This is a genomic window from Streptomyces sp. NPDC103540, assembly GCF_055584445.1.
The window spans coordinates 55,351-112,006 of the sequence record NZ_JBVJMA010000012.1 but is presented as its reverse complement, the minus strand read 5'-3'; the positions used below and the strand labels follow the sequence as shown (position 1 = coordinate 112,006).

Sequence of the window (56,656 nt, the reverse complement as noted above, 5' to 3'; positions counted from 1 at the left end):
CTCGGGCCGGATGCCTCGGGCCGGATGCCTCGGGCCGGACGCCTCAGACCGGACGTGAGGCGCCCGCCCACGGCATCGAGTCCACCGGCGCGAGGCGGACCGTGGAGCCGGGACGCGGGGCGTGGATCATCTGGCCACCGCCGACGTACAGGCCGACGTGCGTCACCCCGGAGTAGAAGAAGACCAGGTCACCCGGGGCCAACGCGTCCCGCGAGACCCGCCGGCCGGCGTTGATCTGGGTGTAGGTGGTGCGGGGCAGGGAGACCCCGGCCGCGCGCCAGGCCGCCTGGGTCAGCCCCGAGCAGTCGTACGAGCCCGGTCCCGTCGCGCCCCACACGTACGGCTTGCCGATCGCCCCGTGGGCGAACGCCACCGCGCGGGCGGCGCGGGAGCCGTCCGAGGGGACCGGTGCCGGGCGCGCCGCGGGCCCGGCCGCGGCGCCGGCCCCGGCGGTCGGGGTGGTCGCGCCACCGCCCGACGCGGCCTCGTACGCCGCCCGCTCCTCGGCGGTGAGCCGGTCCAGCAGTCGCTTGGCGGTGTTCAGTCGGTCCTCGACGACGGCCTTCTGCGCGGCCAGTTCGTCCTGGCCGGCGCGGAGTTCCGCGACCTTGCCGGCGGCCTTCTCGCGCAGCGCGCCGACCTCGTCGAGTCCGCGCCGTACGGAGGACACCTCGGCGGCGGTGCGGTCGCCGGCCCGGGCCAGGAAGCCGGCCCGGTCGAGGTAGTCCTGCGGGTCGGTGGCCATGGCCAGTTGGAGCGCGGGGCCCAACCCGCCGCTGCGGTACTGGCCGGCCGCGAGCGAGCCGAGCGCGTTGCGGGCGGTGTTGAGGCGGTCCGTCCTGCGGGCGGCCTCGTCGCGCAGCCCGTTCAGCGACCGCTCCGCCGCGTCGGCCTTCTCCTTCGCCCCGTTGTACCGCTCGGTCGCCGCCTCGGCCTCCCCGTAGAGCCGGTCCACCTCGGCCCTCACCTGGGCCGGGCCGATCTGCGGTTCGGCTTGCGACGTGCCCTCGAAGGCGGTGGTGGTGGCAGCGCCCGCGAGGGCGAGCGTGGCGGCGGTCCGTACGGGGCCGCCGCGCAGCGGGCGCTGCCGGGGCTTTCGATGACTGGCCACGGGGGCCTCACGTCCTTCCGTCGGTCTTGGGGGAGGACGCTAAACCCGGAGGTCACGGGACGATGTCGAAAAGCCCGGAAGTGATCTTGTCTGGCCGTGGATGACCGGAGGGGACCGCTCAGTGCCAGAGGACGGCGATAAAGATATTCGCCACGGTCAGTCCGCCCACCGCGCCGAACAGCGCCTTGTCGACGCTCTCCTCGTCCCGCTTCACGTAGACCAGCGCGAGGATCACGAAGAGGATCGCCAGCTTGATCCCGATCTTCACGTGGTTCAGGGGCGCTCCGCCGCTCATCTCCCGGAAGCCGACGAGCAGGACGCCGGTGACGAGCATGGTCAGCGCGCCGTGCAGCATCGCGGGCGTGAAGCGGGCGGTGCCGGCGCCCATCGCCTTCATCTGGGTCAGGAAGCCGCCCAGCAGCGAGGCGATGCCGATGATGTGCAGGCCGACGAAGACATCGGTGAGAACGGTCATGCCGTCGAGCGTACGGGGCGCCCCCGCGCCCCCCGACGGCGGAGGGGTCGGGCCGGGCACGGGCCGGTGCGGGCCGGTACGGGACATGGTCGGAGGCCGGGGGAACGGGGGGTCGGGGGGCGGGCACGGGCCGGAACCGGCCATGGCCGATTCGGTCCCGCGACGAAGCCTTCCGCGCCGTGATCACGGCGGCGAAGCTGAGGCACGGCAGTGGGGGAAACCCCCGCTGACACTCCCTCAGAGCCCCGGCGGCGTCACCGCGGGACGTGCACGGGCGAGGGGGAGGCGCCGGAGCGCACGCCCCGGCTCCCCGCACCCGATCCCCCGTCGTGAACCGGAGTTCCGTCATGTCCCGTCGCACCCGTACGCCCGGTACCCGTACGCCCGCCGCCTGTACGTCCCCCACCCGTACGTCCTCCACCCGGTCGCCCCGCCGCGCCGCGGTCGCCGCCCTGGTCGCCGCGGCCGTCGCCTCCGGAGCGGTCGTGGCCGTCGACACGGCGGCGCTGGCCGCGCCGTCCGCCGCCACGGGCGTTCCCGCCGCGGCCCCGGCCGCCGACCCGATACCGGATCCGGACTTCGGCAGTTCCGGCCAGGGGGCGGTGGCCCCGGTGTCCGGCGAGCTGAGAGCCTCGGTCTACTCGGCCGCCGCCACGAAGATCACCCGTAGCCGGGTCATCGCCCGCGCCAAGTCCTGGGTCGGCATCGGCCTCGACTACTCCGGAGGCGGCCGGTACGGCGGCTACCGTACCGACTGCTCCGGCTTCGTCTCCATGGCCTGGGACCTGGACGACTCGCTGACCACCGACGCCTTCGAACCGCGCGGCACCGTCCACTCGATCGCCAAGTCCGAACTGAAGGCGGGCGACGCCCTGTTGGACAACGACGCGGGGGTGAACGGCCACGTCGTCCTCTTCGAGAAGTGGGCCGACAGCGCCAAGACCCGCTACTGGGGCTTCGACTTCACCCCCTCCGGCGTGCACCACCGCGTCTACGACTACCCGTACTACCCGGGCTACGGACCCTTCGCCCCCGTCCGCTACGACAACATCGTCGACGACACGACGACCCCGCCCGCGCCCCCCGCCGGCATGACCGACCTCGTCGCGGCCAACCTCAACGGCGACGGCGTCGACGACGTGGTCGGCGTCGAGGCCTCCACCGGCAAGCTGTGGCTCTACAAGGGCAACACGAACGGCACCATCGCGGGCGGCTCCACCCGGGTCGAGATCGGCTCCGGCGGCTGGAACGGCATGTCCGACCTGGCGGCCGGCGATTTCACCGGCGACGGCAGGGACGACGTCATCGCCACCGAGGAGAGCTCCGGCAAGCTCTACCTCTACCCGGGCAACGGCAGCGGCCTCGGCGCCCGCAAGGAGATCGGCTCCGGCGGCTGGAACGGCATGCACGACCTGGTGGGCGGCGACTTCACCGGCGACGGCAGGGCCGACCTCGTCGGGGTGGAGCACTCCACCGGGAAGCTGTGGCTCTACAAGGGCAACGGCGCGGGAGCCATCGGCGGCGGCAGCACCCGCGTGCTGATCGGCACGGGCGGCTGGAACGGCATGCACGACCTCGTCGGCATGGACATCGACAGCGACGGCAGGGCCGACCTCGTCGGCGCGGAGACCTCCACCGGCAAGCTCTTCCTCTACAAGGGCGAGGGCACCGGTCTCGCCGACCGCAGGGAGATCGGCTCCGGCGGCTGGAACGGCATGAACGACCTGGTCGGCGGCGACTTCACCTCCAACGGCCACGACGACCTCGTCGGCGTGGAGAAGGCCACCGGGAAGCTGTGGCTCTACCCGGGCACGGGCTCCGGCCTCGGCGCCCGCAAGGAGATCGGCTCCGGCGGCTGGTAGCCGCCCGGGGACGGCGGGGCGTGACCACACCCGCCCCCGTCCCCGTCCCCACCCCGGCTCCGGCGGCCCCCGCCGTACGAGCCGTCACGCACCCCACCTCCACCCCTTCCCCGGGCACCCGTGTGCCGGTTTGGAACCCCACATGTCTGCGAACACCCCCTCCGCCTCCGCCTCCGCAGTCGCCGCCCCGACCCGCCGCACCTCGCGGCGCGTGCGGATGGCCACCGGACTGATCTGCGCCACCCTGGCGGCCACCGCCCTCTCCGCCGGCGGGGCCCGGGCCGAGGACGGCGACCACCACGGGGAGCTGCCCGTCCTCACCGCCGAGGAAATGGGACTCTCCTCGTCCTACAACGCCCCGATGGCCGCCACCTTCGCCACCGGCGACAGCCGTCCCCGCTTCCAGATGCCCTTCCCGTGCGGCGAGAAGTGGTTCGGCGACTCCCGCTCCACGCACCGGCCCTCCGCCAACTCCGTCGACTGGACGCACGGCGGCGCGTCCACGACCGTGAACAAGCCGGTCCTGGCCAGCGCCGGCGGCACCGCCCACGTCCGGGACAAGGGCAACGAGAGCTACGGAAAGTTCGTCGTCATCGACCACGGCAACGGCTGGAGCACCCTCTACGCCCACCTCAACGCCTTCAGGGTCTCCGAGGGGGAGAAGGTCGACGCCGGCGAGCTGATCGGGCTCGTCGGCAGCACCGGCGGATCGACCGGCGCCCACCTGCACTACGAACAGCGCCACAACTCCAGTTACCAGCGCACCGTCTTCAACGGCACCGCCTTCTATCCCGACGCCAGCCTGACCAGCAAGAACTGTGCGGCCCCGACCCCGGACCCGAAGCCGGACGGCCCGGGCGGCGGCGGCACCGGCGACACCGGCATGATCGACCTGGCCTCCGCCGACCTGACCGGCGACGGCGTGATCGACGTCGTCGGCGTGGAGAAGTCCACCGGCAAGCTGTGGCTCTACAAGGGCAACTCGGGCGGCACCATCGCGGGCGGCTCCACCCGCGTCGAGATAGGTTCCGGCGGTTGGAACGGCATGTCCAACCTGACCGGCGGCGACTTCACCGGCGACGGCAAGGACGACGTCGTCGCCGTCGAGGAGTCCACCGGCAGGCTGTGGCTCTACAAGGGCGCCGACAACTCGACGATCGCGGGCGGCTCCACCCGCGTCATGATCGGCACCGGCGGCTGGAACGGCATGTCCGACCTGACCGGGCTCAACCTCAACGGCGACACGGTCTCCGACCTCGCGGCCGTGGAGAAGTCCACCGGCAAGCTCTACCTCTACCCGGGATCCACGAGCGGGCAGCTCGGGACCCGCAAGGAGATCGGCTCCGGCGGCTGGAACGGCATGTCCAACCTGACCGGCATGGACGTCAACAACAGCGGACGACAGGACCTGGTCGGGGTGGAGGAGTCCACCGGCAAGCTGTGGCTCTACCCGGGCAACAACGGGTACATCGGCGAGCGCGTCCTCATCGGCACGGGCGGCTGGAACGGCATGTCCGACCTGATCGGCGGCGACCTCCAGGGCGCCACCGGCGCCGACGACCTGGTCGCCGTCCAGAACTCGACCGGCAAGCTCTTCCTCTACCCGGGCACCGGTTCCGGCCTGGGCGAGCGCAAGGAGATCGGCTCCGCCGGCTGGTAGCCCCCGGCGCCGGGCACCGGCCCGGCCCCTGCCGGACCGACCGACCGGACCGACCGGACCGACCGACCGGACCGCCGAAGCCCATGGGAAACGGCCGGCCCACCCCCGCGGGGGCGGGCCGGCCGGCCCTTTTTCCGGCGGGCGGGACCGGGTGTCGGTCCGGCCCCCTAAACTCGGAAGGCGATGAGCAGCCTCTTTGACGACAGCTTCCTGGCCGACCTCAGCCCCTCCGACGAGGTCCCGCCGCCGCCCGAGGAACACGCCGCCCCCGAGCCGGGCGCGGACGACCTCTTCGGGGGCCGCTTCGACGTACCCATGGGCGGGGACGCGTACTACCGCGACGGGGCCCCGCGCCCCGTCATCGACCCCGCGACGCTGCTGGACGGGCTGAACGAGCAGCAGGCCGCGGCCGTGGTGCACGCCGGCTCCCCGCTGCTCATCGTGGCCGGCGCCGGCTCCGGAAAGACACGGGTGCTCACGCACCGCATCGGGCACCTGCTGTCCGCGCGGAACGTCCACCCCGGCCAGATCCTGGCGATCACCTTCACGAACAAGGCCGCGGGCGAGATGAAGGAGCGCGTCGAGGGCCTCGTCGGTCCCCGCGCGAACGCCATGTGGGTCTCCACCTTCCACAGCGCGTGCGTGCGCATCCTGCGCCGCGAGTCCAAGCGCCTCGGCTTCACCTCGTCGTTCTCGATCTACGACGCGGCCGACTCGAAGCGCCTGATGGCGCTCGTCTGCCGCGACCTGGACCTCGACCCGAAGAAGTTCCCGCCGAAGTCCTTCAACGCCAAGATCTCCAACCTGAAGAACGAGCTGATCGACGCGGACGCCTTCGCGGACCAGGCGGCCGACGGCTTCGAGAAGACGCTCGCCCAGGCGTACGCGATGTACCAGGGGCGGCTGCGCGAGGCCAACGCGCTCGACTTCGACGACATCATCATGACCACCGTCCACCTCCTCCAAGCGTTCCCGGACGTCGCCGAGCACTACCGGCGCCGCTTCCGCCACGTGCTGGTGGACGAGTACCAGGACACCAACCACGCCCAGTACACGCTCGTGCGCGAGCTGGTCGGTCCCGGCCTCCCGGACCTGCCGCCGGCCGAACTGTGCGTGGTGGGTGACGCCGACCAGTCGATCTACGCCTTCCGCGGCGCGACGATCCGCAACATCCTCCAGTTCGAGGAGGACTACAAGGACGCGACGACGATCCTGCTGGAGCAGAACTACCGCTCCACCCAGACGATCCTGTCCGCCGCCAACGCGGTCATCGAGCGCAACGAGAACCGCCGCGCGAAGAACCTGTGGACCCAGGCCGGCACCGGCGCGGTCATCACCGGCTACGTGGCCGACACCGAGCACGACGAGGCCCAGTTCGTCGCCGACGAGATCGACCGGCTCACCGACGCCGGCGACGCCAAGGCGGGCGACGTCGCGATCTTCTACCGGACGAACGCCCAGTCGCGCGTGTTCGAGGAGATCTTCATCCGCGTCGGACTGCCCTACAAGGTCGTCGGCGGGGTGCGCTTCTACGAGCGCAAGGAGGTCCGCGACGTCCTCGCGTACCTGCGCGTCCTCGCGAACCCCGAGGACAACGTCCCGCTGCGCCGGATCCTCAACGTGCCCAAGCGCGGCATCGGCGAGCGCGCCGAGGCGATGATCGACGCCCTCGCGATGCGCGAGAAGATCACCTTCCCGCAGGCCCTGCGCCGCGTGGACGAGGCCTTCGGCATGGCCGCCCGCTCCACCAACGCCGTCAAGCGCTTCAACGTGCTGATGGAGGAGCTGCGCACGATCGTCGACTCGGGCGCCGGCCCCGCCGTGGTCCTGGAGGCGGTGCTGGAGCGCACGGGCTACCTCGCCGAGCTCCAGGCCTCGACCGACCCGCAGGACGAGACGCGGATCGAGAACCTCCAGGAACTGGCCGCGGTGGCGTTGGAGTTCGAGCAGGCCCGGGAGGCGGCGACCACCGAGGCCGCGGAGAACGGCACGCCCGCGCCCGGCCCCGGCACCCTGGCCGAGTTCCTGGAACAGGTCGCGCTCGTCGCCGACTCCGACCAGATCCCCGACGAGGACGAGGACGGCTCGGGCGTCATCACGCTGATGACCCTGCACACCGCCAAGGGCCTGGAGTTCCCGGTGGTCTTCCTGACGGGCATGGAGGACGGGGTCTTCCCGCACATGCGCGCCCTGGGACAGACCAAGGAACTGGAGGAGGAGCGCCGCCTCGCCTACGTGGGCATCACGCGGGCCCGCGAACGGCTCTACCTGACGCGCTCCGGCATGCGCAGCGCCTGGGGCACGCCCTCCTACAACCCGCCGTCGCGGTTCCTGGAGGAGATCCCGGCCGAGTACCTCCAGTGGAAGCGGACCGGCGCGGCGCAGAAGCCGGCGGGTCCCATGCGCGGCTCCGGCTACGGCTCCTCCGGCTCGGGGAAGGCCACGTTCGGCACCTCGCCCGAGGCGTTCCTGTCCTCGTCCCGCACGAAGTCGGGTCCGTCGGGCTTCGCCACGCGGCGGGCCGCCGACAAGCCGGTCATCGCGCTGGCCGTCGGGGACCGGGTCACGCACGACCAGTTCGGGCTGGGCACGGTCGTCGAGGTCCGGGGGGCCGGCGCGGACGCGCAGGCCACCATCGACTTCGGGGACGACAAGCCGAAGCGGCTGCTGCTGCGGTACGCCCCGGTGCAGAAGCTGTAGGCAGGGCTCCGGAAACCGAGAACCGGGCCCGCGTGCGCGGGCCCGGTCCGGGCGGTTCGGTGGTTCGGGGCTCTGGGTCCGGGGCTCCGGGTCCGGGCGGTTCGGGTGCCCGGACGGCTTCGCTCAGGACGGGTTGAGGCCCTTGTTGCCGAGCCAGGCCTGGGGGTCGACGGGGCCGCCGCCGCCGGGGCGCACCTCGAAGTGCAGGTGCGGGCCGGTGGAGTTGCCGGAGTTGCCGGAGTAGGCGATGACCTCGCCGGCCTTGACCTTCCCGGACCGGATCTTGGTGCTGCTGAGGTGGCAGTACCAGGTCTCTGTGCCGTCGGGCGAGGTCACTATGGCCATGTTGCCGTAGGCGCTGTTCCACTGGGTGCGCACGGTGCCGTCGGTGGCGGCCATGACCGGGGTCCCGTAGGAGACGGGGAAGTCGATGCCGGTGTGCACGGACATCCACATGCCGCCGGACTGGCCGAAGCCGGCGCTGAGGCCGTGCTGGGCCACGGGTACGGCGAACTTGGGACGGGCGGCCTCCTTGGCCGCGGCCTCCTCGGCCCGCTTCTTCTTCTCTTCCTCCTGGCGCACCCGCAGGTCGATGCGCTCCTGGGTGCGGCTCGCGCGGTCCGCGAAGTCGCCCGCGTCGGCGCTGAGCGCGGCCAGTTGGGTGTCGAGCTTGTTGTTCGCCGCGACCGGCTGCACCGAGGCCGGGTCGGGGGCGGCCATCGTGGTCGGTTCCTCGGCCGGCTTCTCGGTGCCGGTCAGTCCGCCGACGGAGGCGGCGGCCACTCCGGCGACCCCCATCACGCAGGCGGAGGGTACGGCGACGGTCAGCAGGGCGGAGCGCTTGGCGGGGCTGCGCCGCCGGCTGCCGGCGGCGGGGGCCTGCCGGTCGGGTGCCGGGGACCTGCCCTTGCCCTTGCCGCCCGCGCGGCGCGCGGAGCGGGTCTCGCCGACGGCCGTGACGGGCATGGCCTGCGTGGGCAGTTCGTGGACGGCGCCCGCGAAGAGGTCCCCGTCGCCGAGGGTGTCGCCGATGTCGGGGAGGGCCTCGCCGAGGGTGTCCTCGTAGGAGCCGTGGGAATCGTAGGACCCGCCGGACGCGTCGAGCGTCTCGAAGGCGTCGGAGGCCTCGACGGTGACGGGGACGACGGTCGTGGCTTCGTACGCGTACTCCGCGTCCTGCCGGGAGGTGTCGGCGCCGCCGTTCCAGGCGGTGGCGTCGAAGGCGCCGGTGTCCTGGCCGTAGTCGGGGACGGCCCAGTGACCGCTGTGCTGCGCGCCGGAGGAGTCGTAGGCGAAGGAGTTCGTCTGGAAGTCGCCGGCGGCGGTCGTCCAGGCGCTCGCGTCCCACTGCCCGGTGCCGTCCTCGGGGAGGCCCTGGCTGGGGACGGTCGACAGGTAGCTCTCCTGCGCGGTCCACGCGGTGCTGTCGTACGTGCCGGTGGACTGGTGCGCGCCGTAGGGGTCGTAACTCCCCGCGGCGGCCGGGTCCGTGACGTACTGATAGCCCTGGCCCTGGGTTTCGTAGGAAACATAGGGCTGGTCACCAGCGAAAGTGGTGGTGGAAAGGCCGTCGTATCCCATTTCGGGGTACTGGCCCGACATCGGGCGGTCGTTCACCAACTTCTCTTTCGCCTCGGCAGTGGGGGGCCTGGGTGGCCGGGGAACTCGAGGTTCACCGGAGGAGAGCAGTGGCGTGACTGTACCCGGCGGTTACTGGCGACGACAATCTTCGGACGGTTTCATCCTGAGCGGAACCGGGCATTCGGCCGTCTTTCGGTCGCGGGGAGACCGAGCCTTGGCCTTGAGTTCGAAATTCGTTCGATCGCGGTTCGTCCGCCGGGCCCGACCGGCCGGACGTGGAGGACCCCCGCGGGGCTCAGACGACCAGACCCCGTTCGTCGGTTCCCGTCAGGCGCGGGGGAGCGGGGGCGGCGGAGGTCCGAGGGTCGAGGACGGCGCCGTCGAGGGCGCGCCGGACGGCCGTGATGACGGCCGGGTGGACGGGCAGGGCCAGGTGTCCGATGCCGGTGACCTCGATGTTCGTCGCGTCCAGGTCCGGATGCTCGATGCGGGCCGTGCCCGTCGGCGCCATCAGCGCGTCGAACTCGCTCCAGAAGGCCACGCACCGGGTCCGGCACCCGGGGGCGGGCGCGCGCAGCTCGGCCATGACCTCCGAGTCCGGCCGCATCTGGCGGACCAGGGGGTGCGCGTCCATGAAGGGCGCGACCCGGGTGCCCCCGTGCGGGGTGCCGAGCGTGACCAGCGTCCGCACGCGCGTGTCGCCGCCGAGGCGCTGGACGTAGAACCGCCCCACCAGCCCGCCCAGGCTGTGGCCCACCAGGTCCACCCGGTCCTGCCCGGAGCGCTCGCACAGCTCCTCGACGCGCCGGGCCAGCAGGCGGGCGGTGACCCGCAGGTCACGGCTGAAGGGCGAGTGGTTGTACGTCTCCACGCGCCGCAGACCGCCCGCGCCGAGGGCGCGCCGCAGCAGGACGAAGACGGAGCGGTTGTCGGTGAACCCGTGCAGCAGCAGGACCGGCGGGAGCTGTCCGGCCGTCCGTGCGGAGGGCGGCCCGGCGGCGGGGCGCTCCGCGAGGACGCCGGTGGGATAGAGGAGGAGGTGTCCGCCCAACACCACGGCTTCCAGGACGGCCGCCCGCAGGGCGGCTCCGGAACGGGACACGGGCAGCGGCGCGATCGTCAGCCCCATCGACGGCCTCCCCTGGACCTCTTGGGTACGGGGCCGTGCTGCCGATACGGCCCCGCCACCGTGCCGTGCGGCTGTCGGCGCGGTGGCGGGGGCGGCCGAACGGTGATGAATCAACGGCGTCCCGCGTGTGATTTCCCCCTCCTGGTTGACCGCGAAACGGCGCCGTGCGCAATGCTGTACTTAACGTTCGTTCACTCGGGAGGCAGTGCGATGGGTGTGACCGGTCCGATCCGTGTGGTGGTGGCCAAGCCGGGTCTCGACGGCCACGACCGCGGCGCCAAGGTGATCGCGCGTGCGCTGCGGGACGCGGGCATGGAGGTCATCTACACCGGCCTCCACCAGACCCCCGAGCAGATCGTGGACACCGCGATCCAGGAGGACGCGGACGCCATCGGCCTCTCGATCCTCTCCGGCGCGCACAACACGCTGTTCGCGCGCGTCATCGAGCTCCTGGAGGAGCGCGACGCGGCGGACATCAAGGTCTTCGGCGGCGGGATCATCCCGGAGGACGACATCGCCCCGCTGAAGGAGAAGGGCGTCGCCGAGATCTTCACCCCCGGCGCCACCACCACCTCGATCGTCGACTGGGTCAACGCACACGTCCGTCAGGCCTGACCCCGGGGGCGGCCGGTTCCCGCCGGCCGCCGACCCCTCGTCCGGCACGCCGTTCGCACGCCGTGCCGTTCCTGCGCCGTGTCCTTCGGCGGTCGCGCCCTTCGTCCGTCACGTCCGTCCGCCGCTCCCGGCGGGCGGGGCCAGTTCGGCGAGCATCGCCGCGCGCAGCCGCAGGGTGGCCACCAGCCGCCCGAAGGCCTCCGCCCAGTACGCGTCCGCTCCGGGCGTCGCCTCCGGCGGGGCCTGTGCTTCCGTCACCGTCAGCGCGGCCAGGTGGTCCGCTTCCGCCGGGTCCAGGCAGCGCTCCGCGAGCCCCATCACCCCGCTGAAACTCCACGGGTAGCTGCCCGCCTCGCGCGCCGCCTCCAGGGCGTCCACCACGGCCCGGCCCAGCTCACCCGCCCACGGAACCCGGCACACGCCGAGCAGCTGGAAGGCCTCCGACAGGCCGTGGGCCCGTACGAACCCCGCCACCCACGCGGCCCGTTCCCCCGCGGGCAGGGTCTCCAGCAGCTTCGCCCGTTCCGCGAGGGAGGCCGTCCCAGGCCCCGCCGCCGGCGGGGCGGAGGGCGGCCCGAGCAGGGCCTTCGACCAGGCGGCGTCACGCTGGCGCACCGCCGCCCGGCACCAGGCCGCGTGCAGTTCCTCCGCCCAGCCCTCGGCCCAGCCGCCCGTCACCGCCAGCTCCACGATCCGCTCCGGGGCCAGGCCCGCGAACCGCTCCCGCCAGCAGGACAGCGGAGCCGCCTCCACCAGCTGGCCCAGCCACCAGGCCCGCTCCCCGCGCCCGGCCGGCGGTCGCCTCACCACCCCGTCGCGCGCCATCCCCGCGTCGCACTCCGCGGGCGGCTCCACCCCGTCCGGTCCGACGCAGGCCAGGGCCCGCACCGCCATCCGCCCGGCCAGGGCCGAACCGGTCAGCGCCGACAGCAACTCGGCCGCCGTGGCCCGTACGTTGCGGCTGCGGTCGCCCAACGCCTCCTCCAGGAAGGGCTCGTCCGACGGGGACAGCCCCACCCGCAGCGAGTCGAGGAACATCAGCCGGTCCTCGGCCCGCTCCTTCGGCCAGGTCGTGCCCAACAACCGCAGCGCCGCCGCCGGATCGTGCGCCCGTACGCGGCCCAACAGCGCGACCCGTTCCGCGAACAGCCCCTCCTCCCACAACCGGGCCACCGCCGGCCCGTCGGTCGGGTCCGGGGCTTCCCCCGCGCCGCCCGCGGTGGCCCGCAGGGCGAAACGCCACTCCGGGTTGAGTCGGGCCAGCCACAGCCCGCGCGCCCCCGCCAGGGCCAGCGCGCGCGGACGCAGGTCGGTCCGGGCCCGCGCGGCGTCCAGCAGGGCCGGGACCAGCTCCGAAGGGGCCCGGTAACCGTGCCGTTCGGCGGTGGCCAGCCACTGCGGGAGCAGCTCCGTCAGGTCAGGGGCCGCCCCGCGGCGGTGGCCGCCGCCGGTGGCGGCCCGGCCCGCGAGGAGCTGCGCGAGCCGCTGCCGGGCGGCCCGAGGCGGCGCCGGACGCGGATCGTGCGGCGCGGGCGGCGGCCGGAGCGCGGCCTCGGCGGGCCGCAACCCCGCGCGGCGGCGCACCGTGCGCAGGGCCGCCGCGTCGAGCAGCTCCTGCGGCGACCCGCCCCGCCGGGTCGTCCCCAGCAGCGCGGTCGCGACCAGTTCCTCCCATGCCGCGGGTTCCGCGGGCCCCCGCGCCCCCCGCTCCGCGCCCGAGTCGGCGTCCTCCACCGGTCCCCTCCCTCGCGTCGTCTTCCGTGTCGTGCGTCGTGTGCCGTGTGCCGTACGTCGTACGTCGTGTCCAGGCGCCCCGGTCCCGCCCCCTGTGCGGGACCGGGGCGTGCTTCAGCTGGCGTGGTTGTCGTTCACCAGAGCCCCCGCTCCATTGCTTCCCCCCGACGGCGGCGCCCCCGCGCCCCCGTTCCCCGTCCTCGATTCCTCCCTCGTCGTCGGTCCTCGGTCCTCGGTCGTCAGTCGTCAGTCGTCAGTCGTTTTCGTGCGTTGTGCGTCGTGCGTCCCTCGTACGGTCGCCGTCACCGGCGGACCGCCCCGCGTGCGCGCCCCCGCGCGCCCCGCGTGTGCCTCCGCCGCGCCCCCTTCCGCTCCGTCCTCACCCCAGTGCGACCACCTCCGCGGTGCGCGGATGCCAGGCCGTCAGCGGGGTGAAGCCGCGGTGGCCGCACTCGCCGAACACCGTGACGGGCCCGCCGCCCGAGAGGGCGGCCAGGCGCCACAGCCCTGAACGGGCGCCGCCGTCGGCGAGCGTCACCGGCAACGCGGACGAGCCCTCCGCGTCCGCGAGTTGCCAGCCCCCGTCCCCCGATTCCCCCGGGATCGGGACGACCGGACCCAGCACCACCGGCCAGGACTCCAGCCACGGGTCCGCCCGTAGCGCGGTCCCGTACGCGGCCAGGGCCTCGGCGGTGTCCACCCCCGCCGGAGCCCCGCCGGTCGGCGCCACGGCGGCGGTACGGTCCCCGAGGTCCGCCCGCAGCCCCGCCGAGCCCGGTCGGAAGCGGGCCTCCGCCTCCAGCACCAGCCCGACGGGCAGCGCCAGCGAGGGCGGCCGGCCCGGCGGCCCGAACTCCAGCACCAGGGCCGGCCTCCCGCTCGCCGACCCCCACAGCCAGGTCCGGCGGGTGGTGAGGCGGCCGTCCGGGGACACCGAGTCGTACTGGGCGAGTACGAGCCAGTGGTCCCGGACGGTCTCCCCGGCCGCCGGTGTCGGCAGCCCGACCCGACTCCGGACGGTCGCGGCCAACGGCTCCGGCAGCCCGGACACCCCCAACCAGGCCCTGTCCAGCAGGTGCAGCAGCGCGAACTCCTCAAGCATCCGGGCCGGCCAGCCAGGCCCGCAACCGGGTATTGTCCCCAACTCCCTTACGCGGGAGGCCAGTCCAGGCGCCTGGGCGTCGACCATCCGGGCGGCCGTCTCCTCCCAGCCGGCGTACCCCGTCCGCTCCTGACCCGCGATCCCGGACCGCAACAGGTCCGTGAGCCGGCGCTCCAACTCCACGGCCCCCGCCGTCACGCGCTCCGCCCGCCGCTCCGCCCGCCGCCGGGCCGCCTCCTCGTCCACCGGAGCGGCCTGACCGACCGCGGCGCGCTCGGCCCGCGCCGCCCGGTCGGCCAGCCATTCCCCCGCCCAGTCCGGAGCGCCGCCCCCTTCCTCCACACCCCCGTCCGCCCACAGCAGGAGCAGCCCCAGCGCGTGCTTGCACGGGAACTTCCGGCTCGGACAGGAGCACCGGTACCCCGGCCCCGACAGGTCCACGACCGTCCGGTACGGGGTCCTCCCACTGCCCTTGCACAGACCCCACACCGCGCCGGAAGCGGAAGCTCCGGTTTGGGTCCACGACGCCGCCCCGGCGAGCCGGTTCCCCGCGGTGCGCGAAGCCTCGTCGGGAGCCAGTTCCCGTACCTGTTCCACTGTCCGGCGGACCCGCTGTCCATTCATGGAAACCACCGTAGGCAGCCCCACTGACAATCGCTGCGACCTGCAACGACGCCATTCCGGACGGGTGTTGTCAGTCCCATGGTGCACCGTGGGAGCAGCAGTCGGGAGCGGCTGTCGAGCATCGGAGGGGGAGCATGACCATGCCCGAGAACAGCACCGGTACCCAGGCGTTGCGTCCGCACGCCGAAGACGCCTTCGCGCACGAACTGAAAGCCCTGGACGCCGCCGACGACCGGCCCCGACCGGCCCGTTGGAAGCTCTCCCCGTGGGCCGTCGCGAGCTACCTCCTCGGCGCCACCCTCCCCGACGGCACCGTCATCACGCCCAAGTACGTCGGCCCGCGCCGGATCGTCGAGGTCGCCGTCACCACCCTGGCCACCGACCGCGCCCTGCTGCTGCTCGGCGTACCCGGCACCGCCAAGACCTGGGTCTCCGAACACCTCGCCGCCGCCGTCAGCGGGGACTCCACCCTCCTCGTCCAGGGCACCGCGGGCACCCCCGAGGAAGCCGTCCGCTACGGCTGGAACTACGCCCGCCTCCTCGCCCACGGGCCCGGCCGCGAGGCGCTCGTGCCCAGCCCCGTCATGCGGGCCATGGCCGACGGGATGACCGCGCGCGTCGAGGAACTCACGCGCATCCCCGCCGACGTCCAGGACAGCCTCATCACCGTCCTGTCCGAGAAGACCCTCCCGATACCGGAACTCGGCCAGGAGGTGCAGGCCGTCCGCGGCTTCAACCTCATCGCCACCGCCAACGACCGCGACCGCGGGGTCAACGAGCTGTCCAGCGCCCTGCGCCGGCGCTTCAACACCGTAGTCCTGCCCCTGCCCGCCACCGCCGACGCCGAGGTCGACATCGTCGCCCGCCGCGTCGACCAGATGGGCCGCGCCCTCGACCTGCCCGCGGCGCCCGAGGGCCTGGAGGAGATCCGCCGCGTCGTCACCGTCTTCCGCGAGCTGCGCGAGGGCGTCACCGCCGACGGCCGCACCAAGGTCAAGTCGCCCAGCGGCACCCTGTCCACCGCCGAGGCCATCTCCGTGGTCACCGGCGGCCTGGCGCTCGCCGCGCACTTCGGGGACGGCGTCCTGCGCCCCTCCGACGTCGCCGCCGGGATCCTGGGCGCCGTCGTCCGCGACCCGGCCGCCGACCGCGTGGTGTGGCAGGAGTACCTGGAGGCCGTCGTCCGCGAGCGCGACGGCTGGAAGGACTTCTACCGCGCCTGCCGGGAGGTGACGGCATGAGCCCCGCGAGCGGCGGACCCCTGCTGCTGGGGGTGCGCCACCACGGCCCCGGGTCGGCGCGCGCGGTGCGGGCCGCGCTCGACGCGGCCGCGCCGTCGGCCGTGCTCGTCGAGGGCCCGCCCGAGGGGGACGCGCTCCTCGCCCTCGCCGACGACCCGGCGATGCGTCCGCCCGTCGCCCTGCTCGCCCACGCCGCCGACGACCCGAACCGGGCCGCCTTCTGGCCCTTCGCCGAGTTCTCCCCCGAGTGGGTGGCCATCCGCTGGGCGCGGGAGGCCGGCGTACCGGTGCGTTTCATCGACCTCCCGGCCGCGCACTCCCTGGCCCCCGCACCAGCGGCCGACCCCGACGCGCCGCCCGACGCGCCGCCCGACGGGCCGCGCGTCCGGCTCGACCCCCTCGCCGTCCTCGCCGAGACCGCCGGGTACGAGGACCCCGAGCGCTGGTGGGAGGACGTCGTCGAACACCGGGGCGGCGGCCCCGGTGACGCCCTGGCGGCCTTCACCGCCCTCGGCGAGGCCATGGAGGCCCTGCGCGAGGCGTACGGGGACGACGACGACCCCCGCGAGGCGGTCCGCGAGGCCCACATGCGGCAGCGGACGCGCGCCGCCCGGCGGGAGTTCGGCGACGACTTCGCCGTGGTGTGCGGCGCCTGGCACGTCCCGGCCCTGCGGGCCCGCACCACCGTCGCCGCCGACCGGGCCCTGCTCACAGGCCTACCCAAGGTCAAGGTGGAGACCACCTGGGTGCCCTGGACCCACCGCAGGCTCGCCCGCGCCGGCGGCTACGGCGCGGGCATCACCTCGCCCGGCTGGTACGCGCACCTCTTCTCCGCCCCCGACCGGCCCGTGGAACGCTGGCTGACCCGGATCGCCGGACTGCTGCGCGCGGAGGACCGCCAGGTCTCCCCGGCCCACGTGATCGAGGCCGTACGGCTGGCCGAGAGCCTCGCCGCGCTGCGCGGACGACCGCTGCCCGGGCTCACCGAGACCCTGGAGGCGGTCCGGGCCGTCATGTGCGACGGCTCCGACGTGCCGCTCGCGCTGATCGAGGACCGCCTCGTCGTCGGCGACGTGCTCGGCGAGGTCCCGGACACCGCACCCGTCGTCCCCCTCCAGCGGGACCTGACGCGGCGCCAGCGCTCCCTGCGGCTGAGACCCGAGGCCCGGCGGCGGGAGCTGGAACTCGACCTCCGGAAGGAGACCGACGCCGCCAGGTCCCGCCTGCTGCACCGGCTGGACCTGCTCGGCATCCGCTGGGGCGTACTCACCGCCTCCCGGGCCGGCACCGGCACCTTCCGGGAGACCTGGAGGCTGTCCTGGGAGCCCGAACTGTCGGTACGGGTCGCCGAGGCGGGCGTCTGGGGCACCACCGTCGAGGCGGCCGCCACCGCCCGCGCCGAGGCGGACGCCGCCCGCGCGACGGAACCGGTCGAGATCACCGCCCTGGCGGAACGCTGCCTGCTCGCCGGGCTGTCCGGGGCGCTGCCCGCGGTGCTGCGCGCCCTCGCCGACCGGGCGGCGCTCGACCACGACGTGGTCCGGCTCGCCAAGGCCCTGCCGGCCCTGGCCCGTTCGCTGCGGTACGGGGACGTACGGGGCACCGACGGGGCGGCGCTCGCCGGGGTGGCGGCCGGGATCGCGGAGCGGATATGCGTGGCCCTGCCGGCGGCCTGCGCCGCCGGACCGGACGCCGACGCGGCGGCGGAGCTGCGGACCCACGTCGACGGGGTGCACGCGGCGATCGGGCTGCTGACCGACACCGACACCGACACCGACGGCGACGGCGACGGCGGTGCCGGGGGCGGCGACGGGTTGCGGGAGCGGTGGTCGGCCGTGTTGGCGACGCTGGCCGGGCGGGAGGGCGTGCCCGGGGTGATCCGGGGCCGGGCCGTCCGGCTGCTGCTCGACGAGGGCCGGCTCCCGGCCGGAGAGACGGCCCGGCTGATGGGCCTGGCCCTGTCCCCGGCCGCCGCCCCCGCCGAGGCGGCGGGCTGGATCGAGGGCTTCGCGGGCGGCGGTTCGGGCGGCGGCACGCTCCTGGTCCACGACGAGCGGCTGCTCGCCCTGATCGACACCTGGCTGGCGTCGGTGCCGGAGCGGGCGTTCGTCGACGTACTGCCCCTGCTGCGGCGCACCTTCGGGGCGTACGAGCCGGGCGTGCGGCGGACGTTGGGCGAGCTGGTCCGGCGGGGTCCGGGCGGCCGGCCGACCGGCGCCGCCGAGGGCCCCGAGGGTTTCGCCCCGCTGCTGGACCCGGCGCGGGCGGACGCGGCCGCCGAGGTGGCCCGCCTGCTGCTCGCGGCGGCGGCCGCCGGCCCGAACGGCCGGGCCGGCTGAGCCGAGGGGCGCGGGGCGCGGCACACGGCGGCGCGGGCGCGGCGCGTCCGTCCGTACGGACACGGGGCCGGCGGGGCGACCCGGCGGCCGGGCCGACTGCCGGACCCGCGGCGGGGCGGCCGGGCGGACAGGCGGCCGGAAGGCCGGGCGGACCGGCGTACGGGCGCACCGGTGGACGGGCGGACCGGCGGCCGGCACATGGGCGGCCGGGCGGACCGGCACACCGGTGGCAGGGCGCACGGCGTACGGGTGGGCGGGCGGACCGGAGGGCCGGCGGAGGGGAGGCCGGGCGTACGGCGTACGGGCTGATGGACGTACCGGAGGGCCGGCGCGCGGCGTGCGGGCGTCCGGAGGTGCGGGGAATCGAGAGGCGGAGGAGGACGGCACATGAACGAGACGGACGCGCGGGCCGGAAGCGAGTCGGCGGACGCGGCGCGGCTGCGGAGGTGGCGGCTGGTCCTGGGCGGCGGAGGGGCCGACGGCACGGGCCACACGCCCACCGGACGGGACGCCGCGATGGACGGCGCCCTGGAGGCCCTCTACGGCGGCGACGGCGAACCGGGCGCCCGCCGGGCCCCGGGGGAGCGTTCCGCCGGGCTCGGGGGCTCCGCGCCGCGCGTGGCCCGCTGGCTGGGGGACATCCGTACGTACTTCCCGAGCCCCGTGGTGCGGGTCATGCAGCGGGACGCCATCGACCGGCTCGGCCTGTCCACGCTGCTGTTGGAGCCGGAGATGCTGGAGGCCGTCGAACCCGACGTCCACCTGGTCGCCACCCTCCTCTCCCTGCACCAGGCCCTGCCCGACACCACCAGGGAAACGGCGCGCCTCGTGGTCCGCAGGGTCGTCGAGGAGCTGGAGGAGCGCCTCGCCTCCCGCACCCGGGCCACGCTGACGGGCGCCCTCGACCGGTCGGCGCGCGTCAGCCGCCCCCGGCACCACGACATCGACTGGGACCGGACCATCCGGGCGAACCTGGGGAACTACCTGCCGGAGCACCGCACCGTCGTCCCCGAGCGGCTCGTCGGCCACGGACGGGCGGCGCGGGCGGTGCGCAAGGAGGTGGTGCTCTGCGTCGACCAGTCGGGTTCGATGGCGGCCTCCGTCGTCTACGCCTCCGTCTTCGGCGCGGTCCTCGCCTCGATGCGCGCGCTCTCCACCCGCCTGGTGGTCTTCGACACCTCGGTGGTGGACCTGACGGAGCGGCTCGACGATCCCGTCGACGTCCTCTTCGGCGCCCGGTTGGGCGGCGGCACCGACATCAACCGGGCCCTGGCCTACTGCCAGTCCCGGATCACCCGACCCGCCGAGACCGTCGTCGTCCTCATCAGCGACCTCTACGAGGGCGGCATCCGCGACGAGATGGTGGCGCGGGTCGCCGCGATGAAGGCGGCCGGCGTGGAGTTCGTGACGCTGCTGGCCCTGTCCGACGACGGGGCCCCGGCCTACGACCACGACCACGCGGCGGCGCTCGCGGCCCTCGGATCGCCCGCCTTCGCCTGCACCCCCGACCTCTTTCCGGAGGTGATGGCGGCGGCCCTGGAGAAGCGCCCCCTGCCCCTGCCGTGACCCGCGCCGCCGTGACCCGCGCCCACCGCGGAACCACCGGGGGACCACCGCCGGGCCACCGGCCGGCCATCGCGGCGGGGGTCCGTCCGCGCGCCGGGCGTAAATCGGCAGATCACACGAAGACGCAGCTCAACCGTGAGGCGATCTGTGACAGGTATCACCGCTCAGGTGTGATCTGTGATTTAGGGACCTACGGCCCACGGGGATAACCTGCGAGACGGACATGCCGCGTCCACGGTCACCGTGTGCGCCTCCCCAGTGACAGCGCCGTCACGATGCCCTCGCGGCACGCCCACGCAGATAGCAGACAACCGCGAATCACTGCGAATCTTTGAAGACAAGGGACGGACGCGCGTGGACCTGTTCGAGTACCAGGCGAGGGACCTCTTCGCCAAGCACGGTGTACCGGTGCTGGCCGGTGAAGTCATCGACACGCCTGAGGCGGCTCGCGAGGCCACCGAGAAGCTGGGCGGCAAGTCGGTCGTCAAGGCCCAGGTGAAGGTCGGCGGCCGCGGCAAGGCCGGCGGCGTCAAGCTCGCCGCGACCCCGGACGAGGCCGTCGCCCGCGCGACGGACATCCTGGGCATGGACATCAAGGGCCACACGGTCCACAAGGTGATGATCGCCGAGACGGCTCCCGAGATCCTCGAGGAGTACTACGTCTCGTACCTCCTCGACCGCACCAACCGCACCTTCCTGGCCATGGCCTCGGTCGCGGGCGGCATGGACATCGAGCAGGTCGCCGAGGAGACCCCGGAGAAGCTCGCGAAGGTCCCGGTCAACGCCAACGAGGGCGTGACCATCGAGAAGGCCCGCGAGATCGTCGCCCTGGCGAAGTTCCCGGCCGAGGTCGCCGAGCAGGTCGCCGAGGTCCTCGTGACCCTGTGGAAGACCTTCATCGCCGAGGACGCGCTCCTCGTCGAGGTCAACCCGCTGGCGAAGGTCGCCTCCGGCGAGGTCATCGCCCTCGACGGCAAGGTCTCGCTGGACGAGAACGCCGAGTTCCGCCAGCCGGGTCACGAGGAGTTCGTGGACCACGCGGCCGCGAACCCGCTGGAGGCCGCCGCCAAGGAGAAGGGCCTCAACTACGTCAAGCTCGACGGCGAGGTCGGCATCATCGGCAACGGCGCGGGTCTCGTCATGAGCACCCTCGACGTCGTCGCCTACGCCGGTGAGAACCACGGTGGCGTCAAGCCCGCCAACTTCCTGGACATCGGCGGTGGCGCCTCCGCCGCCGTCATGGCCAACGGTCTCGAGATCATCCTCGGCGACCCGGACGTCAAGTCCGTCTTCGTCAACGTCTTCGGTGGCATCACCGCCTGTGACGAGGTCGCCAACGGCATCGTCCAGGCGCTGGCCCTGCTGGAGGAGAAGGGCGAGGCGGTCACCAAGCCGCTCGTCGTCCGTCTCGACGGCAACAACGCCGAGCTGGGTCGCAAGATCCTCTCGGACGCCAACCACCCGCTGGTGCAGCGCGTGGACACCATGGACGGCGCGGCCGACAAGGCCGCCGAGCTCGCGGCTGCGAAGTAAGGGCAGAGGTCACAGACTCACATGGCTATCTTCCTCAACAAGGACAGCAAGGTCATCGTCCAGGGCATGACCGGTGCCACGGGCATGAAGCACACCAAGCTGATGCTGGCTGACGGCACCAACATCGTCGGTGGCGTGAACCCGCGCAAGGCCGGCACGACCGTCGACTTCGACGGCACCGAGGTCCCGGTCTTCGGTTCCGTCGCCGAGGCGATGGAGAAGACGGGCGCCAACGTCTCCGTCCTCTTCGTCCCGCCGGCCTTCGCCAAGGCCGCCGTCGTCGAGGCCATCGACGCCGAGATCCCGCTGGCCGTCGTCATCACCGAGGGCATCGCGGTGCACGACTCCGCCGCCTTCTGGGCGTACGCGACCGCCAAGGGCAACAAGACCCGCATCATCGGCCCGAACTGCCCGGGTCTGATCACCCCCGGCCAGTCCAACGCCGGCATCATCCCGGGCGACATCACCAAGCCCGGCAAGATCGGTCTCGTGTCCAAGTCCGGCACGCTGACCTACCAGATGATGTACGAGCTGCGCGACATCGGCTTCACCTCCGCCGTCGGCATCGGTGGCGACCCGGTCATCGGCACCACGCACATCGACGCCCTGGAGGCCTTCGAGGCCGACCCGGAGACCGAGCTCATCGTCATGATCGGCGAGATCGGCGGCGACGCCGAGGAGCGTGCGGCGGACTTCATCGCGAAGAACGTCACCAAGCCGGTCGTCGGTTACGTCGCGGGCTTCACCGCCCCCGAGGGCAAGACCATGGGCCACGCCGGCGCCATCGTCTCCGGCTCCTCCGGCACCGCGCAGGCCAAGAAGGAGGCCCTCGAGGCCGCCGGCGTCAAGGTCGGCAAGACGCCGACCGAGACGGCCAAGCTGGCGCGCGAGATCCTGAACGCCGCCCAGTAGTCGTTCCCCGCGGGCGCGTACGGATCCGTACGGGCCCACGGAAAACGGGCGTGGGGCCCCCCCCGGGGGGGGGGGGGGCCCCCCGGGGTGGGGGGGCCCCCCCCCCCCCGCGGGCGCGGCCCCCCGGGGGCGGGGCGCCCCGGGGGGGGCCCCGGGGGGGGGGGGGCCCCCGGCCCGGGGGGGGGGCCCCCCCCCGGGGGGGGGGGGGCCCACGCCCGTTTTCCGTGTCCTCACCCGAGCCGGGGCGCGAGCCGGGCGGGTCCGGCCTCCGGGTGTTCGCGCAGCCTGTCCCGGAGTTCGAGGCTCAGTTCCGTCTGTCGTTGGGGGCCGCCGTGCGGCGGTACGCCGGAGACGCTCGCGCCCGGCGACTCCGGGGGCTCGTACCGGTCGGGGGCGGTGACGGCCGTGTACGCCGTCGCGACGGCGATCACCGCGGTCAGGCCGATCGCCGCGCGCGAGAAGCGGCGGGCGCGGGTCTCGGTGGTGGCCCGTACGGCGGCGGCCGTGCGGGGTTCGAGCGCTACGGGGGGCCGCAGCGCGCCGAGCAGTTCGCGCAGCAGGGCGGAGCGCTGTTCGGGGGCCGTGCGGGCCAGCTCCGGGATCCGGTCGGCGAGATCGGCGTGGGCGTGGAGCAGCCGGTGCCCGGCGGTGGGGGTGCTGGACTCGGTCTCGGCGGCGGTGTCGGGCAGGTCGAGGCCGACGCCGTCGTAGAGCAGCACGGTGCGGCGGTGGACGGCGGGCAGTTCCAGCATGGCGTCGAGCAGGATCCGGTCGGCGGGCTCGGCCGGGGGCTTGTCCGGGTGGCGGTGGCGGCGGCGCAGCCGCCGCCAGGGGGAGAGGGCGTGCTCGTGGGTGGCCGCGCGGACCCAGCCCACGGGGTCGGGGTCGGTGGCCACGGTGGGCCAGCGCTCCCAGGCCTGCTGGAAGGCCCGCTCGACGGCCTCCAGGGAGAGCGCGCGGCGGCCGGTGAGCAGGTAGGCCTGGCGGGCCAGGGCGGGGGCCGCGTAGGCGTGGAGGGCGTCGAAGGCCTCGGCGGGCCCGAGCGGGGTCGGGGGGCCGGTGTCGGCGGGGTCCTCGGGGACGTGGGGATGGTCGAGGGGAGCGGTCGGCCCCGGCGGGTGTGCCGAAGCCCCTGCGGGGGGCGCCTGTGTGGGGGCGTTGGCGCTGGCGTTGGCGGCGGCGCCGGGGGTGGTGGGGGTGGCTGAGGCCGGGGCGGCCGGGGCGGCCGGGTTGGCCGGGGTGGCCGGGGTGACCCGGGCAGCCGTGGTGGCCGGGGAGATCGAGGCCGCCGGGGTGGCCGGGGTGGCCGGGGTGGCCGGGGTAACCCGGGCAGCCGTGGTGGCCGGGGAGATCGAGGCCGCCGTAGTGGCCGGGTTTGCCGGGGCAGCCGGGGTGGCCGAGGTAACCCGAGCAGTCTGGGTAGACGGTGTGGTCGTGGCGGCCGTGGTGGCTGTGACGGGTGGGGCAGGCGTGGCGGCCGTCGGGGCCGTCAGGGGCGGCGCGGGTGGTGCCGGGGGTGCGGGCGGGTGGGTGCCCGCGCGCGCCGGTGCGCCCGACGGCCTGCCGCCGGGCGCGTTCCTGACGGCGGGTCCGTTGCCGTGGCCGTTCCTGACGGTGGGTCCGCCGGAGTGGCCCGCCGGAGTCGCGCGCGGCCCGGTGGCGCGCGCGGACCCGGCCGCCGCGCCGTTCGCGCCGGTCGTACGGGCCGTCCGGGCCGGGTCGGGTCGGTCCGGACGGTCCGATCGGGCCGGGCGGTGCGGGAGTTCCGGCTCGGCGTGGTGGTCGAGCCCCGCGAGCCGGTCCAGGACATGGGCGTACGCCTCGCGCTTGCGGCCGCGCGGCTCGGTGCGGCCCGACTCCCACGAGCGGACGGTGCTCGGCGTGACCCCGACCTCCGAGGCGATCCGCTCGGTCGTCAGCTCGCCCCGCTCGCGCAGCCGTCGGCGCTCCTTGGGGGAGGGGAGGCCCGGTTCCGAGTCGGAGGCCGTCTCGACGTCTCGTGTCATGCCACACTCCCCGCGACCCTGCCGTCCTGGCCGATAAAGTACATAAACGTATATTGAGCGACACCACGGGCATTCGCCTGTTACCCGTCCATAGCGCGTGTCGTTGGCACCATGGCGGGGTGACCCAAGTGACCGAACGCGGGACCCCGTTGCGGACGGCCCCGCGCGCCGCCGCGCGGCGCCGTTCACCGGCGGCCGCCGCCTGCGTGCTGGGCGGCGCCATGGCCGCCGGACTGGGGCTCGGCTTCCTCGCCGTGCTCGTGATCGTGCTGTGGATCAGTTCCCCCTACCCGGACAGCGGTCCCGGCGGCGCCCTGCACCTCGCCGCCGGGCTGTGGCTGATGGCCCACGGCACGGAACTCGTCCGCTACGAGACCCTGTCCGGGGTGCCCGCGCCCGTCGGCCTCACCCCGCTCCTGCTGGTGGCGCTGCCCGTCCTGCTCATGCGCAGGGCCGCCCGGCTGGGCAGTGCCTCGGGCGACCCCGTCGGCGAGGGGGAGGAGAGCGACGAGGTGCTGCCGGCCAGTGCCGTCTTCTCGGCCGTGCTCTGCGGTTACCTCTCCGTCGCGGCCGTGGCCACGGCGTACGCGGCGGGCGGCCCGCTGCCGGCCGACCCGCTCAGCGCCGCCTGGCACGTCCCCCTGGTGGCGGTGCTCGCCGCCGGGCTCGGGGTGTGGACGGCGAAGGGGCGCCCGCTCGGACCGCTGCCGGAATGGGTGCCGGACGGAGTGCGCAGAGGCATCGCGCGCCCCCGTTACGCGCTGGCGCTGCGTTCGGGGGTGGCCGGGGTGCTCGCCCTGCTGGGCGGCGGGGTGCTGCTCGTCGGGGCCTCGCTGGCCTGGCACGCGACCGAGGCGCAGGCCTCGTTCCTGAGCCTGACCGGGGTGTGGTCGGGCCGCTTCGCGGTGCTTCTGCTCGCGCTGGCGCTGATCCCGAACGCGATGGTGTGGGGTGCGGCGTACGGTCTCGGGCCCGGGTTCGCGCTGGGTACGGGGGCGACGGCGACCCCGCTCGGCTTCGAGGGGGCGGCGGCGCTGCCCAGGTTCCCGCTGCTGGCCGCGTTGCCCGCGGAGGGCCCGGGGACCCCGCTGACCTGGGTGGCGGCCGGAGTGCCGGTGGCGGCCGGGCTGGTCGTGGGGTGGTTCGCGGTGCGCCGGGCGCGGGAGGTCTCGCTCGGGGAGACCGCGCTCACGGCGGCGTTGGGGGCGGTGGTGTGCGGACTGGTGACGGCCGGGTTGGGCGCGGCCTCCTCGGGCCCGTTGGGTTCGCGCGCGCTGGCGAGCTTCGGGCCCGTGTGGTGGCAGGTGGGCGCCGCGGCGGCGGGCTGGACGCTGGCCCTGGCGGTGCCGGTGGCGGTGGGGGTGCACGGGTGGCGGACGCGTCCGGTGCGGGGCTTCCCCGAGGGCGGCGCGGGCGGTCGCGGTGCGGACGCGTGGCACGACTCGGGCGTACGGGAACTGCGCTGGGAAGCCCTCCGCGAGGCCTCGACCCCGCTGGTCGCCGCCCCCGCGCCGAAGGCCTTCCGCCCGAGGGGCGCCGTGCCCCCCGGCGTGGGGTCGGCGGTTCGCGACCCCGCGCGCCCGCCGTCCCCGTCCGCCCCGGTCGCACCGGTGTCCTCGTCCGTCCCGGTGTCCCCGGCCGTCCCGGTCGCGCCGGTGTCCCCGGCCGTCCCGTCCGCCCCGCCGTCCCCTGCCGTTCCGGCCGCGGCTCCCGCGCCCGTACCCGACCCGGTGGCCCCGCGCCCCGTCCCGCAGGCCGTCGGGGCCCCCGCCGAGGAGCCGCCGGTCGCCGCCGTTCGGATGTCCGTCCACCCCGCCGAACGGGTGGAGTCGCGCCCCGGACCCTCCGGGTCGCCGGAGCCGGGGGAGTTGTTGCCGCCGGTGACGGGGGCGCGGGTGCTGGCGCGGCGGCCGTCCTCGCCTTGACGGTCGCGGCCCGCCCGGTCGGCCCGGGGGCCGGCCGCCTCGTAGCGCCGGGCCCCCGCCCGGCCGCGTCACGCGACCGGGTTCACGGCCGGCCGGATTCGGGCCGGTCGGTCACGTCAGGCCGCGTCACGCGACCGGGTTCCCGTCCGGCGGGCTCCCGCCCGGTCGCGTCACGTCGGGCGCCGGTCGCGCCCGCCGGGCTCACGGCCGGCCAGGTCCGGGCCGGTCACGTCAGGCCGCGTCACGTCCGGCGGGTTCACGCCCGGCCGCGTCACGTCCGGCGGGCTCACGCCCGGCCGCGCGGCACGTCCGTTCGGTCAGTTCCGCACCTTCAGCACGTCGCCCAGGACGTTGTCCGGCAGCAGGTCGTTGCACTGGAGCTCCGCCGTGCGGGTCAGGGCGTCGTCGCGGCAGACGTAGAAGTCCTTGTACGCCAACTGCACCGCGTACGAGGTGCCCGCGAGCAGCAGGGCCAGCGAGGCCGTCACCAGGCCGCTGATCGCCGCCGCGCGCTGCGGGCGGGCCGCCGGGCCCAGCGCGGCCAGGCCGCCGGGCGAGGCCGGGGTGCCCTTCGCCGCGTCCGCCTCGGCGGCGGGACGGCCGCGCAGCGCGCTGATGCCCCAGTACATGGCGAGCGCGCCCAGCAGCAGCCCCACCGAGGGGATCCCGAAGATCCCGAAGAAGAACCCCCACATGCCGGCCAGCAGGGCGTACCGCGCCCGCCGCTGGAGCGGGTCCATCGGGTCCCAGCGGGCCGGGCCCTCGGGCTCCCGGTTGCCGGAGGGGCCCCGGTCGGATCCCTGGCCGCCGCCGCCCTGGGGCCCCGGCTGCCGCCGGGGCTGCCACGGCTGGTCGGGTCGGCCTTCCGGGGGCGCCGCGAAGGGGTTGTCGTCGGTGGAGGGGTCGGGATGGGCGCGGTCCGGCATCGAGTCGGTTACTTCCCCTGTGTCGTGGCCACGGCACGCGCCCGCGTACGGCCGCGTACCGCGTCGTTCGCGGCTTGTACGCCAGACGCTACCGCTCGCCCGTGCCCCCGTCCCTCGGGGGCGGTCGCGTGTGCCGGTATCGTTGCGTGCGGTCGGTGGCTTCGTATGGTTCCCCGTATATCGGTACCCCGAAGTTTCGTATGACCACACAAGACGAACGACGGCATTCCCGCAAGAAAGGGCCTCGCATGCCCGCCTCCCGCCTGGTCGTGCTGGTCTCCGGCTCCGGCACCAACCTCCAGGCCCTGCTCGACGCCATCGAAGCGCACCCCGGCGGAGCCGAGGGTTTCGGTGCCGAGGTCGTCGCCGTGGGTGCCGACCGCGAGAACATCGCCGGCCTCGAACGGGCCGAGAGGGCGGGGATCCCCACCTTCGTGTGCCCCGTCAAGGCGTACGCGAGCCGTGAGGAGTGGGACGCCGCCCTCACCGAGGCCACGGACGCCCACGCGCCGGACCTGGTGGTCTCCGCGGGGTTCATGAAGATCGTCGGCAAGAGCTTCATCGACCGCTTCGGCGGCCGGTTCGTCAACACCCACCCCGCCCTCCTCCCGGCCTTCCCCGGCGCGCACGGGGTGCGCGACGCCCTCGCGTACGGGGCGAAGGTCACCGGCTGCACCGTCCACTTCGTGGACACCGGCGTGGACACCGGTCCGATCATCGCCCAGGGTGTCGTCGAGATCCGGGACGGGGAGGAAGAAGCCGCTCTCCATGAGCGCATCAAGGAAGTCGAGCGCAAGCTGCTCGTCGACGTCGTGGGGCGCCTGGCCCGGCACGGCTACCGCATTGAGGGACGAAAGGTAACAATCCAGTGACCGCCGCAGACACCGCAGCGAGCAACGACCCGACCACGACCCAGCGGCCGATCCGGCGTGCGCTCGTCAGCGTCTACGACAAGACGGGACTGGAAGAGCTGGCCCGCGGCCTGCACGAGGCGGGCGTCGCCCTCGTCTCCACCGGGTCCACCGCCGGCAGGATCGCCGCCGCCGGGGTCCCCGTCACCAAGGTCGAGGAGCTGACCGGCTTCCCCGAGTGCCTCGACGGCCGGGTCAAGACCCTCCACCCGCGCGTGCACGCCGGCATCCTCGCCGACCTGCGCCTGGAGGACCACCGCAACCAGCTCGCCGAGCTGGGCGTGGAGCCCTTCGACCTGGTGATCGTCAACCTCTACCCCTTCCGGGAGACCGTGGCCTCCGGCGCCACCCCCGACGAGTGCGTCGAGCAGATCGACATCGGCGGCCCCTCCATGGTCCGCGCCGCCGCCAAGAACCACCCCTCGGTCGCGGTCGTCACCAGCCCGGCCCGTTACGCCGACGTCCTCGCGGCCGCCCAGGGCGGCGGTTTCGACCTGACCGCGCGCAAGCGGCTCGCCGCCGAGGCCTTCCAGCACACCGCCGCCTACGACGTCGCCGTGGCCTCCTGGTTCACGAACGCGTACGCCCCGGAGGGCGAGGAGGGCGCGCTGCCCGAGTTCCTCGCCGGCGCCTGGGACCGCAAGTCCTCCCTCCGTTACGGCGAGAACCCGCACCAGGCCGCCGCCCTCTACACGGACGGACAGCCCGGCGGCCTCGCCAACGCCGAGCAGCTGCACGGCAAGGAGATGTCCTTCAACAACTACGTGGACACCGAGGCCGCCCGCCGGGCCGCCTACGACCACGACGAGCCGTGCGTGGCGATCATCAAGCACGCCAACCCGTGCGGCATCGCCGTCGGCGCGGACGTGGCCGAGGCCCACCGTAAGGCGCACGCCTGCGACCCGCTGTCGGCGTTCGGCGGCGTCATCGCCGTCAACCGCCCGGTGACCGTCGAGCTCGCCGAGCAGGTCGCCGAGATCTTCACCGAGGTCATCGCCGCGCCCGCCTACGAGGACGGCGCGGTCGAGGTCCTGGCCAAGAAGAAGAACATCCGCGTCCTGAAGGTCGACGGCACCCCGCACCAGCCGGGCGACCTGAAGCCCATCTCCGGCGGCGTCCTGCTCCAGCAGAGCGACCTCCTGCACGCCGAGGGCGACGACCCCAAGAGCTGGACCCTCGCCACCGGTGACGCGCTCTCCCCGGCCGAGCTCGCCGAGCTCGCCTTCGCCTGGAAGGCCTGCCGCGCCGTCAAGTCCAACGCCATCCTCCTCGCCAAGGACGGCGCCTCCGTCGGCGTCGGCATGGGCCAGGTCAACCGCGTCGACTCGGCGAAGCTGGCCGTCGAGCGGGCCGGCGCGGAGCGCGCGCAGGGCTCGTACGCCGCGTCCGACGCCTTCTTCCCCTTCCCGGACGGGCTGGAGATCCTGACCGCCGCCGGTATCAAGGCCGTGGTCCAGCCGGGCGGTTCCGTCCGCGACGACCAGGTCGTCGAGGCCGCGAAGAAGGCCGGCGTCACCATGTACCTCACCGGTACGCGCCACTTCTTCCACTGATCGGATCCCGGTCCCGGATACGGCGAAGGCCGCGCCCCGCACTGCGGGACGCGGCCTTCGCCGTAAGAGTGGCCGGGCTCAGTAGCGCGGACGGTTGAAGTACTGGCCCGCGTCGGCCTTCGCGAGGAAGACGATCACGAGGATGCCGAGCACCACGCTGATCAGGGCGAGGAAGTTCCCGCCGATCAGGGTGAGGGCGCTGATCACCAGGACGAACGAGGCGTAGACGATGCTGTTGATGCGAACGCCGCTGCGACCCTTGCCCAGCTTGACGGCGCTGAGGATGCCCCACAGCGCGAACAGCAGGAAGCCGATGCCGAAGACGATCGCCACGCCCGCGCCCACGGCCGCGGCCGCGTCGGCGTCACTGCTGTTGATCGAGGCCTCGGAGTCGAGGGCGGTGGAGATCTGGTCGGCCACCCACGCGGACGCGGCGAACATGATCAGTGCGAAGATGGCCTGGCAGGCGCCCAGGATGTAGAGCATGATGCGCGCGCCCTTGACGCCGCCCGGCATCTCGACCGGGGCGCCGGGGAAGCCGCCGGGGCCGCCCGGGTACGCGGGGGCCGCGCCGGGGTAGCCGTAGCCGCCCTGCGGCGGAACGCCCTGCGGAGCCTGCTGGGGGTAGCCGTAGCCGGGCTGGCCCTGCGGGGGCTGCTGGCCGTAGGGGTTGTTCGGGTCGCCGAAGCTCATCTGGGGTGTTCCTCCGTGGAAGTGCGGGGACGCACGGCACGCGCGGAGGAAATCTCTACTTGCGGTCCGCCCCCCGGCACTGCCCGCGGCACTCTCTTACCCGTGCATGGTGATGCGACGCACGACTCGTTGTCCAGTTGGTTCCCACGCGCGTCGTGACTTGTTGTGCAAGTGCAACCAACCGCGCACCCGCCCGTGCGCCTTGACTGGAACCGGGGCCACCCCATCCGGGAGGATGGCCACATGACCGCCCAGATTCTCGATGGCAAGGCCACCGCAGCCGCGATCAAGTCCGAACTGACCGTCCGAGTGGCGGCGCTGAAGGACCGGGGCGTCACGCCCGGCCTCGGCACCCTGCTCGTCGGCGACGACCCGGGCAGCCGCTGGTACGTCAACGGCAAACACAAGGACTGCGCCGAGGTGGGCATCGCCTCCATCCAGCGCGAACTGCCCGCCACCGCCTCCCAGGAGGACATCGAGGAGGTGGTGCGCGAACTGAACGCCAACCCGGACTGCACCGGCTACATCGTGCAACTCCCGCTGCCCAAGGGCATCGACACCAACCGGGTCCTGGAACTCATGGACCCCGCCAAGGACGCCGACGGCCTGCACCCCATGTCGCTGGGCCGACTCGTCCTGAACGAGCCGGGCCCGCTGCCCTGCACCCCGTACGGGATCGTGGAACTGCTGCGCCACCACGGCGTCGAGATCAACGGCGCGCACGTGGTCGTCCTCGGCCGCGGCATCACCGTGGGCCGCTCCATCGGACTGCTGCTGACCCGCAAGTCCGAGAACGCCACCGTGACCCTCTGCCACACCGGTACGCGCGACCTCTCCGGGCTGCTGCGCCAGGCGGACGTCATCGTCGCCGCGGCCGGTGTCCCGCACCTGGTGAAGCCGGAGGACGTGAAGCCGGGCGCGGCCGTGCTCGACGTCGGCGTCAGCCGCGACGAGAACGGCAAGATCGTCGGTGACGTCCACCCGGGCGTGGCCGCGGTGGCGGGCTGGCTCTCCCCGAACCCGGGCGGCGTCGGGCCGATGACCCGGGCGCAGCTCTTGGTGAACGTCGTCGAGGCGGCGGAGCGGACCACCAGTGCGGGCTGAGCGGGGCACCGAGGGCGCCGGGGGCACGGAGCCGGGCGAGGCGGTGAACGGGAGCCGGCCGGCGACGACGGAGGTCCCGGCGCCCGGCCCGGCCCCGGACCCGGCCCCGTCCGGGGCGCGGGCGCGGGCCGCCCGGTCCCGGCGGTTCCCCGCCGTCACGCAGGACACGGCCCGACCCGAGGGCAGCGGTCGGGCCATCCCCGGCGCCGTGTCCGCGCCGGCCCGTCAGTGGCCGATGCTCAGCGTCCTCGCCGCCACGGCGGTGGGGCTGCTGTCGACGGCGTTCGGGCACCCGCGCGTCGGCTGCCTGATCATCGGGGTGGCGCTGATCGCCGCCGCCGTGATGCGCCGCCTGTTGCCGTCCGTGGGCATGCTCGCGGTGCGGTCCCGGTTCACCGACATGATCACGTACGGGCTGCTGGGGGTGGCCATCACGCTGCTCGCGCTGGTCATCGAGCCGAAGCCGTGGCTGGAGATCCCGTTCCTGGAGAGCGCGGTCCGCTTCACCGTGCGCTGAGTCCCACCGTGCGCCGAGCCTCACCGCGCGCCGGTCGGCTCCGTCGGAACCATCGGCGGCGTCGGGGCCGCCGGCCCGGCGGCGGTGGCCGAGCCGATGGCGACGAGGGCGTCCAGGGCCGCCGCGACCGCCGGTCGGCTCCGGGTGCCCTCGCGGACCAGCGCCTCCAGCGTCCGCCCGGGCCCGGGCAGCTCCACCACCACCGCGCCGGGCGGCGGCGCGTCGCACAGCAGCCTCGGCAGGATCGACGCCGCCCGCCCCGTGGCCACCAGCCACAGACCGGCCCGCAGGTCCGAGCACTCGTGCGCCACGCGCGGGGTGAAACCGGCGTTGCGGCAGGCGTGCACCAGCATCTCCCGGCAGCTGCTCGGCGCCGGCGCCGACACCCAGTCGATCCCGCGCAGCGCCGCCAGTCCGGCCTGCTCGTAGGCGGGCAGCAGCGCCCGGGGCAGGGCCAGGCACAGCGGGTCGTCGAACAGCGGGACGGCGGTGGTGCCGGGCGCGGGCGGGGCGCCGAGCAGCGGGTAGGCGTACGTCACCGCGAGGTCGAGGCGGCGCCGGCGCAGCAACGGCACCGCCTCCTCGGGGTCCGCCTGCACGATCAGCGGCCGGAGCCCCGGATGGCGCGCGGCGAGGGTGGCGAGCAGCGGGGCGGCCAGCGGCGCGAGGGCGCTGGGGGCGCAGCCGACGCGCAGTTCGCCGACGGGGCCGCGGTCGAGGGCGCGCACGGCCCCCTCGGCCCGTTCCAGGGCGGCGAGCACCGGCTCGCAGGCGGCGGCCAGGGCGGCCCCGGCGGGGGTCAGGCGCAGTCCGCGGCCCTCCCGTTCCACGAGGACGGCGCCCGCCTCGGCCTCCAGGGCGCGCAACTGCTGGGAGACGGCGGAGGGGGTCACCCGGTGCAGCTCGGCGACGTCGGTGACCTTCCCGTGTTCCGCCAGGTCCCGCAGGAAGACCATCCGCTTCACATCAAGCATGAGCTCAGCTTAATCGTCCCTGTAGGAAAGGTAGCTGGACTTCACGGTCCTCTCGCGGGGATGCTCGGCGCATGAGCACTCCGAAGCAGCGCGTCCTCCTCGTCGGCGCCCACGGAACCCTCGGCGACGCCGTCGCCACGGCCTTGCGCGCACGCGGCCACGAGGTGGTCACCGCCTCCCGCACCGCCGGCGCCTCGGACGTCCGCGTCGACATCACCGACCCGCAGTCCGTCCGGGAGATGTACGAGGCGGTGGGCGCCGTGGACGCGGTCGCCGTCGCCGCCGGCAGCGTCCCGTGGCGCCCCCTGGGCGAGCTGACCACCGCCGACGTGCGCGCCGGCCTCGAAGGCAAGGCCGTCAGCCAGATCGAGCTGGTCCGCCAGGGTGCACCCCGGCTGCCCGAGCACGCCTCGTTCACGCTGATCACCGGGATCCTGGCGCGCGAACCCCTGCTCACCGGCTCGGTCGCCGCCCTGGTCAACGGCGCGGTGGAGGCCTTCGTACGGGCCGCCGCCATCGAACTGCCCGGCCGGCAGCGCGTCAACGCGGTCAGCCCGACCGTGTTCACCGAGTCGATGGACGTCTACGGCGACACCTTCGCCGGATTCGACCCGGTCCCCGTCGCCCGCGCGGCGAACGCCTACGTCAAGTCCGTCGAAGGTCGTCGGACGGGCGAGATCTTCCGGGTGGAATAGGCCCCCCCGGGGGCCCCGCGCCTTCGAACCCGGGGGTCCGTGTGCCACGGACCACAGGGACCCGGGGGTTGCGGGCCCCACGGGTCGGATAGCCTGACCGCGGATGTCTCTTCACGTCAAGATTCGTAAGGACAGGGAAGCGGCGTCCTCCCAGTACTTGGGGCCCAGCACATGGGGCGGGGACGCCCCACCGCCAGCTGTCTAACGGAGAAGGCCATGACCCGCACTCCCGTGAATGTCACCGTGACCGGCGCCGCCGGCCAGATCGGCTACGCCCTGCTCTTCCGCATCGCGTCCGGCCACCTGCTCGGCGCGGACGTGCCGGTCCGGCTCCGCCTCCTGGAGATCCCCCAGGGCATGAAGGCCGCCGAGGGCACCGCCATGGAGCTCGACGACTGCGCCTTCCCGCTGCTCGACGGCATCGACATCTTCGACGACCCGAACAAGGGCTTCGAGGGTGCCAACGTCGCGCTGCTCGTCGGCGCCCGTCCGCGCACCGCGGGCATGGAGCGCGGTGACCTGCTCGCCGCCAATGGCGGCATCTTCAAGCCGCAGGGCGCCGCGATCAACGCGCACGCCGCGGACGACATCAAGGTCCTGGTCGTGGGCAACCCGGCCAACACCAACGCGCTCATCGCGCAGGCCGCCGCCCCGGACGTACCGGCCGAGCGCTTCACCGCGATGACCCGCCTGGACCACAACCGCGCGATCTCGCAGCTGGCCGCCAAGACCGGCGCCGCCGTCTCCGACATCAAGCGCCTCACCATCTGGGGCAACCACTCGGCGACCCAGTACCCGGACATCTTCCACGCGGAGATCGCCGGCAAGAACGCCGCCGAGGTCGTCGGCGACCAGGCGTGGCTGGCCGACACCTTCATCCCGACCGTCGCCAAGCGCGGCGCCGCGATCATCGACGCCCGTGGCGCCTCCTCGGCCGCCTCGGCCGCCAACGCCGCCATCGACCACGTCCACACCTGGGTCAACGGCACCGCCGCCGGCGACTGGACCTCGATGGGCATCCCGTCGGACGGCTCCTACGGCGTCCCGGAGGGCATCATCTCCTCCTTCCCCGTCACCACCAAGGACGGCAAGTACGAGATCGTCCAGGGTCTGGACATCAACGAGTTCTCCCGCGCGCGCATCGACGCGTCCGTGAAGGAGCTCGTCGAGGAGCGCGACGCGGTGCGCGAGCTCGGCCTGATCTGATCACCCTCTCGGGTGAGCCGGTCCGCGCACGCGGCCGGCTCACCCCGTCGAGCGGTGAGGCACCACCACCAACGCCCCGACCGGGTCCGGTCGGGGCGTTTGGCGTGAACGCGCCTGCACAAGGGCGTGGGGGATACATAAGGTCGCCCGGTGACCGAGCCCCTGATCCCCCCTCAGTTACCGGGTGGCGACGACGCGTCCGACCCCCGCGCGGGGCGGCCCCCCGTGGACCCGCGCACGAGCGAGGCGGGCCGCCTCCTGTGCGCCGGCACGTACCTCGACGCCGCCTACCGCGACCGCGTCATCGACGAACTCCTCGTCCACGAGGAGCGGATCGCGGCCCCCTCCTACGGGTTCGACGCCACCCGCGTCCTCGCCCACGCCCTGCGGGCCCGCCGCGTCGACCTCGCCTGGGCCGCCGCGATACTCGCCGCCTGGTTCGTCGGCGCCGTACTGACCGCGGGGTTGCTCGCCCTGCTGGCCGTCCCCTTCCTGCTGCTCGGACTGGCCGACTGGCTGGGGCGCAAGGGGCGCGAGATCCCGCTGTTGCGGTTCGTGGCGCTGCTGGTGCGGATCTACGCCTGGTGGACGGTGGTGATGGTGGTCCTGATCGCGCTGAGCGTGGTCATCGGCGGACTGGACCGTCTCGTCGCGGTCTTCGGGGCCCTGGTTCCGGACCTCCCGACGGGCGGGTCGGGCGGATCGGGCGGGAGCGGAGCCGGCGGCTACTCCGACTGGTTCGCGGATTCCTCGGGCCCGGCCGGTTCGTCCGGCTCCTACGGCCTCTTCGGCACCTCCGACCCCTACGGCCTCTTCGGCTCCTCCGGGTCCTCCGGATCCGAGGACGGCGCCCCGTGGTGGGTGCCCCTCGCCTTCCTCGCCGGCTTCGCCGTCGTCGTCTGCGTCGTCGGGTTCCGGCGCCGCCACATCGCCCGCGTCATCACCGGCGAACTCTCCCCGGAGCGCTACGCCGACCACGACCAGGACCCCGTCGAGCGCGTCGGGAGCGCCCGCCTCGAACGCGTCCGCGAGCGGATCGCCAGGGAGCAGCACTCCCCGCTCATCATGTACGACATCAACGGTCCGTTCACCGGCGCGGGTGATGCCTACCGGCCCTGGCACCTGTCCGTCGAACTGCGCCCCCGCGAGGACCTCGACCCCGACCGCACGCCGAGCCCCCTCACCAACGCCGACATCGTGCGCCGCGTCGTCCCCCTCCTGCACGCGCTGCGCGTCCCCTCCCCGCACGGTTCCCCCGGCGCCGAGGCCGCCGTGGTGGACCGGCTGCGCGAACTGGGGGTCGACGAGTGCGTCTTCCTGCCGGCCGTGGGACTCGCGCACCGCGACGAGGCGCCGCTGTCGCCGGAGGAGTACGAGGAGCACCGCGCGGTGTCGATCGAGGAGGGCGGTGAACGCCGCCGCCACTTCCTGCGCGTACGCGTGGGGGGCTGGGACGAGAACCTCGTCGTCACCGTCTTCGTACGCGTCCACACCCAGGGGCGGATGATGATGCTGGAGGTCGCACCGCACCTGCTGCTGCCCGTCCGCACCGACTTCCACGACGCCGACGCGGACGCCCGGCGGTACCTGAGGAACAACCCCGTGGGCAAGGCGGCCGCCGCCCTGGCCGCCACCCCCGGCTCGCTGGTGAAGGCCCTGGTCACCGTCGGCCGGGGCGTCGCCGGTCGGTGGCGGATCGCCACCGGGGGCCACGGGGGTGCCCGCCCCGAGGGGCCGGCGCGGTCCGTACGGGAGATGGCGGCCGAGGACAACGGCTCGCTCTTCCACCACATGGACGTCGACCGGTACCTGAAGACCATCCAGGACCGGGTGGTCGGCGGGGTCACCGTCGCCCTCCACGAAGCGGGCTGGCACACCGAGGAGTTCGCCCGGCGCGCCGTGACCGTCGCCGAGGGCGGCGTGTTCATCCAGTCGGTGAACGGCAGCGCCTTCAGCATCGGCGGCGCCGGCACCACCAACACCGCCGGAGGCGGCGGTACCGGCAACAAGGGGAGCAACGGTGGCACGTGACGATCAGGATCCCGCGGTGCGGATCGGCGAGGTCCGCGACAGCGCCTTCAGCATCGGCGGCAGCGGCAACACCAACACCGTCCGGCACGGTGGCGGCGCGGCCGAACCGCCGCCCGGAGCGGCGGAACTGCTCAAGGCGGTACGGGAACTGCGCGCCGCCGTGGTGCAGTTGCCGCGCAGCACCGAACGCAACGAGCTGGACGCCGAACTCGACGACGTGGCAGCGGAGTTGGAGGACGCCGGCGAGATCCGGACGGGATTGACCGGACGGCTGCGCGCCGCCCTGGAGCGGTGGGCGCCGCTGGTGGAGTCGATCGCCGCGGCGACCGCCCTGGGCGGGTTGCTCACCTCGCTGGGCGGCTGACGGTGCCCCCGCCCGAAGGGACCGGAGCCCGCTGGAACCCCGGCTCGCAGCGCTGGGAACGGGGGCCCGAGACGGCCCCGCCCCGCCCTCCCGCGCCCGACGGCGGGGCGGGGCGCCGGCGGGGCCCGCTGGTGGCGGGGCTCGTGGCGGCCGTCGTGGCCGGGGGATCGGTGGCGGCCTGGCTCCTGCTCGGCGACGGCGACGGCGGTGGTGCCGGCGGGGACGGCGGCGCCCGCGCGACGACGGACGCCCGTCCGTCCGCGAGCCCGTCACCCGGCCCGACCTCCGCGACCGGCCCCGACCCGTCCGCGTCCGGCCCCGACCCGTCCACCCCGGGCCGCCCGGACGGGAGCGGGGGCCCGGGTGCCCCGACGGGCCCCGGCGGCCCCGCCGACTACACCGTCGTGGACGACCCGTACGGCTTCTCGGTCGCCGTCCCCCGGGGGTGGCGGCCCAGCCACGACGAGACCGGCGACGGGGCCTTCTACCGTCCGCCCGGCGACCGCACGGCGCTGCTCCAGGTCTTCCGGGTCACGGAGTCCTCCGCGACCGGATCGTGCGAGCTGCTGCGGATCTCCTCGAAGGTCCTGCGCGACGACACGCCGGCCTACGCGGAGGTCTCCCTGGGCCCGACCGCCGGGAGCGCCTGCGAACTGGTCTACGAGTACGACAGCGCGGAGTCCCGGGGCCGCCGGCAGGGCATCGAGCGGATCGTCACCCTCCCGGGCGGCGGACGGTGGGCGCTGCTGGCCGCCGGGCCGGCCGCCGACAGCCGCACCACCCGCGCGCACCTGACGGCCGCGCTGGAGTCCTTCCGCCCGCGCTGATCAGCCCTTGTGTTTCCCCGGGGCGTAGTGCCCCGGGGCCATGCGGGTGGTGACGCCGATGCGGTTCCAGACGTTGATGGTCGCGATCAGGGCGATCAGCCGGGCCAGCTCGGCGTCCTCGAAGTGGGCCGCCGCCCGCTCGTAGACCGCGTCGGGCACGAACCCGTCCGTGAGGACGGTGACGGCCTCGGTCAGCGCGAGCGCCGCCAGCTCCTTCTCGGTGTAGAAGTGCCGCGACTCCTCCCACGCGCCGAGCTGGACGATCCGCTCCACGCTCTCGCCCGCCGCGAGGGCCTCCTTGGCGTGCATGTCCAGGCAGAACCCGCAGTGGTTGATCTGCGAGGCGCGGATCTTCACCAGCTCGATCAGGGCCGGGTCCAGCCCCTTCTTCGCGGCGATCTCCAGACCGATCACCGCCTTGTAGACCTCCGGGGCCAGCTGGGCCATCCGCATGCGCGGGGCGTGTTCGGCGGCGAGCTCGGCGGAGGCGGAGGGGGTGGTGGGGGCGGTGCGGGTGGCGGTGGAGGTGTCGGTGTGGTTGCTCATGCCTCCACCGTACGGAGCGGGCGGCCCGCCGGTATGGTCCATATCCATGACCGGAACGTGGGCCACTTTCGGCGCCGACCTGCACCTCGACCTCGCGGCGCGGGCGGGCGCCCCCGGACTGCGGGCCGCGCTCGCCGAGGCCCTGCGGGAGGCGGCGCGCAGCGGGCGGCTCGCGCCCGGCACCCGGCTGCCGTCCTCCCGTTCCCTCGCCGCCGACCTGGGCATCGCCCGCAACACCGTCGCGGAGGCGTACGCCGAACTCGTCGCCGAGGGCCGGCTGACCGCCCGCCAGGGCTCCGGTACCCGCGTCGCCGCGCGCGCCCGGCCGCGCCGCCCGCAGCCCGGTGCGGCCGCCGCCGGCGGCGCCGCCGTCCGGGAACCGCGGGCCCGGCGCGGGCCCGCGTACAGCCTGGTGCCCGGTTCCCCCGACCTGAGCGGCTTCCCGCGCGCCGCCTGGCTCGCGGCCGCCCGGCGGGCACTGGCCGTCGCCCCGGACGCCGCCTTCGGCTACGCGGCGGACGCGCGGGGCCGCGTGGAGCTGCGCGAGGCCCTCGCCGGGTACCTGGGCCGGGCGCGCGGGGTGTACGCGCACCCGGACCGGATCGTGCTGTGCTCCGGCTTCGCGCACGGCCTGACGCTGATGGGCCGGGTGCTGCGGGAGCGCCGGGTGCGGGAGGTCGCCGTGGAGGGGTACGCCCTGGACGTCCACCGGGACCTGCTGGCCGGGGCCGGGCTGCGCACCCGCCCGCTGTGGCTCGACGGCGCCGGGGCGCGCACCACCGACCTGGCGGGGCTCGGCCCCCGGGTGGGCGCGGTGCTGCTGACGCCCGCCCACCAGTTCCCGACCGGGGTGGCCCTGACCCCCGAGCGGCGGTCCGCCGCCGTGGACTGGGCGCGCACCGAGGGCGCGGTGATCCTGGAGGACGACTACGACGGGGAGTTCCGCTACGACCGCCAGCCGGTCGGCGCCCTCCAGGGGCTGGACCCCGACCGCGTGGTCTACTTCGGCACCGCCGCCAAATCGCTGGCCCCGGCGCTGCGCATGGGCTGGATGGTGCTCCCGCCGGACCTGGTGGCGCCGGTGGTGGCGGCGAAGGGCCCGGCCGACTTGACCTCCGGCGCCCTCGACCAGCTGATCCTGGCGGAGTTCATCACCTCCGGGGCCTACGACCGCCACGTGCGCGGCATGCGGCTGCGCTACCGGCGCCGCCGCGACGAGCTGGTGGCGGCCCTGGCCGGACGCGTCCCGGTGTCCGGGATCGCCGCGGGGCTGCACGCGGTGCTGGACCTGGCGCCGGACACGGAGCGGGAGCTGGTCCGGTCGGCCGCCGCCTGGCAGGACCTGGCCCTGGAGGGCCTCGCCCGCTACCGCCACCCCGATTCGCCGATGCCGGCCCGCGACGCCCTGGTGGTCGGCTACGGCACCCCGTCCCCGAGCGCCTGGACCCCGACCCTGACGGCCCTCGCCTCGGCCCTCCCCTGACGCCCCGGGCCGCCCGCCGCCGGCCGGGTCTGGATCAGGCCGGGTCGGCGGGCGGGGCCCCGCCCGGCGCCGGCGGTTCGCCGAACCGGGACAGGGCCAGCGCCCCGGCCAGGGCGATCGCGAAGCCGAGGACCGCGAGCCAGGTCAGGCCCTCGCGGGTGCGGTCGCCGAGCCAGACGACGCCGACCACCGCCGGGCCCACCGTCTCGCCCAGCACCATTCCCGCCGTGGCGGCCGTCACCGAGCCGCGTTGCAGCGCCGAGGTGAGCAGCAGGAAGGCGGCCGCACCGCCCAGCAGCAGCGCGTACAGGGCCGGGTTGAGCAGTTCCCGCGGCGAGAGGGAGTCGATGAGGCGTACGGAGACCTCCACCACGCCGAAGCCCGTCCCGGACGCCAGACCCAGCACCAGCGCGCGCGGCCCGTCGGGCAGCCGCCCCGCCGCGGCGCCGACCAGCAGGATCGACAGGGCCACGGCCAGGAGCGACAGCTCCAGCGCGAGCGAGCCCCGCCCCGTGCCCTCCTCACCCGAGGCCAGGCCCAGCATCAGCAGCCCCGCGCACACCACCCCCACCGCGCCCCACTCCAGCGACGACAGCCGTACGTTCAGCAGCCGCGCGGCGACCACCGCCGTCACGGCCAGGCTCGCGGCCAGCGCCGCCCCCACCGCGTAGATCGGGATGTGCTTGAGGGCGATGATCTGGAGGACGAAGCCGGCCCCGTCCAGCGCGAGCCCCGCCAGGTAGCGCCACTGGCGCAGCGCCCGCAGGAACAGCGCCGCGTCCACCCCGGAGCCCGTCCCCGGCTCCGCCGCCCGCGTCGCCACGGCCTGGAGCACCGAGGCCGTTCCGAAGCAGACCGCCGCACCCAGTGCGCAAACCATCCCAATCAGCACGGATCGACTCTAGATGTCCTCGTCGCCGGCACGGCCGTGACAAGGGTGTGACGGCGGCCGGATTCCATCCCCCCGCACGACCGCTCTAGTCTGTCGGGAGCACGCCACCCAGGGGGAGCGGATCCAGCCATGAACACCGACATCACCACTCGACGCCGCATGCGCTCCGGCGCGGTCGCCCTAGGCGGCATGGGCCTGCTCGCGGCGACCCTCGTCGCCTGCGGCAGCAGCGACGAGCCCGACAAGCGGTGCGCGTCCCGCTCGTCCCTCAAGCACCTGAACGCGAAGGAGTGCAAGAGCGGCGGCACCGGCTCGTACTACTACGGCGGCTCCGTCAGCAACGGCAAGGTGACCGGCGGCAGCTTCGACAAGTCCGCCGTCACCCGCGGCGGCATCGGCGGACACTCCTCCTCCGGTTCCTCCGGCGGCTGAGCGCGCCCATGCAGCGGCACACCATCGAGCCCCGCCCCGACTGGCAGAAGACCGTCGAGGAACAGGGGCTGATCTATCCCCTGACCCGCTACCCCGACGACTCCCTGCGCCCCTACTGGGACGAGAGCGCCTACTACGCGTTCACCCTCCCCGAGGTGGAGGCGCTGGAGGACGTCGTCGAGGAACTGCACGCCATGTGCCTGGCCGCGGCCGCCCACATCGTCGAGCACGACCGCTTCGCCGACCTCGGCGTCACCGACGCCAGGCTCGCCGCGAAGATCACCGAGTCCTGGCGCCGCCGCGCCGAACAGCCCTCCCTCTACGGCCGGTTCGACCTGCGCTACGACGGCTCCGGCAGCCCGGCCAAGATGCTGGAGTACAACGCCGACACGCCCACCTCCCTCGTGGAGGCGGCGAGCCCGCAGTGGTTCTGGATGGAGGAGCGCTTCCCCGGCGCCGACCAGTGGAACTCGCTGCACGAGCGGCTCGTCGAGGCCTGGCGCCGACAGGCCGAGCTGCTGCCGACCGGCCCGCTGCACTTCGCGCACTCCGAGACCGACGAGCTCGGCGAGGACCTGATGACGGTCGCCTACCTCCAGGAGACCGCCGAACAGGCCGGGCTGGACACGCACGCCCTGTCCGTGGAGACCATCGGCTGGGACCGCCTCTCGGGCCGGTTCGTCGACGAGAAGCTCCGCTTCATCCGCAGCTGCTTCAAGCTCTACCCCTGGGAATGGCTGGCCACCGACGAGTTCGGCCCCCAGGTGCTCGACACCTACGACCACGGCGGCGGCTCCGGCTCCACCGTCTGGATCGAGCCGCTGTGGAAGATGCTGCTCTCCAACAAGGCGCTGCTGGCGATCCTGTGGGAGCTCTTCCCGGACCACCCGAACCTGCTGCCCGCCTACCTCGACGGCCCGCGCGAGCTGGCCGAGGAGGGCGGGCCGGGCTACGTGGCCAAGCCGCTGCTGGGCCGCGAGGGCGCCGGCGTCACCCTCCACCCGGCCGGCGGGGACGGGGAGCCCTTCGTCCCGGTCGAGGGGGAGGCGTACGTCTTCCAGGCCCTCGCCCCGCTGCCCGACTTCGACGGCAACCGCGTGGTGCTCGGCGCCTGGGTGGTCGAGGACGAGGCGGCGGGCCTGGGGATCCGCGAATCGGCCGGCCCGGTCACGGACGAGTACGCCCGCTTCCTGCCGCACGTCATCCTGTAGGGGAGCTCTTGCAGCGCATGTCGAAGGCGGACTGCGCGGCGGCCGTCCAGCCCTTGCGGTACATGTCGGTGTGCGTCTGGCCCGTGTCCGGCTGCGGCGGCTTGTCGCAGTCGGCGACGGCGGCCTTGATGCCGGCCCGGTAGCCGTCCCGGTAGCCCTGGCGGTAGTCCCGCTGGGTGCCGGGGGTGGTCGTGCCGGTGCCGGTACCGGTGTCGGCGCCGACGACCTTGCAGTTGACGAAGGTGAAGTTCTGGTCCTCGTTGACGGCGAGGACGGTGTAGTCGACGTTCTTCTGGAACCGCTGGAGCCGGAAGTTGCCGTTCGCGTCCACGTTCAGCCGCTCCGTGGACTCGCCGTCGTTGAGGTTGCGGGGGGCCGAGAAACCCTCGCCGGTGATGACCACGGACATCCCGTTCGCGGCCGGGGTGACCGTACAGCTGGCGGCGGGGACCGCCGCCGGCGCCGCCGCCGCGGTACCCGCGACGGCGCCGGCGCCGAGTGCGACGCAGGACGCCAGGACGCCGCAGGCCAGGGCGTGCCGAGCACGTGCGTACATGAGGGTGCTCCCATCGGGAGGGGAGGGCCCCGCCGGCGCGCGGCGCGGACGGCGCCCGGGGGCGCGCGGGAAGGCGCCCGCCTCTTCCATCCTCGCCCCGCCCTCCCGGGGCGGCGACCGGGCCGGGACCCGGCACGCCGCCTCCGGCGCGCTCTAGGAGGAGAGCACCGAGCGCAGCTGCTCCAGGCCCCAGTCCAGGTCCTCCTTGCCGATCACCAGCGGCGGCGCGATGCGGATCGTCGAGCCGTGGGTGTCCTTCACCAGCACCCCGAGCTCCATCAGCTTCTCCGAGATCTCCCGGCCCGTGCCGTGCGCCGGGTCGATGTCCACGCCCGCCCACAGGCCGCGGCCCCGTACGGCGGTCACCGCGCCGCCGCCGACCATCAGGTTCAGTTCCCGGTGCAGGTGGTCGCCGAGCTCGGCGGCGCGCTGCTGGAACTCGCCCGTGCGCAGCATCGCGATCACCTCCAGGGCGACGGCGCAGGCCAGCGGGTTCCCGCCGAAGGTCGACCCGTGCTCGCCGGGTCGGAACACCCCGAGCACGTCCCGGTCGGCGACGACCGCGGAGACGGGGACCACCCCGCCGCCGAGCGCCTTGCCCAGGATGTACACGTCGGGGACGACGCCCTCGTGCTCGCAGGCGAAGGTCCTCCCGGTGCGGCCCAGGCCCGACTGGATCTCGTCGGCCATGAACAACACGTTCCGCTCGCGCGTCAGTTCCCGTACGCCCGCCAGGTATCCGGCGGGCGGCACGAGCACCCCGGCCTCGCCCTGGATCGGCTCCAGCAGCACGGCCACGGTGTTCTCGGTGACGGCGTGGGAGAGCGCGGTGAGGTCTCCGTAGGGGACGATCTCGAAGCCGGGGGTGTAGGGCCCGAAGTGGTCGCGCGCGTCGTGGTCGGTGGAGAAGGACACGATCGTCGTGGTCCGACCGTGGAAGTTGTCGGCGGCCACCACGATCTTGGCGTGGCCGTCCGGGACGCCCTTGACCTCGTAGCCCCACTTGCGGGCGGTCTTGACGGCCGTCTCCACCGCCTCCGCGCCCGTGTTCATGGGCAGCACCGCCTCCTTGCCGCACAGCGCGGCGAGTTCGGCACAGAAGTCGGCGAACCGGTCGTGGTGGAAGGCGCGCGAGGTGAGGGTGACCCGTTCCAGCTGGTCGCGGGCCGCGTCGATCAGTCGGCGGTTGCCGTGGCCGAAGTTGAGCGCCGAGTACCCGGCGAGCATGTCGAGGTAGCGACGTCCCTCCACGTCGGTCATCCACGCGCCCTCGGCCGAGGCGACGACGATCGGCAGGGGATGGTAGTTGTGCGCGCTGTGCGCGTCGGCGGAGCGGATGGCATCAGCAGTTCTCGACACGGGGTCTCCGATCGTCCGTCTGGCCGGTGACGTGGGTGGCGTCCTTTCTATCGTCGCTCGGATCGCGGACGGAGAAACCTTCCCGTCGGCGCGCCCGCTAAGGTGTGCGGTACGCACGGCGACTGGCGTACGGAGAACCAACTCCGGGGGAGTCGTGCGCGCACGACCGCACACAGGGCCGCTCGCCTGGGCCTCGCGGGGACGAGAGACGACATCGACCCCGGAGGAACCGCCATGAGCGCGAACCACCGTCACCCCGCCCTGACCGCCACCGATCCCGAACTGGCGTCCTTCGTCGCGGCGGAGGAGACCCTCCAGGCGCGGACGCTGCGCCTGATCCCCAGCGAGAACTACGTGTCCGCCGCCGTCCTGGAGGCCTCCGGCACGGTCCTGCAGAACAAGTACAGCGAGGGCTACCCGGGCCGGCGCTACTACGAGGGCCAGCAGAACATCGACCGCGTCGAGTCCCTCGCCATCGAGCGGGCCAAGGGCCTGTTCGGCGTGGACCACGCGAACGTCCAGCCGTACTCCGGCTCCCCGGCCAACCTGGCCGTCTACCTGGCCTTCGCGAAGCCCGGCGACACCGTGATGGGCATGGCCCTGCCGATGGGCGGGCACCTCACGCACGGCTGGGGCGTCTCGGCGACGGGCTCCTGGTTCCGCGGGGTCCAGTACGGCGTGCGGGCCGACAACGGCCTGATCGACTACGACGCGGTGCGCGAGCAGGCCCTCGCCGAGAAGCCGAAGATCATCTTCTGTGGCGGTACGGCGCTGCCCCGCACCATCGACTTCGCCGCCTTCGCCTCGATCGCGCGGGAGGCGGGCTCGATCCTGGTCGCGGACATCGCCCACATCGCCGGCCTGGTGGCGGGCGGCGCGCACCCGTCCCCGGCCGGGCACGTCGACGTCATCTCCACCACCACCCACAAGACCCTGCGCGGCCCGCGCGGAGCCATGCTGATGTGCCGCGAGGAGCACGCGAAGGCCATCGACAAGGCGGTCTTCCCCGGCCTCCAGGGCGGCCCGCACAACCAGACGACGGCCGGCATCGCCGTCGCCCTCCACGAGGCGGCCCAGCCCTCCTTCACCGCGTACGCCCACGCGGTCGTCGCCAACGCGAAGGCGCTCGCGGCGGCCCTGCTGGAGCGCGGTTTCGACCTCGTCTCGGGCGGCACCGACAACCACCTGATCCTGATGGACCTCACCTCGCGCGGGGTCCCCGGCAAGATCGCGGCGAAGGCCCTGGACCGGGCCGGGATCGTCGTCAACTACAACACCGTGCCCTTCGACCCGCGCAAGCCCTTCGACCCGTCCGGGATCCGCATCGGCACCCCGTCGCTGACCTCGCGCGGCCTGACGACGGAGCACATGCCGGCCGTCGCCGACTGGATCTCCCGCGCCGTCGACGCGGCCGCGAAGGGCGACGAGCCGGCCCTGGCCGTCGTCCGCGCGGAGGTCACGGACCTGATGGCCGCGCACCCGGCCCCGGGCCTGCCGCTCGCCTGACGGGCGCGCCGGGGCGGTATCTGTCGCCCGGCCGGGGCAAGATCCGGCCGGGCCGCTACCGTCCGGTACGTGGGCAACGGCCCGACGCGGGGCGGGGGCGGGTGTGACCCCCGCCTCACCCCTCGCGGGGACGGGGCGGTTTCAGGCCGGCGCGGGGCCGGAGTCAGCCCCCGCACCTGAGACAATGGGGCCATGGCTTCTGATCGTCCTCGCGCGCTCTCCGGCATCCAGCCCACCTCCGGTTCGTTCCACCTCGGGAACTACCTCGGGGCCATCCGCCAGTACGTCGCCCTCCAGGAGACGCACGACGCGTTCTACATGGTGGTCGACCTGCACGCGATCACCATGCCGCAGGACCCGGCGGCCCTGCGGGCCAACACCCGGCTGTCCGCCGCGCAGCTCCTCGCCGCCGGCCTGGACCCCGAGCGCTGCACCCTGTTCATCCAGAGCCACGTGCCCGAGCACGCGCAGCTCGGCTGGGTCATGAACTGCATCACCGGTTTCGGCGAGGCGAGCCGGATGACGCAGTTCAAGGACAAGTCCGCCAAGCAGGGCGCCAACAACGCCACCGTCGGCCTGTTCACGTACCCGATCCTCCAGGTCGCCGACATCCTCCTCTACCAGGCGAACGCCGTCCCGGTCGGCGAGGACCAGCGCCAGCACATCGAGCTGACCCGCGACCTCGCGGAGCGCTTCAACCAGCGGTTCGGCGAGACCTTCACCCTGCCCGCCGCGCACATCGTCAAGGAGGTCGCGAAGATCTACGACCTCCAGGACCCGGCGATCAAGATGTCGAAGTCCGCGTCCTCCCCCAAGGGCCTGATCAACCTCCTCGACGAGCCCAAGGTCACCGAGAAGAAGATCAAGAGCGCGGTCACCGACACCGAGGCCGAGATCCGCTTCGACGCGGCGGCCAAGCCCGGCGTCAGCAACCTGCTCACGATCTACTCCACCCTCACGGGCGAGTCGATCCCGGAGCTGGAGGCCGCGTACGAGGGCAAGGGCTACGGCGCGCTCAAGACCGACCTCGCCGGCGTGATGGTCGACTTCGTCACACCCTTCAGGCAGCGCACCCAGGAGTACCTGGACGACCCCGAGACCCTGGACTCCTTGCTGGCCAAGGGCGCGGAGAAGGCGCGGGCGGTCGCGGCCGAGACCCTGGCGCAGACCTACGACCGCCTCGGTTTCCTGCCCGCCAAGCACTGACGCACCGAGGCCCCTGGCGGCAAGGGGGGTGCTGCCGCCACACTGAGCGGCAGCACCTACGCCTACACACGGAGGAGAACACGTGGGGACCGTAACGCTCGGCGTTTCGATCGCGGTCCCGGAGCCTTACGGCAGGCAGCTCCAGGAGCTGCGCGCCGGCTTCGGGGACGCCGCCGCGCACGGCATCCCCACGCACGTGACCCTCGTACCGCCCACCGAGGTGGACACGGACCGGCTGCCGGCGATCCGGGCCCACCTGGCCGAGGTGGCCGGCGCCTTCCCCTCCTTCGCGATGCGCCTGGAGGGGACCGGAAGCTTCCGTCCGCTCTCGCCGGTGGTCTTCGTCCGGCTCGCCGAGGGCACCGCGGGCTGCACCCGCCTCCAGGGCCTGGTCCGCGACTCCGAGGGGCCGCTCAGCCGCGAGCTGGCCTTCCCGTACCACCCGCACGTCACCGTCGCCCACGGGATCTCCGAGGAGGCGATGGACCGGGCCCACGCCGAGCTCGCGGACTACGCCGCCGCGTGGCTGTGCGAGGGCTTCGCGCTCTACGAACAGGGCTTCGACGGGGTCTGGCGCAAGCTGCGCGAGTACCCCTTCGGCATCGGCCCCGAGGGCGCCCCGGCCGCCGTACCCGCCGCCGTTCCCGCACAGTCGGCGTCGGCGACGGACGCGGCCTCGCGCCGCTCCTGACGCAGCGGCCGCAGGGCCCGCACGGCACGGAAGCGGAGCTTCCGCAGGACCAGGGTGTGGAACGGATGAGTCGTCGGGCGAAAAGTCACAATCGACGACCGTAGTGCCCAAAAGCCACAATCCCGGCTATTTCCAACGGCTCAATTACGGTGACCCCATGGACTGGCTGAAGAAACTCCCGGTCGTCGGACCGCTGGTGACCGCCGGCATGCGGACCCACCCGTGGCGGTCCTACCAGCGCCTCGACCGGGTCCACTGGACCCGGCTGGCGGCCGCGATCACCTTCATCAGCTTCCTCGCCCTCTTCCCGCTGATCACCGTCGCCGCCGCCGTCGGAGCGGCGCTGCTCAGCCCGGACCAGCTCGCCAAGCTCCAGAAGAACCTCGCCGAGCAGGTCCCGGGCATCTCCGAACAGCTCGACCTCGACGGCCTCGTCGCGAACGCCGCCACCATCGGCCTCGTCGCCGGCGCCGTCCTGCTGTTCACCGGCATCGGCTGGGTCGGATCGATGCGCGACTGCCTGCGCGCCGTGTGGGACAAGGACGACGAGGACGAGGGCAACCCGATCGTCCGCAAGGGCAAGGACACCCTCGTCCTGCTCGGCCTCGGCGGCGCGGGCCTCGGCTCGGCCGCCGCGTCGATCATCGGCTCCAGCGCCGTCGGCCGGTTCGGCGAGCTCCTCGGCATCCCCCGCGAGGGCGCGGGCGGGGTCGTGCTGCGGGCCGGGGCCTTCCTCGTCGGGGTCGCCGCCGCCTTCCTGTTGCTCCTCTACGTCCTCAGCCTGCTGCCCGGGGTCGAGCCCCCGCGCGGTCGCCTCATCCAGGCGGCGCTGATCGGGGCCGCGGGCTTCGAGCTGCTGAAGCTGCTGCTCAGCGGCTATATGAGGGAGGTCGCGGGCAAGAGCATGTACGGGGCGTTCGGCGTGCCGATCGCCCTGCTGCTGTGGATCAACTTCACCGCGAAGCTGCTGCTGTTCTGCGCCGCGTGGACGGCCACCCGGGACGACGAGGGCGCGGACGACGGCGCGGCGGCCGGGGCGACCGACGACGAGGCCGCCGCCGACGCCGCGGCGGCCGGGCCGGCGGCCTCGCAGCCGCGGCCCGACTCCGGACCGTCCCCGGAGCCGCGGCCCGACCCCGGGCCGCGGGGCGGCGCCTAGGAGCTCTCCGGGCCGCCGCCGGGGGCGCCCGGGCCGCGTCGGCCGCGCGGCCACCGCCGGTTGACGACGAAGGCGCCGCCCGCCAGTACGGCCAGGGCCCCGCCGGCGATGCCCATCGCGGTGCCGAGTCCGCCGCCGGCCGGCCCGCCGCTCGCGGAGGAGTCGTCCTCGTGGGACTGGGCGGGGGAGCCGTGCGAGGTGGTGTCCGCGCTCTTGGGCGGGACCAGCTCGCCCACCGGCCGGACCTTCCCGGCGGCCGCGAAGCCCCAGTCCAGGAGCGCGGCGGTCTCCTCGTAGACCGAGTTCGCCCCGCCCGAGTCCGGGTTCATCACGGTCACCAGCAGCTTCCGCTCGCCCTGCTGGGCCGCGCCGGTGAAGGTGGCGCCGGCCATGGTGGTGTTGCCGTTCTTCACCCCGGCGATGCCCTTGTAGGGGCTGATGCCGCCGGCGCCGGTCATCAGCCGGTTGCTGTTCTGGATCTCGAAGGCCTCGCGCGGTTTGCCCGGCTCCTGGAGCCCCGGGAACATCGCGGTCGCCGTCCCGCAGTACTCGCGGAAGTCCTGCTTCTGGAGTCCGGAGCGGGCGATGAGGGTGAGGTCGTAGGCGCTGGAGACCTGCTCGGGCGCGTCGTAGCCGTCGGGGGACACCACGTGGGTGTCCAGCGCCTGGAGTTCCTCGGCGTGCGCCTGCATGTCCTTGACGGTTTTGTCGATGCCGCCGTTCATGGCCGAAAGGACGTGCACGGCGTCGTTGCCGGACTTCAGGAAGACCCCCAGCCACAGGTCGTGGACGGTGTACTCGTGGTCCTCCTTCACCCCCACGAGACTGCTGCCGGGGCCCACGCCCTCCAGCTCCGCGTCGGTGACCTTGTGCACCCGGTCCTTGGGCAGGCTCGGCAGCACCGTGTCGGCGAAGAGCATCTTCATCGTCGAGGCGGGCGGCAGCCGCCAGTGCGAGTTGTACGCCGCCAGCACCTCCCCGGACTCGGCGTCCGCCACGATCCAGGACCGGCCGGTCAGGTTCGTGGGCAGGGCCGGGGCACCGGGCAGCAGGTTCACCTGCGTGCCGGGCTGCCCGAGGGCGGTGCCGCCGACGGTGGACATCGACACGGGCGGCGCGGGCGCCTTGCGCGCGCGGCCCTTGCCGTCCACCGGGGCGGCGTGCGCGGGCACCGCGAGCATCGAGGGGACCAGCAGCGCGGCGGAAAGGACCGTCAGCGCGGTCTTCTTAGCGGACACGCAGGTGAAATTACATCCCGATCGACTGTCCGGCGTCGTGGACCGGCCAACCGTGGTCAACCACCGCCGGTACGGCCCACCCCGGCGCGTCCGTCCTGGGTACGAAACCGATACTGGGGACATGAAACTCAGTCGCTCCGTCTCCTGGTTCCTGCTCGCCTTCGGCGTGTGGAGCTGGCTCATCTGGGTGACCTTCGTCCGGAACCTGTGGAAGAACGGCAGCGGTCTCGCATTCGACACGGCCGGCGATCCCACTGCCTACTTCTGGGTCCACCTCCTCCTCGCCGTGACGTCCTTTCTCCTGGGGACGGCCGTCGGTGTGATCGGGTTGCGTGGCGTGTTGGCCCTGCGACGGGAATCACGATGACCGTGTTCGTGGCGATCGGTGCCGTTCTGGCGGTGCTCGCGCTCTTGGTGGCCGTCCACCGTTGGCTGTGGATCCGACTGGTCCGCGACACGACCCGGCCCGGCGGCCCCGCGCGGCGCGCGGGCACCGTCCTGGCGTTCGCGCTGCCGCTGTTCGCGGTCGCGGCCCTGACCGCGGGGCGGGCCGGGGCGCCGTTCTGGCTGGAACGGCTCGTGGCCTGGCCGGGGTACATGTGGCTCGCGGTGCTCCTGTACCTGACGCTGGCGATGCTCGTGGCGGAGCCGGTGCGGTACGTCCTGCTGCGCCGCCCGGCCCCCGCGCCGACCGAGGCCGACTCCGGTGCGCGGCAGGCGGCGGGCGCGGGCACCGACACGGGCACGGCCGCCGTGCAGGCCCCCGCCCCCGCCCCGCCGGCCGCCGCACAGGCCGCCCCGGCCCCGCCGGGCGCCCCCGCCCCGCCGGTCCCCGGCGCCCCGGCCGACTCCACCGCGCCGGGCGACCCCGCCGGGCCCGGTGACGTCGAGGGCCCGCTGCCCGGCGCGGCCGTCGCCACGGCCGAGGACCGGCCCGACCCGGGCGACCGGGCACCCGACGGCGTCGCCGGCGGGGTCGTCCGGCCCGGCGGGGTCACCCGGCGGGTGTTCGTGGCGCGGGCCGTCGGCGGCGCGGCGGCACTGGCCGCCGGGGCCACCGTCGCGAACGGCACCCACGGCGTGCTCCGGGGGCCCCGCGTCAAGCGCGTCTCCGTACCCCTGAACCGGCTGCCCCGGGCGGCCCACGGCTTCCGCATCGCCGTGGTCAGCGACATCCACCTCGGGCCCGTCCTCGGCCGCGCGCACGCCGAGCGGATCGTCTCCACGATCAACGGCACGCAGCCCGACCTGATCGCCATCGTCGGTGACCTCGTCGACGGCGACGTGGCCGACCTCGGGCCCGCCGCCGAGCCCCTGCGCCGGCTGTCGGCCCGTCACGGCAGCTACTTCGTCACCGGCAACCACGAGTACTTCTCCGGCGCCGCGCAGTGGGTCGACCACGTGCGCGAGCTGGGCCTCGTCCCGCTGGAGAACGCCCGCCGCGCGCTGCCCCACTTCGACCTCGCCGGCGTCAACGACGTCCAGGGCGAGTCCGAGGGCCAGGGCCCCGACTTCCAGGCCGCGCTCGGCGACCGCGACCGCTCCCGGGCCTCGGTGCTCCTCGCGCACCAGCCGATCGTGATCGACGAGGCCGTCCGGCACGGGGTGGACCTCCAGCTCTCCGGACACACCCACGGCGGGCAGCTCTGGCCCGGCGAATACCTCGCCGAGCTGGCCAACCCCACCGTCGCCGGCCTGGAGCGGTACGGCGACACCCAGCTCTACGTGTCCCGGGGCGCGGGCGCCTGGGGCCCTCCGGTCCGGGTCGGCGCGCCGTCCGACATCACCGTCGTCGAACTCGCCTCGTACCAGGCCTGAACGGAGTCAAGCGCGCATAACGACCCTTCCCGTGGCCGGAATTCTGTGATGGGGTGACCGATAGTCGGAGTGGGGACTCCGATTATCGGAAACTTCCGGTCATGAGGGTGGGGGTCAGGGGATGCGGTCGGTCCGCTCGAAGATCATCGCGGCGGTGCTGCTCCTCGGGGTCGCCGGCGTCGGGGGCTGGCAGCTGCTGCCCGCCGGCGAGGACCGGCGGGGCGCGATCCGCGTCGGCACCACGGACGTGGTCTCCGCCCTGGACCCGGCGGGCGCCTACGACGCCGGTTCCTGGGCCCTGTTCGGCAACGTCTACCAGTCGCTGCTGACGATCAAGCCCGGTTCCGACACGCCGGCACCGGACGCCGCCACCTCGTGCAGGTTCGTCGGGCAGAAGCTGACCACCTACCGGTGCGAGCTGCGCCCCGACCTCACCTTCGCCGGTGGTCGCGCGGTCACGGCCGAGGACGTGAAGTTCTCCTTCGACCGCATCAAGCGGATCAACTCCGACCAGGGCCCGGCCCCGCTGTTCAACACCCTCCAGTCGGTCGCGGCCGAGGGGCGCACGGTCACCTTCAACCTCTCCACCCACGACGCCACCTTCCCGTTCAAGATCGCCACGGGTGCGGCGTCGATCGTCGACAAGGAGAAGTACCCCGCCGCGGCCCTGCGCACGGAGGCGCGCGTCGACGGCTCGGGTCCGTACGTCCTCGGCGAGTACCGGGCCGGCGCGCGCGCCGAGCTGAAGCCGAACCCCGCCTACAAGGGGCAGGGCGGCGCCGCCAAGGCGCGGGTTTCGGTCCGCTACTTCAAGGACCCGGCGCAGCTCGACCGGGCCTGGCGGGACCACGAGGTCGAGGTGGCCCACCGGGACATGCCGCCCCAGGTGCTCGCGGGCCTGCACCCGGGGCTGGAGGACACCCGCTACCAGGTCGCCGGCGGTACGGAGACCCGCAACCTCGTCTTCAACGTCCGGCCGGGCTCCGCCGCGGCGAAGCCGGCCGTCCGCCAGGCGGTGGCGGCCGTACTGGACCGCTCGAAGATCGCGGGGGACGTCTACAAGGGCACGGTCACCCCGCTGTACTCCCTGGTCCCGGCGGGCATCGCCTCGCACGGCACGCCCTTCTTCGACGCCTACCCCTCGCCCAACGGGGCGACGGCCAAGCGGCTCCTGGCCGCCGCCGGCGTCGTGGCCCCCGTCCCGATCAACCTCGGGGTCAACGTCCGCGGCACGAACCTGCCGGAGGCGGAGGAGATCAAGCGGCAGCTGGAGGCGACGGGCCTGTTCCAGGTGCGGATCAAGCCGGTCGAGGCGTGGGAGGACTTCCAGAAGGCCTACGCCGCCGGGGAGTTCGACGCCTACACGATCGGTTGGATCGCCGACTTCCCGGACGCCGACAACTTCATGGCGCCGCTGGTCGGCGCCGACTCCAGCATGAACAACGGCTTCTCCGACCGGCTGGTCGACGAGTTGATCACCCGCACGCAGGCCCACTCCGACCGGGCCGCGGCGGCCGGCGACTTCCGCGAGCTCCAGCGGCTGGTCTCCCAGCACGTCCCCATCGTGCCGATCTGGCAGAAGAAGGACTACGTGCTGTCCCGCGAGAGCGTGACCGGCACCCAGTACCTCGCCGACGGCACGGGCGTGTGGCGCCTGTGGGACCTCAACTGGATGTAGGCGGCTGCGCGGTGTCCCCGTGGGCCACCAGGAGGGTGCGCAGGGCCTCGCCGAGCCCGTGCGAGGTCGCGCGGTCCAGGGGGGCCAGCAGCTCGGCGTAGTTGCGCAGGTGCTCGGCGATCAGGGTCTCGGTCAGCGCGAGCCCCGGGGCGGTCAGGCGGATGCGCACCGAGCGGCGGTCGACCTCGTCGCGCACGCGCTCGACCAGCCCCTTGGCGACGAGCCGGTCGATCCGGTTGGTGATGGCGCCGGAGGTCACCATGGCCGCCGGGATCAGGGCGCCGGCCGTCAGCGCGTACGGGGGGCCCGAGCGGCGCAGGCCGGCCAGCAGGTCGAACTCGCCGACCTCCAGGCCGTGTCCGGCGAGGAAGGTCTTGAGCCCGCGGTCGACGATGTTCGCCGTCCGCTGGATCCGGGCCACCACCTCGACGGGCCAGAAGGCCTCCGCGAGGTCCGGGCGCTCCGTCCGCCACTGGTCGACGATCCCGTACACGGTGTCCCTCCCCGCGTCCGCGTCCCTTCCCGCGCCCGTGTCCGCGTCCGTGCCCGCGCCCGTGGTCGTGTCCGTACCCGTGGTCGTGTCGTCGTGCGTGCCGTTCTCCATGCCCTCAGATTACCTCAACGTTAAGAGACTTGACGTTGAGGTAGTGGGTCTGTTTTTATCTCAACGTTGAGATGCTCAAGGTTGAGAGATCGAGGGGGAGTGGTCGACCATGTCCGTCACCGCAGCGGAGCGGCGCGAGAAGAGGCGGAGCCCGGGGGAGGGCGACCGGATCGCCGGCGGGACCACCGCCGCCCGGGGCCCGGTCCCCGTCCTGTGGCTCGCCCTGATGGCCACCCCCCTCGCCGCCGGGGCCAACGCGCCGGTGCTGATCCTCCCCGACATGGCCGCCTCGCTCGGTGTCGACGCCGCGGGCGCCGCCCGCCTCCTCACCGCCTTCGGCTGGGCCACCGCCGTCGGCACCCCGCTGCTCGCCGGGCTCCTGCGCCGCCGCGGCCTCGCGGCCCTGCTCCGGCTGTCGGCCGCCCTCGTCCTCCTCGGGACCGTACTGGTCGCCGTCTCGCCGTGGCTGCCGCTGACCCTCCTCGGCCGCTGCGCCCAGGCCGCGGGCGGGGCCGGGCTGGTGGCCGCCGCGATCAGCCTCGCCGGCACCGCCCGCCGCATGGGCGTCATCAGCGCCGGCTTCGGCGTCCTCGGCGCCTGTGGACCCCTCCTCGGCCGCACCCTGACGGACGCCGTCTCCTGGCGGCCCGCCCTCGCCCTGTCGGCCCTGGCCCTCCTGGCCGTCCCCGTCGTCCTGCGCCGCGCCGAGACCGCCGCCCCGCCCGCCCCCGGCCGCTTCGACGGGCGCGGCGCCGCCCTGCTGACGGGGCTGGCCACCGCCCTCGTCCTGCTGCCGACCGCCCCCTACGCCGCCCTGGCCGCCGCCCTCGTCGCCGCCGCGCTGCTCACCGCGCACGTCCGGCGCCGGCCCGACGGCTTCGTCCCCGCCGACCTGCTGCGCCGCCCCGCCTTCGTCGTCCCGGCGCTCCTCGCCCTGCTCCTGTCGACCTCCTACTTCACCCTGCTCTTCTCGGTGCCCCGGCTGCTCGCCGACCGCGCCGGCTGGGAGGCCGCCGGCATCGGGACCGGCCAGCTCCTCGCCCTGCTCGCCGGCTCCGCCCTGTCCTGGCCGCTCGCCGCCGCCTCGGCCCGCATGGGTCGCACGGCCGCCCGTACCGTCCTGCTCGCCGTCGGCGTCCTCGCCGCCCTGGCCGGCCTCCTCGCGAGCGGGGGCCTGTTGCTGGCCGCCCTCGCGGCGGGCGTCTTCACCGCCACCGGAGCCAACGCGATCCTGTCCACCCAGGCGGTGGCCGCCGCGACCGACGAGGCCGGACGGCCCAGCGCCATCGGCCTGTTCACCCTCTGCTACCAGCTCGGCGGCGCCTTCGGACCCGCCCTCGCCACCCTGCTGGTCCTCGGCTGACCCCGGACCCCACCGCACACCACCGGGGGCGCCCCGTACGGCGCCCCCGGCCTTCCGCATGCCGAGGCGGGGCCGCCGTGCCACGCTGAGACGGGGGATCGGGCAGGTCCGGCGCTCAACCGGCCGGACGGCCCTGTCGAGCAAGGAGGCCGACATGGCCAGTGAATCCGGCCGACCCCGAACGACCGACGCGGGCCCGCACCCCTGGCACGCGCACACGTCCGGGACCACCGTCCTCGCGGCGGCACTCATGATCTTCGGTGGGGCCATGGCGCTCTTCGAGGGGATCGCGGCCGTCTCCCGGGACCCGCTGTTCGTCACGACACGGCACTACGTGTTCGAGTTCAGCCTCGCCGGCTGGGGCTGGGTCCACGTCATCCTGGGCATCGTGCTCATCGGCGCGGGCTGCGCCGTGCTCGCCACCGGAGCCCTGTGGGCGCGCTTCTTCGGCGTGTTCGTCGCGGGCCTGGGAGCGCTCGCCAACTTCCTGTGGATCCCGTACTACCCCGTGTGGGCCACGGTGCTGGTCGCCGTGAACCTCTTCATCGTGTGGGCGCTGTGCACGGGCCTGCACCACGAGAGCGGCGACCCCCGGACGACCTGATTCCCGCACCGGGACGACGCCTCCCCGGCGCCGCCCCCGTCGCGGTGCGCGTCCTAGCCCACCTCGGGCCCTTCCTCAGGGCCCGCGTCCGGGTCCGAGGCCCGCTTCCCGCGCGAGACCGCCGTCTGGGCCATGCCCGGCAGGAAGTCGGCGAACAGCTCGTGCACTTCCCGCACCAGCGGCCGCAGCACCCGGAAGCGGGCCAGGATGATGCCCCGCGTGGTCAACTGCGCGCCGCGCTCGGCGAGGCGGCGGGTCTTCTCGCTGTCGGGGGACCGGTCGAAGACCCAGTAGAGGACCAGGCCCATCTGCGAGAGCCACATCAGCTCCGGCAGTACGTCGGCCAGTTCGGCCGGCACCTTGGTCTTCGCTCCGCGCAGCACCTCGCGGTGGA

The 56,656-nt window shown here is 74.1% G+C and carries 48 protein-coding genes and 1 riboswitch (1 of these 49 cut by a window edge); of the genes, 31 read left to right on the top strand and 17 right to left on the bottom strand.

Going from position 1 to position 56,656, the window contains the following annotated elements; all coding sequences use genetic code 11:
* Positions 1-43: 43 nt before the first annotated feature.
* On the bottom strand, positions 44-1,111 hold the full coding sequence (locus ACZ6ZI_RS27515) for a C40 family peptidase (protein ID WP_469525078.1): 1,068 nt from the start codon (positions 1,109-1,111) through the stop codon (positions 44-46).
* Positions 1,112-1,229: 118 nt separating this feature from the next.
* Positions 1,230-1,586: a hypothetical protein gene (locus ACZ6ZI_RS27510; RefSeq protein ID WP_469525076.1), complete on the bottom strand. Its 357-nt coding sequence runs from the start codon at positions 1,584-1,586 to the stop codon at positions 1,230-1,232.
* A gap of 347 nt (positions 1,587-1,933) precedes the next feature.
* On the opposite strand from ACZ6ZI_RS27510, the gene ACZ6ZI_RS27505 reads away from it, so the two are divergent.
* The 3 genes from ACZ6ZI_RS27505 to pcrA all read left to right on the top strand — a co-directional run bounded on the left by ACZ6ZI_RS27505 (position 1,934) and on the right by pcrA (position 7,808).
* Positions 1,934-3,448 (top strand): C40 family peptidase, encoded by a 1,515-nt coding sequence (locus ACZ6ZI_RS27505; RefSeq protein ID WP_469525074.1) that lies wholly within the window; start codon positions 1,934-1,936, stop codon positions 3,446-3,448.
* 142 nt (positions 3,449-3,590) lie between these two features.
* Positions 3,591-5,108: a peptidoglycan DD-metalloendopeptidase family protein gene (locus ACZ6ZI_RS27500; protein WP_469525072.1), complete on the top strand. Its 1,518-nt coding sequence runs from the start codon at positions 3,591-3,593 to the stop codon at positions 5,106-5,108.
* Positions 5,109-5,291: 183 nt separating this feature from the next.
* The gene (pcrA, locus tag ACZ6ZI_RS27495) at positions 5,292-7,808 is read left to right on the top strand and encodes a DNA helicase PcrA (RefSeq protein ID WP_469525070.1); all 2,517 of its coding nucleotides are present in this window, start codon (positions 5,292-5,294) and stop codon (positions 7,806-7,808) included.
* A 123-nt stretch (positions 7,809-7,931) separates the two neighbouring features.
* Here the strand turns inward: pcrA and ACZ6ZI_RS27490 are convergent, their stop codons facing one another.
* Entirely contained in the window at positions 7,932-9,410 is a 1,479-nt protein-coding gene (locus tag ACZ6ZI_RS27490; RefSeq protein WP_469525309.1) for a M23 family metallopeptidase, read from the bottom strand.
* A gap of 274 nt (positions 9,411-9,684) precedes the next feature.
* Positions 9,685-10,518, bottom strand: coding sequence for an esterase/lipase family protein (locus ACZ6ZI_RS27485; protein WP_469525067.1), 834 nt, complete (start codon positions 10,516-10,518; stop codon positions 9,685-9,687).
* A gap of 210 nt (positions 10,519-10,728) precedes the next feature.
* On the opposite strand from ACZ6ZI_RS27485, the gene ACZ6ZI_RS27480 reads away from it, so the two are divergent.
* A complete protein-coding gene (locus ACZ6ZI_RS27480; protein WP_363058079.1) occupies positions 10,729-11,133 on the top strand; it encodes a cobalamin B12-binding domain-containing protein in 405 nt (134 codons plus the stop codon).
* A gap of 108 nt (positions 11,134-11,241) precedes the next feature.
* Here the strand turns inward: ACZ6ZI_RS27480 and ACZ6ZI_RS27475 are convergent, their stop codons facing one another.
* Positions 11,242-12,867 carry a DUF5691 domain-containing protein gene (locus tag ACZ6ZI_RS27475; protein WP_469525064.1) on the bottom strand — a complete coding sequence of 542 codons (1,626 nt, stop codon included), beginning with the start codon at positions 12,865-12,867 and terminating at the stop codon, positions 11,242-11,244.
* Between the two features lie 379 nt (positions 12,868-13,246).
* Positions 13,247-14,593, bottom strand: a complete 1,347-nt coding sequence (locus ACZ6ZI_RS27470) for an SWIM zinc finger family protein (protein ID WP_469525063.1) — start codon at positions 14,591-14,593, stop codon at positions 13,247-13,249.
* A gap of 134 nt (positions 14,594-14,727) precedes the next feature.
* On the opposite strand from ACZ6ZI_RS27470, the gene ACZ6ZI_RS27465 reads away from it, so the two are divergent.
* From ACZ6ZI_RS27465 to sucD, 5 genes are all read left to right on the top strand, one after another.
* On the top strand, positions 14,728-15,834 hold the full coding sequence (locus ACZ6ZI_RS27465) for an ATP-binding protein (RefSeq protein ID WP_363058073.1): 1,107 nt from the start codon (positions 14,728-14,730) through the stop codon (positions 15,832-15,834).
* A complete protein-coding gene (locus ACZ6ZI_RS27460; RefSeq protein ID WP_469525062.1) occupies positions 15,831-18,173 on the top strand; it encodes a DUF5682 family protein in 2,343 nt (780 codons plus the stop codon). Before ACZ6ZI_RS27465 ends, ACZ6ZI_RS27460 begins: the two co-directional genes overlap by 4 nt.
* A gap of 387 nt (positions 18,174-18,560) precedes the next feature.
* Entirely contained in the window at positions 18,561-19,739 is a 1,179-nt protein-coding gene (locus ACZ6ZI_RS27455; protein ID WP_469525061.1) for a VWA domain-containing protein, read from the top strand.
* Between the two features lie 354 nt (positions 19,740-20,093).
* Complete coding sequence (gene sucC, locus ACZ6ZI_RS27450) at positions 20,094-21,272, top strand: ADP-forming succinate--CoA ligase subunit beta (RefSeq protein WP_469525060.1); 1,179 nt, start codon at positions 20,094-20,096, stop codon at positions 21,270-21,272.
* Between the two features lie 21 nt (positions 21,273-21,293).
* Complete coding sequence (gene sucD, locus ACZ6ZI_RS27445) at positions 21,294-22,184, top strand: succinate--CoA ligase subunit alpha (protein WP_030710487.1); 891 nt, start codon at positions 21,294-21,296, stop codon at positions 22,182-22,184.
* Positions 22,185-22,414: 230 nt separating this feature from the next.
* Here the strand turns inward: sucD and ACZ6ZI_RS27440 are convergent, their stop codons facing one another.
* Positions 22,415-24,190, bottom strand: a complete 1,776-nt coding sequence (locus ACZ6ZI_RS27440) for a helix-turn-helix domain-containing protein (RefSeq protein WP_469525057.1) — start codon at positions 24,188-24,190, stop codon at positions 22,415-22,417.
* Positions 24,191-24,309: 119 nt separating this feature from the next.
* Between ACZ6ZI_RS27440 and ACZ6ZI_RS27435 the strand changes: the two genes are divergently transcribed.
* The gene (locus tag ACZ6ZI_RS27435) at positions 24,310-26,115 is read left to right on the top strand and encodes a cell division protein PerM (protein ID WP_469525055.1); all 1,806 of its coding nucleotides are present in this window, start codon (positions 24,310-24,312) and stop codon (positions 26,113-26,115) included.
* 317 nt (positions 26,116-26,432) lie between these two features.
* On the opposite strand, the gene ACZ6ZI_RS27430 is transcribed toward ACZ6ZI_RS27435, so the two are convergent.
* Positions 26,433-27,041, bottom strand: coding sequence for a hypothetical protein (locus tag ACZ6ZI_RS27430; protein ID WP_363058060.1), 609 nt, complete (start codon positions 27,039-27,041; stop codon positions 26,433-26,435).
* A gap of 248 nt (positions 27,042-27,289) precedes the next feature.
* Here ACZ6ZI_RS27430 and purN point away from each other — a divergent pair, with 248 nt between their 5' ends.
* Both purN and purH read left to right on the top strand, forming a co-directional pair.
* Complete coding sequence (gene purN, locus ACZ6ZI_RS27425) at positions 27,290-27,913, top strand: phosphoribosylglycinamide formyltransferase (protein ID WP_469525051.1); 624 nt, start codon at positions 27,290-27,292, stop codon at positions 27,911-27,913.
* Positions 27,910-29,505, top strand: a complete 1,596-nt coding sequence (purH, locus tag ACZ6ZI_RS27420; RefSeq protein WP_469525050.1) for a bifunctional phosphoribosylaminoimidazolecarboxamide formyltransferase/IMP cyclohydrolase — start codon at positions 27,910-27,912, stop codon at positions 29,503-29,505. Before purN ends, purH begins: the two co-directional genes overlap by 4 nt.
* A gap of 78 nt (positions 29,506-29,583) precedes the next feature.
* On the opposite strand, the gene ACZ6ZI_RS27415 is transcribed toward purH, so the two are convergent.
* Positions 29,584-30,198, bottom strand: a complete 615-nt coding sequence (locus tag ACZ6ZI_RS27415; protein WP_469525047.1) for a hypothetical protein — start codon at positions 30,196-30,198, stop codon at positions 29,584-29,586.
* A 243-nt stretch (positions 30,199-30,441) separates the two neighbouring features.
* Here ACZ6ZI_RS27415 and ACZ6ZI_RS27410 point away from each other — a divergent pair, with 243 nt between their 5' ends.
* Complete coding sequence (locus ACZ6ZI_RS27410; RefSeq protein WP_363058052.1) at positions 30,442-31,302, top strand: bifunctional methylenetetrahydrofolate dehydrogenase/methenyltetrahydrofolate cyclohydrolase; 861 nt, start codon at positions 30,442-30,444, stop codon at positions 31,300-31,302.
* Positions 31,292-31,819 carry a DUF3017 domain-containing protein gene (locus tag ACZ6ZI_RS27405; RefSeq protein ID WP_469525044.1) on the top strand — a complete coding sequence of 176 codons (528 nt, stop codon included), beginning with the start codon at positions 31,292-31,294 and terminating at the stop codon, positions 31,817-31,819. The genes ACZ6ZI_RS27410 and ACZ6ZI_RS27405 overlap by 11 nt, the downstream gene beginning before the upstream one ends.
* Positions 31,820-31,839: 20 nt before the next feature.
* Here the strand turns inward: ACZ6ZI_RS27405 and ACZ6ZI_RS27400 are convergent, their stop codons facing one another.
* A complete protein-coding gene (locus ACZ6ZI_RS27400; RefSeq protein ID WP_469525042.1) occupies positions 31,840-32,793 on the bottom strand; it encodes a LysR family transcriptional regulator in 954 nt (317 codons plus the stop codon).
* A gap of 71 nt (positions 32,794-32,864) precedes the next feature.
* On the opposite strand from ACZ6ZI_RS27400, the gene ACZ6ZI_RS27395 reads away from it, so the two are divergent.
* The 5 genes from ACZ6ZI_RS27395 to ACZ6ZI_RS27375 all read left to right on the top strand — a co-directional run bounded on the left by ACZ6ZI_RS27395 (position 32,865) and on the right by ACZ6ZI_RS27375 (position 37,916).
* The gene (locus tag ACZ6ZI_RS27395; RefSeq protein WP_469525040.1) at positions 32,865-33,488 is read left to right on the top strand and encodes a short chain dehydrogenase; all 624 of its coding nucleotides are present in this window, start codon (positions 32,865-32,867) and stop codon (positions 33,486-33,488) included.
* A gap of 216 nt (positions 33,489-33,704) precedes the next feature.
* Entirely contained in the window at positions 33,705-34,694 is a 990-nt protein-coding gene (locus tag ACZ6ZI_RS27390; protein WP_469525038.1) for a malate dehydrogenase, read from the top strand.
* 225 nt (positions 34,695-34,919) lie between these two features.
* Entirely contained in the window at positions 34,920-36,725 is a 1,806-nt protein-coding gene (locus tag ACZ6ZI_RS27385; protein WP_469525035.1) for a hypothetical protein, read from the top strand.
* On the top strand, positions 36,715-37,089 hold the full coding sequence (locus ACZ6ZI_RS27380; RefSeq protein WP_363058040.1) for a hypothetical protein: 375 nt from the start codon (positions 36,715-36,717) through the stop codon (positions 37,087-37,089). Before ACZ6ZI_RS27385 ends, ACZ6ZI_RS27380 begins: the two co-directional genes overlap by 11 nt.
* A gap of 2 nt (positions 37,090-37,091) precedes the next feature.
* Entirely contained in the window at positions 37,092-37,916 is an 825-nt protein-coding gene (locus ACZ6ZI_RS27375; protein ID WP_469525033.1) for a hypothetical protein, read from the top strand.
* Here the strand turns inward: ACZ6ZI_RS27375 and ACZ6ZI_RS27370 are convergent, their stop codons facing one another.
* Positions 37,917-38,462 (bottom strand): carboxymuconolactone decarboxylase family protein, encoded by a 546-nt coding sequence (locus tag ACZ6ZI_RS27370; protein ID WP_469525031.1) that lies wholly within the window; start codon positions 38,460-38,462, stop codon positions 37,917-37,919. It abuts the gene before it with no gap.
* A 46-nt stretch (positions 38,463-38,508) separates the two neighbouring features.
* Here ACZ6ZI_RS27370 and pdxR point away from each other — a divergent pair, with 46 nt between their 5' ends.
* The gene (gene pdxR / locus ACZ6ZI_RS27365; protein ID WP_469525030.1) at positions 38,509-39,945 is read left to right on the top strand and encodes a MocR-like pyridoxine biosynthesis transcription factor PdxR; all 1,437 of its coding nucleotides are present in this window, start codon (positions 38,509-38,511) and stop codon (positions 39,943-39,945) included.
* A gap of 34 nt (positions 39,946-39,979) precedes the next feature.
* Here pdxR and ACZ6ZI_RS27360 read toward each other — a convergent pair whose 3' ends face one another.
* Positions 39,980-40,825, bottom strand: coding sequence for a DMT family transporter (locus ACZ6ZI_RS27360; protein ID WP_469525307.1), 846 nt, complete (start codon positions 40,823-40,825; stop codon positions 39,980-39,982).
* Between the two features lie 141 nt (positions 40,826-40,966).
* On the opposite strand from ACZ6ZI_RS27360, the gene ACZ6ZI_RS27355 reads away from it, so the two are divergent.
* Positions 40,967-41,269 (top strand): hypothetical protein, encoded by a 303-nt coding sequence (locus ACZ6ZI_RS27355; protein WP_469525027.1) that lies wholly within the window; start codon positions 40,967-40,969, stop codon positions 41,267-41,269.
* Positions 41,270-41,277: 8 nt separating this feature from the next.
* Positions 41,278-42,480: a glutathionylspermidine synthase family protein gene (locus ACZ6ZI_RS27350; protein ID WP_469525024.1), complete on the top strand. Its 1,203-nt coding sequence runs from the start codon at positions 41,278-41,280 to the stop codon at positions 42,478-42,480.
* On the opposite strand, the gene ACZ6ZI_RS27345 is transcribed toward ACZ6ZI_RS27350, so the two are convergent.
* Together ACZ6ZI_RS27345 and rocD are read right to left on the bottom strand one after the other, a co-directional pair.
* Positions 42,470-43,036, bottom strand: coding sequence for a hypothetical protein (locus ACZ6ZI_RS27345; RefSeq protein WP_469525021.1), 567 nt, complete (start codon positions 43,034-43,036; stop codon positions 42,470-42,472). The genes ACZ6ZI_RS27350 and ACZ6ZI_RS27345 overlap by 11 nt on opposite strands.
* Before the next feature lie 153 nt (positions 43,037-43,189).
* Positions 43,190-44,395, bottom strand: a complete 1,206-nt coding sequence (gene rocD, locus ACZ6ZI_RS27340; RefSeq protein WP_469525017.1) for an ornithine--oxo-acid transaminase — start codon at positions 44,393-44,395, stop codon at positions 43,190-43,192.
* A 108-nt stretch (positions 44,396-44,503) separates the two neighbouring features.
* Positions 44,504-44,594: riboswitch (ZMP/ZTP riboswitch) on the top strand.
* Between the two features lie 35 nt (positions 44,595-44,629).
* Here rocD and ACZ6ZI_RS27335 point away from each other — a divergent pair.
* The 4 genes from ACZ6ZI_RS27335 to ACZ6ZI_RS27320 all read left to right on the top strand — a co-directional run bounded on the left by ACZ6ZI_RS27335 (position 44,630) and on the right by ACZ6ZI_RS27320 (position 48,957).
* Positions 44,630-45,901: a serine hydroxymethyltransferase gene (locus ACZ6ZI_RS27335; RefSeq protein ID WP_469525016.1), complete on the top strand. Its 1,272-nt coding sequence runs from the start codon at positions 44,630-44,632 to the stop codon at positions 45,899-45,901.
* A gap of 192 nt (positions 45,902-46,093) precedes the next feature.
* Positions 46,094-47,107, top strand: a complete 1,014-nt coding sequence (gene trpS, locus ACZ6ZI_RS27330; RefSeq protein WP_469525013.1) for a tryptophan--tRNA ligase — start codon at positions 46,094-46,096, stop codon at positions 47,105-47,107.
* A gap of 82 nt (positions 47,108-47,189) precedes the next feature.
* A complete protein-coding gene (locus ACZ6ZI_RS27325; RefSeq protein WP_469525011.1) occupies positions 47,190-47,798 on the top strand; it encodes a 2'-5' RNA ligase family protein in 609 nt (202 codons plus the stop codon).
* Positions 47,799-47,955: 157 nt separating this feature from the next.
* Positions 47,956-48,957, top strand: a complete 1,002-nt coding sequence (locus ACZ6ZI_RS27320) for a YihY/virulence factor BrkB family protein (RefSeq protein ID WP_469525009.1) — start codon at positions 47,956-47,958, stop codon at positions 48,955-48,957.
* Here ACZ6ZI_RS27320 and ACZ6ZI_RS27315 read toward each other — a convergent pair.
* The gene (locus ACZ6ZI_RS27315; RefSeq protein ID WP_469525007.1) at positions 48,954-50,195 is read right to left on the bottom strand and encodes a D-alanyl-D-alanine carboxypeptidase family protein; all 1,242 of its coding nucleotides are present in this window, start codon (positions 50,193-50,195) and stop codon (positions 48,954-48,956) included. The genes ACZ6ZI_RS27320 and ACZ6ZI_RS27315 overlap by 4 nt on opposite strands.
* A gap of 121 nt (positions 50,196-50,316) precedes the next feature.
* Here ACZ6ZI_RS27315 and ACZ6ZI_RS27310 point away from each other — a divergent pair, with 121 nt between their 5' ends.
* The 3 genes from ACZ6ZI_RS27310 (at position 50,317) to ACZ6ZI_RS27300 (ending at position 53,691) form a co-directional block, all read left to right on the top strand.
* Positions 50,317-50,562, top strand: a complete 246-nt coding sequence (locus tag ACZ6ZI_RS27310; protein ID WP_469525003.1) for an SCO4848 family membrane protein — start codon at positions 50,317-50,319, stop codon at positions 50,560-50,562.
* Complete coding sequence (locus tag ACZ6ZI_RS27305; protein ID WP_469525001.1) at positions 50,559-52,013, top strand: metallophosphoesterase; 1,455 nt, start codon at positions 50,559-50,561, stop codon at positions 52,011-52,013. Before ACZ6ZI_RS27310 ends, ACZ6ZI_RS27305 begins: the two co-directional genes overlap by 4 nt.
* Positions 52,014-52,134: 121 nt before the next feature.
* Positions 52,135-53,691 (top strand): ABC transporter substrate-binding protein, encoded by a 1,557-nt coding sequence (locus tag ACZ6ZI_RS27300; RefSeq protein ID WP_469524999.1) that lies wholly within the window; start codon positions 52,135-52,137, stop codon positions 53,689-53,691.
* Here the strand turns inward: ACZ6ZI_RS27300 and ACZ6ZI_RS27295 are convergent.
* Positions 53,678-54,295, bottom strand: a complete 618-nt coding sequence (locus ACZ6ZI_RS27295) for a MarR family winged helix-turn-helix transcriptional regulator (RefSeq protein WP_469524998.1) — start codon at positions 54,293-54,295, stop codon at positions 53,678-53,680. The genes ACZ6ZI_RS27300 and ACZ6ZI_RS27295 overlap by 14 nt on opposite strands.
* A gap of 109 nt (positions 54,296-54,404) precedes the next feature.
* Here ACZ6ZI_RS27295 and ACZ6ZI_RS27290 point away from each other — a divergent pair, with 109 nt between their 5' ends.
* Both ACZ6ZI_RS27290 and ACZ6ZI_RS27285 read left to right on the top strand, forming a co-directional pair.
* A complete protein-coding gene (locus tag ACZ6ZI_RS27290) occupies positions 54,405-55,658 on the top strand; it encodes an MFS transporter (RefSeq protein ID WP_469524997.1) in 1,254 nt (417 codons plus the stop codon).
* Between the two features lie 154 nt (positions 55,659-55,812).
* Positions 55,813-56,262, top strand: coding sequence for a DUF7144 family membrane protein (locus ACZ6ZI_RS27285; protein ID WP_469524995.1), 450 nt, complete (start codon positions 55,813-55,815; stop codon positions 56,260-56,262).
* Between the two features lie 53 nt (positions 56,263-56,315).
* On the opposite strand, the gene ACZ6ZI_RS27280 is transcribed toward ACZ6ZI_RS27285, so the two are convergent.
* A protein-coding gene (locus ACZ6ZI_RS27280; protein WP_469524993.1) for a TetR/AcrR family transcriptional regulator crosses the window boundary here: on the bottom strand, positions 56,316-56,656 show its 3' end. The gene runs 409 nt beyond the window's last position; only the last 341 of its 750 coding nucleotides appear in the window; the start codon falls outside the window, past its right edge; the stop codon is at positions 56,316-56,318.

Coding starts and splice junctions, on each gene's coding strand:
- ACZ6ZI_RS27510 (WP_469525076.1), bottom strand. CDS start 1,586: ATGACCGTTCTCACCGATGTCTTCGTCGGCCTGCACATCATCGGCATC.
- ACZ6ZI_RS27505 (WP_469525074.1), top strand. CDS start 1,934: ATGTCCCGTCGCACCCGTACGCCCGGTACCCGTACGCCCGCCGCCTGT.
- ACZ6ZI_RS27500 (WP_469525072.1), top strand. CDS start 3,591: ATGTCTGCGAACACCCCCTCCGCCTCCGCCTCCGCAGTCGCCGCCCCG.
- pcrA (WP_469525070.1), top strand. CDS start 5,292: ATGAGCAGCCTCTTTGACGACAGCTTCCTGGCCGACCTCAGCCCCTCC.
- ACZ6ZI_RS27490 (WP_469525309.1), bottom strand. CDS start 9,410: ATGTCGGGCCAGTACCCCGAAATGGGATACGACGGCCTTTCCACCACC.
- ACZ6ZI_RS27485 (WP_469525067.1), bottom strand. CDS start 10,518: ATGGGGCTGACGATCGCGCCGCTGCCCGTGTCCCGTTCCGGAGCCGCC.
- ACZ6ZI_RS27480 (WP_363058079.1), top strand. CDS start 10,729: ATGGGTGTGACCGGTCCGATCCGTGTGGTGGTGGCCAAGCCGGGTCTC.
- ACZ6ZI_RS27470 (WP_469525063.1), bottom strand. CDS start 14,593: ATGAATGGACAGCGGGTCCGCCGGACAGTGGAACAGGTACGGGAACTG.
- ACZ6ZI_RS27465 (WP_363058073.1), top strand. CDS start 14,728: ATGACCATGCCCGAGAACAGCACCGGTACCCAGGCGTTGCGTCCGCAC.
- ACZ6ZI_RS27460 (WP_469525062.1), top strand. CDS start 15,831: ATGAGCCCCGCGAGCGGCGGACCCCTGCTGCTGGGGGTGCGCCACCAC.
- ACZ6ZI_RS27455 (WP_469525061.1), top strand. CDS start 18,561: ATGAACGAGACGGACGCGCGGGCCGGAAGCGAGTCGGCGGACGCGGCG.
- sucD (WP_030710487.1), top strand. CDS start 21,294: ATGGCTATCTTCCTCAACAAGGACAGCAAGGTCATCGTCCAGGGCATG.
- ACZ6ZI_RS27440 (WP_469525057.1), bottom strand. CDS start 24,190: ATGACACGAGACGTCGAGACGGCCTCCGACTCGGAACCGGGCCTCCCC.
- ACZ6ZI_RS27430 (WP_363058060.1), bottom strand. CDS start 27,041: ATGCCGGACCGCGCCCATCCCGACCCCTCCACCGACGACAACCCCTTC.
- purN (WP_469525051.1), top strand. CDS start 27,290: ATGCCCGCCTCCCGCCTGGTCGTGCTGGTCTCCGGCTCCGGCACCAAC.
- ACZ6ZI_RS27415 (WP_469525047.1), bottom strand. CDS start 30,198: ATGAGCTTCGGCGACCCGAACAACCCCTACGGCCAGCAGCCCCCGCAG.
- ACZ6ZI_RS27410 (WP_363058052.1), top strand. CDS start 30,442: ATGACCGCCCAGATTCTCGATGGCAAGGCCACCGCAGCCGCGATCAAG.
- ACZ6ZI_RS27400 (WP_469525042.1), bottom strand. CDS start 32,793: ATGCTTGATGTGAAGCGGATGGTCTTCCTGCGGGACCTGGCGGAACAC.
- ACZ6ZI_RS27395 (WP_469525040.1), top strand. CDS start 32,865: ATGAGCACTCCGAAGCAGCGCGTCCTCCTCGTCGGCGCCCACGGAACC.
- ACZ6ZI_RS27390 (WP_469525038.1), top strand. CDS start 33,705: ATGACCCGCACTCCCGTGAATGTCACCGTGACCGGCGCCGCCGGCCAG.
- ACZ6ZI_RS27370 (WP_469525031.1), bottom strand. CDS start 38,462: ATGAGCAACCACACCGACACCTCCACCGCCACCCGCACCGCCCCCACC.
- pdxR (WP_469525030.1), top strand. CDS start 38,509: ATGACCGGAACGTGGGCCACTTTCGGCGCCGACCTGCACCTCGACCTC.
- ACZ6ZI_RS27360 (WP_469525307.1), bottom strand. CDS start 40,825: ATGGTTTGCGCACTGGGTGCGGCGGTCTGCTTCGGAACGGCCTCGGTG.
- ACZ6ZI_RS27355 (WP_469525027.1), top strand. CDS start 40,967: ATGAACACCGACATCACCACTCGACGCCGCATGCGCTCCGGCGCGGTC.
- ACZ6ZI_RS27350 (WP_469525024.1), top strand. CDS start 41,278: ATGCAGCGGCACACCATCGAGCCCCGCCCCGACTGGCAGAAGACCGTC.
- ACZ6ZI_RS27345 (WP_469525021.1), bottom strand. CDS start 43,036: ATGTACGCACGTGCTCGGCACGCCCTGGCCTGCGGCGTCCTGGCGTCC.
- ACZ6ZI_RS27335 (WP_469525016.1), top strand. CDS start 44,630: ATGAGCGCGAACCACCGTCACCCCGCCCTGACCGCCACCGATCCCGAA.
- trpS (WP_469525013.1), top strand. CDS start 46,094: ATGGCTTCTGATCGTCCTCGCGCGCTCTCCGGCATCCAGCCCACCTCC.
- ACZ6ZI_RS27320 (WP_469525009.1), top strand. CDS start 47,956: ATGGACTGGCTGAAGAAACTCCCGGTCGTCGGACCGCTGGTGACCGCC.
- ACZ6ZI_RS27310 (WP_469525003.1), top strand. CDS start 50,317: ATGAAACTCAGTCGCTCCGTCTCCTGGTTCCTGCTCGCCTTCGGCGTG.
- ACZ6ZI_RS27305 (WP_469525001.1), top strand. CDS start 50,559: ATGACCGTGTTCGTGGCGATCGGTGCCGTTCTGGCGGTGCTCGCGCTC.
- ACZ6ZI_RS27300 (WP_469524999.1), top strand. CDS start 52,135: ATGCGGTCGGTCCGCTCGAAGATCATCGCGGCGGTGCTGCTCCTCGGG.
- ACZ6ZI_RS27295 (WP_469524998.1), bottom strand. CDS start 54,295: ATGGAGAACGGCACGCACGACGACACGACCACGGGTACGGACACGACC.
- ACZ6ZI_RS27290 (WP_469524997.1), top strand. CDS start 54,405: ATGTCCGTCACCGCAGCGGAGCGGCGCGAGAAGAGGCGGAGCCCGGGG.
- ACZ6ZI_RS27285 (WP_469524995.1), top strand. CDS start 55,813: ATGGCCAGTGAATCCGGCCGACCCCGAACGACCGACGCGGGCCCGCAC.